Annotated in this window: 50 protein-coding genes and 5 pseudogenes (1 of these 55 running past the window's edge); 27 read left to right on the top strand and 28 right to left on the bottom strand. The window is 59.9% G+C overall.

Annotation, left to right across the window (positions count from 1 at the left end):
- The 5 genes from repA to FIU86_RS21570 all read left to right on the top strand — a co-directional run bounded on the left by repA (position 1) and on the right by FIU86_RS21570 (position 4,397).
- On the top strand, positions 1-1,212 hold the full coding sequence (gene repA / locus FIU86_RS21550) for a plasmid partitioning protein RepA (protein WP_152477435.1): 1,212 nt from the start codon (positions 1-3) through the stop codon (positions 1,210-1,212).
- Between the two features lie 103 nt (positions 1,213-1,315).
- Positions 1,316-2,308, top strand: coding sequence for a plasmid partitioning protein RepB (gene repB, locus FIU86_RS21555; protein WP_152477436.1), 993 nt, complete (start codon positions 1,316-1,318; stop codon positions 2,306-2,308).
- A gap of 163 nt (positions 2,309-2,471) precedes the next feature.
- On the top strand, positions 2,472-3,752 hold the full coding sequence (gene repC, locus FIU86_RS21560) for a plasmid replication protein RepC (RefSeq protein WP_152477437.1): 1,281 nt from the start codon (positions 2,472-2,474) through the stop codon (positions 3,750-3,752).
- 55 nt (positions 3,753-3,807) lie between these two features.
- On the top strand, positions 3,808-4,065 hold the full coding sequence (locus FIU86_RS21565; protein ID WP_152477438.1) for a type II toxin-antitoxin system ParD family antitoxin: 258 nt from the start codon (positions 3,808-3,810) through the stop codon (positions 4,063-4,065).
- On the top strand, positions 4,062-4,397 hold the full coding sequence (locus FIU86_RS21570; RefSeq protein WP_152477439.1) for a type II toxin-antitoxin system RelE/ParE family toxin: 336 nt from the start codon (positions 4,062-4,064) through the stop codon (positions 4,395-4,397). Before FIU86_RS21565 ends, FIU86_RS21570 begins: the two co-directional genes overlap by 4 nt.
- 6 nt (positions 4,398-4,403) lie before the next feature.
- Here the strand turns inward: FIU86_RS21570 and FIU86_RS21575 are convergent, their stop codons facing one another.
- Positions 4,404-5,519 (bottom strand): tyrosine-type recombinase/integrase, encoded by a 1,116-nt coding sequence (locus tag FIU86_RS21575; protein ID WP_152477440.1) that lies wholly within the window; start codon positions 5,517-5,519, stop codon positions 4,404-4,406.
- 156 nt (positions 5,520-5,675) lie between these two features.
- On the opposite strand from FIU86_RS21575, the gene FIU86_RS21580 reads away from it, so the two are divergent.
- From FIU86_RS21580 to FIU86_RS21595, 4 genes are all read left to right on the top strand, one after another.
- Positions 5,676-6,560 carry a DUF1403 family protein gene (locus FIU86_RS21580; protein WP_152477441.1) on the top strand — a complete coding sequence of 295 codons (885 nt, stop codon included), beginning with the start codon at positions 5,676-5,678 and terminating at the stop codon, positions 6,558-6,560.
- Positions 6,561-6,562: 2 nt separating this feature from the next.
- Entirely contained in the window at positions 6,563-7,177 is a 615-nt protein-coding gene (locus FIU86_RS21585) for an SMC-Scp complex subunit ScpB (protein ID WP_152477442.1), read from the top strand.
- Between the two features lie 359 nt (positions 7,178-7,536).
- A complete protein-coding gene (locus FIU86_RS21590; RefSeq protein ID WP_152477443.1) occupies positions 7,537-9,771 on the top strand; it encodes an ATP-dependent endonuclease in 2,235 nt (744 codons plus the stop codon).
- On the top strand, positions 9,768-11,729 hold the full coding sequence (locus FIU86_RS21595; RefSeq protein ID WP_152477444.1) for a UvrD-helicase domain-containing protein: 1,962 nt from the start codon (positions 9,768-9,770) through the stop codon (positions 11,727-11,729). Before FIU86_RS21590 ends, FIU86_RS21595 begins: the two co-directional genes overlap by 4 nt.
- A 13-nt stretch (positions 11,730-11,742) precedes the next feature.
- On the opposite strand, the gene FIU86_RS21600 is transcribed toward FIU86_RS21595, so the two are convergent.
- Positions 11,743-12,834 carry a beta family protein gene (locus tag FIU86_RS21600; RefSeq protein ID WP_152477445.1) on the bottom strand — a complete coding sequence of 364 codons (1,092 nt, stop codon included), beginning with the start codon at positions 12,832-12,834 and terminating at the stop codon, positions 11,743-11,745.
- The gene (locus tag FIU86_RS21605) at positions 12,803-14,125 is read right to left on the bottom strand and encodes an XRE family transcriptional regulator (protein ID WP_201039675.1); all 1,323 of its coding nucleotides are present in this window, start codon (positions 14,123-14,125) and stop codon (positions 12,803-12,805) included. Before FIU86_RS21605 ends, FIU86_RS21600 begins: the two co-directional genes overlap by 32 nt.
- Before the next feature lie 468 nt (positions 14,126-14,593).
- Between FIU86_RS21605 and FIU86_RS21610 the strand changes: the two genes are divergently transcribed.
- Positions 14,594-14,932, top strand: coding sequence for a helix-turn-helix domain-containing protein (locus FIU86_RS21610; protein WP_064225030.1), 339 nt, complete (start codon positions 14,594-14,596; stop codon positions 14,930-14,932).
- On the top strand, positions 14,925-16,226 hold the full coding sequence (locus FIU86_RS21615; RefSeq protein WP_152477446.1) for a type II toxin-antitoxin system HipA family toxin: 1,302 nt from the start codon (positions 14,925-14,927) through the stop codon (positions 16,224-16,226). Before FIU86_RS21610 ends, FIU86_RS21615 begins: the two co-directional genes overlap by 8 nt.
- A gap of 78 nt (positions 16,227-16,304) precedes the next feature.
- On the opposite strand, the pseudogene FIU86_RS21620 reads toward FIU86_RS21615, so the two are convergent.
- From FIU86_RS21620 to FIU86_RS21670, 12 genes and pseudogenes are all read right to left on the bottom strand, one after another.
- Positions 16,305-16,952 (bottom strand): annotated as a pseudogene (locus tag FIU86_RS21620) (integrase core domain-containing protein); the annotation flags it as partial.
- Positions 16,951-17,145, bottom strand: a pseudogene (locus tag FIU86_RS22950) (IS110 family transposase); the annotation flags it as partial. The pseudogenes FIU86_RS22950 and FIU86_RS21620, both read right to left, overlap by 2 nt.
- A gap of 144 nt (positions 17,146-17,289) precedes the next feature.
- Positions 17,290-18,681 (bottom strand): NAD-dependent succinate-semialdehyde dehydrogenase, encoded by a 1,392-nt coding sequence (locus tag FIU86_RS21625; RefSeq protein ID WP_152477447.1) that lies wholly within the window; start codon positions 18,679-18,681, stop codon positions 17,290-17,292.
- Between the two features lie 95 nt (positions 18,682-18,776).
- Positions 18,777-19,871, bottom strand: coding sequence for an alkene reductase (locus tag FIU86_RS21630; RefSeq protein WP_152477448.1), 1,095 nt, complete (start codon positions 19,869-19,871; stop codon positions 18,777-18,779).
- A 189-nt stretch (positions 19,872-20,060) separates the two neighbouring features.
- Positions 20,061-21,047, bottom strand: a complete 987-nt coding sequence (locus tag FIU86_RS21635; RefSeq protein WP_152477449.1) for an aldo/keto reductase — start codon at positions 21,045-21,047, stop codon at positions 20,061-20,063.
- Entirely contained in the window at positions 21,044-21,976 is a 933-nt protein-coding gene (locus FIU86_RS21640) for a glutathione S-transferase family protein (RefSeq protein ID WP_152477450.1), read from the bottom strand. The genes FIU86_RS21635 and FIU86_RS21640 overlap by 4 nt, the downstream gene beginning before the upstream one ends.
- A gap of 10 nt (positions 21,977-21,986) precedes the next feature.
- A complete protein-coding gene (locus FIU86_RS21645) occupies positions 21,987-22,664 on the bottom strand; it encodes a type 1 glutamine amidotransferase domain-containing protein (protein WP_152477451.1) in 678 nt (225 codons plus the stop codon).
- A 9-nt stretch (positions 22,665-22,673) separates the two neighbouring features.
- Entirely contained in the window at positions 22,674-23,711 is a 1,038-nt protein-coding gene (locus FIU86_RS21650) for an NADP-dependent oxidoreductase (RefSeq protein ID WP_152477452.1), read from the bottom strand.
- Between the two features lie 12 nt (positions 23,712-23,723).
- A complete protein-coding gene (locus FIU86_RS21655) occupies positions 23,724-24,881 on the bottom strand; it encodes an iron-containing alcohol dehydrogenase (protein WP_152477453.1) in 1,158 nt (385 codons plus the stop codon).
- 4 nt (positions 24,882-24,885) lie between these two features.
- Complete coding sequence (locus tag FIU86_RS21660; RefSeq protein WP_152477454.1) at positions 24,886-25,302, bottom strand: organic hydroperoxide resistance protein; 417 nt, start codon at positions 25,300-25,302, stop codon at positions 24,886-24,888.
- Between the two features lie 55 nt (positions 25,303-25,357).
- A complete protein-coding gene (locus tag FIU86_RS21665; protein ID WP_254704053.1) occupies positions 25,358-26,002 on the bottom strand; it encodes a TetR/AcrR family transcriptional regulator in 645 nt (214 codons plus the stop codon).
- A gap of 129 nt (positions 26,003-26,131) precedes the next feature.
- Positions 26,132-26,461, bottom strand: a complete 330-nt coding sequence (locus FIU86_RS21670; RefSeq protein WP_152477456.1) for a helix-turn-helix transcriptional regulator — start codon at positions 26,459-26,461, stop codon at positions 26,132-26,134.
- An 87-nt stretch (positions 26,462-26,548) separates the two neighbouring features.
- On the opposite strand from FIU86_RS21670, the gene FIU86_RS21675 reads away from it, so the two are divergent.
- Complete coding sequence (locus FIU86_RS21675) at positions 26,549-27,745, top strand: MFS transporter (RefSeq protein ID WP_152477457.1); 1,197 nt, start codon at positions 26,549-26,551, stop codon at positions 27,743-27,745.
- Between the two features lie 412 nt (positions 27,746-28,157).
- Here the strand turns inward: FIU86_RS21675 and FIU86_RS21680 are convergent, their stop codons facing one another.
- Positions 28,158-28,859 (bottom strand): IS6 family transposase, encoded by a 702-nt coding sequence (locus FIU86_RS21680; protein ID WP_152477458.1) that lies wholly within the window; start codon positions 28,857-28,859, stop codon positions 28,158-28,160.
- A gap of 135 nt (positions 28,860-28,994) precedes the next feature.
- On the opposite strand from FIU86_RS21680, the gene FIU86_RS21685 reads away from it, so the two are divergent.
- From FIU86_RS21685 to FIU86_RS21715, 8 genes and pseudogenes are all read left to right on the top strand, one after another.
- A complete protein-coding gene (locus FIU86_RS21685; RefSeq protein WP_172977609.1) occupies positions 28,995-29,318 on the top strand; it encodes a transposase in 324 nt (107 codons plus the stop codon).
- Positions 29,315-29,659: an IS66 family insertion sequence element accessory protein TnpB gene (gene tnpB, locus FIU86_RS21690; RefSeq protein ID WP_152477460.1), complete on the top strand. Its 345-nt coding sequence runs from the start codon at positions 29,315-29,317 to the stop codon at positions 29,657-29,659. Before FIU86_RS21685 ends, tnpB begins: the two co-directional genes overlap by 4 nt.
- A gap of 85 nt (positions 29,660-29,744) precedes the next feature.
- Positions 29,745-31,031 (top strand): annotated as a pseudogene (locus FIU86_RS21695) (IS66 family transposase); the annotation flags it as partial.
- Positions 31,032-31,458: 427 nt separating this feature from the next.
- A pseudogene (locus FIU86_RS21700) lies at positions 31,459-32,244 on the top strand (IS110 family transposase); the annotation flags it as partial.
- Between the two features lie 595 nt (positions 32,245-32,839).
- Positions 32,840-33,016: a hypothetical protein gene (locus tag FIU86_RS22665; RefSeq protein ID WP_254704054.1), complete on the top strand. Its 177-nt coding sequence runs from the start codon at positions 32,840-32,842 to the stop codon at positions 33,014-33,016.
- A gap of 413 nt (positions 33,017-33,429) precedes the next feature.
- A complete protein-coding gene (locus FIU86_RS21705; protein WP_152477461.1) occupies positions 33,430-34,050 on the top strand; it encodes a helix-turn-helix domain-containing protein in 621 nt (206 codons plus the stop codon).
- On the top strand, positions 34,043-35,971 hold the full coding sequence (locus tag FIU86_RS21710) for a relaxase/mobilization nuclease domain-containing protein (protein ID WP_152477462.1): 1,929 nt from the start codon (positions 34,043-34,045) through the stop codon (positions 35,969-35,971). The genes FIU86_RS21705 and FIU86_RS21710 overlap by 8 nt, the downstream gene beginning before the upstream one ends.
- Before the next feature lie 16 nt (positions 35,972-35,987).
- On the top strand, positions 35,988-37,901 hold the full coding sequence (locus FIU86_RS21715) for a type IV secretory system conjugative DNA transfer family protein (protein WP_152477463.1): 1,914 nt from the start codon (positions 35,988-35,990) through the stop codon (positions 37,899-37,901).
- A gap of 18 nt (positions 37,902-37,919) precedes the next feature.
- On the opposite strand, the gene FIU86_RS21720 is transcribed toward FIU86_RS21715, so the two are convergent.
- Positions 37,920-39,341, bottom strand: a complete 1,422-nt coding sequence (locus tag FIU86_RS21720) for a DUF2235 domain-containing protein (RefSeq protein WP_152477464.1) — start codon at positions 39,339-39,341, stop codon at positions 37,920-37,922.
- A 174-nt stretch (positions 39,342-39,515) separates the two neighbouring features.
- On the opposite strand from FIU86_RS21720, the pseudogene FIU86_RS21725 reads away from it, so the two are divergent.
- The 7 genes and pseudogenes from FIU86_RS21725 to FIU86_RS21755 form a co-directional block, all read left to right on the top strand.
- Positions 39,516-39,770 (top strand): annotated as a pseudogene (locus tag FIU86_RS21725) (WGR domain-containing protein); the annotation flags it as partial.
- A gap of 193 nt (positions 39,771-39,963) precedes the next feature.
- Positions 39,964-41,199 (top strand): nucleotidyltransferase, encoded by a 1,236-nt coding sequence (locus FIU86_RS21730; protein WP_152477466.1) that lies wholly within the window; start codon positions 39,964-39,966, stop codon positions 41,197-41,199.
- Complete coding sequence (locus FIU86_RS21735; RefSeq protein ID WP_152477467.1) at positions 41,199-42,917, top strand: ThiF family adenylyltransferase; 1,719 nt, start codon at positions 41,199-41,201, stop codon at positions 42,915-42,917. Before FIU86_RS21730 ends, FIU86_RS21735 begins: the two co-directional genes overlap by 1 nt.
- The gene (locus FIU86_RS21740; protein WP_152477468.1) at positions 42,907-43,419 is read left to right on the top strand and encodes a Mov34/MPN/PAD-1 family protein; all 513 of its coding nucleotides are present in this window, start codon (positions 42,907-42,909) and stop codon (positions 43,417-43,419) included. Before FIU86_RS21735 ends, FIU86_RS21740 begins: the two co-directional genes overlap by 11 nt.
- A gap of 91 nt (positions 43,420-43,510) precedes the next feature.
- A complete protein-coding gene (locus FIU86_RS21745) occupies positions 43,511-44,638 on the top strand; it encodes an SAVED domain-containing protein (RefSeq protein ID WP_152477469.1) in 1,128 nt (375 codons plus the stop codon).
- A gap of 127 nt (positions 44,639-44,765) precedes the next feature.
- Positions 44,766-46,307: a nucleotidyltransferase gene (locus FIU86_RS21750; RefSeq protein ID WP_152477470.1), complete on the top strand. Its 1,542-nt coding sequence runs from the start codon at positions 44,766-44,768 to the stop codon at positions 46,305-46,307.
- A gap of 16 nt (positions 46,308-46,323) precedes the next feature.
- A complete protein-coding gene (locus FIU86_RS21755) occupies positions 46,324-47,466 on the top strand; it encodes an SAVED domain-containing protein (RefSeq protein WP_152477471.1) in 1,143 nt (380 codons plus the stop codon).
- A gap of 189 nt (positions 47,467-47,655) precedes the next feature.
- On the opposite strand, the gene virB11 is transcribed toward FIU86_RS21755, so the two are convergent.
- The 11 genes in view from virB11 to FIU86_RS21810 are tightly spaced (at most 17 nt apart) and all read right to left on the bottom strand, a layout consistent with a single transcriptional unit that may run on beyond the window.
- The gene (gene virB11 / locus FIU86_RS21760) at positions 47,656-48,639 is read right to left on the bottom strand and encodes a P-type DNA transfer ATPase VirB11 (RefSeq protein WP_152477472.1); all 984 of its coding nucleotides are present in this window, start codon (positions 48,637-48,639) and stop codon (positions 47,656-47,658) included.
- Positions 48,636-50,060, bottom strand: a complete 1,425-nt coding sequence (locus tag FIU86_RS21765; protein WP_152477473.1) for a TrbI/VirB10 family protein — start codon at positions 50,058-50,060, stop codon at positions 48,636-48,638. Before FIU86_RS21765 ends, virB11 begins: the two co-directional genes overlap by 4 nt.
- Positions 50,061-50,062: 2 nt before the next feature.
- Positions 50,063-50,797 carry a TrbG/VirB9 family P-type conjugative transfer protein gene (locus FIU86_RS21770; RefSeq protein WP_152477474.1) on the bottom strand — a complete coding sequence of 245 codons (735 nt, stop codon included), beginning with the start codon at positions 50,795-50,797 and terminating at the stop codon, positions 50,063-50,065.
- A gap of 5 nt (positions 50,798-50,802) precedes the next feature.
- Entirely contained in the window at positions 50,803-51,483 is a 681-nt protein-coding gene (locus tag FIU86_RS21775; protein ID WP_152477475.1) for a virB8 family protein, read from the bottom strand.
- Between the two features lie 17 nt (positions 51,484-51,500).
- A complete protein-coding gene (locus FIU86_RS21780) occupies positions 51,501-52,514 on the bottom strand; it encodes a type IV secretion system protein (RefSeq protein WP_152477476.1) in 1,014 nt (337 codons plus the stop codon).
- Positions 52,515-52,955: a hypothetical protein gene (locus FIU86_RS21785; protein WP_254704052.1), complete on the bottom strand. Its 441-nt coding sequence runs from the start codon at positions 52,953-52,955 to the stop codon at positions 52,515-52,517.
- 8 nt (positions 52,956-52,963) lie between these two features.
- On the bottom strand, positions 52,964-53,731 hold the full coding sequence (locus FIU86_RS21790; protein WP_152477477.1) for a type IV secretion system protein: 768 nt from the start codon (positions 53,729-53,731) through the stop codon (positions 52,964-52,966).
- A complete protein-coding gene (locus tag FIU86_RS21795) occupies positions 53,728-54,840 on the bottom strand; it encodes a lytic transglycosylase domain-containing protein (RefSeq protein ID WP_152477478.1) in 1,113 nt (370 codons plus the stop codon). Before FIU86_RS21795 ends, FIU86_RS21790 begins: the two co-directional genes overlap by 4 nt.
- Positions 54,837-55,046, bottom strand: a complete 210-nt coding sequence (locus tag FIU86_RS21800; RefSeq protein WP_152477479.1) for a hypothetical protein — start codon at positions 55,044-55,046, stop codon at positions 54,837-54,839. The genes FIU86_RS21795 and FIU86_RS21800 overlap by 4 nt, the downstream gene beginning before the upstream one ends.
- On the bottom strand, positions 55,043-57,421 hold the full coding sequence (locus FIU86_RS21805) for a type IV secretion system protein B4 (protein WP_152477480.1): 2,379 nt from the start codon (positions 57,419-57,421) through the stop codon (positions 55,043-55,045). The genes FIU86_RS21800 and FIU86_RS21805 overlap by 4 nt, the downstream gene beginning before the upstream one ends.
- Positions 57,411-57,671: the 3' portion of a type IV secretion system protein VirB3 gene (locus FIU86_RS21810; protein ID WP_152477481.1), read on the bottom strand. Its footprint extends 18 nt past the window's final position; 261 of the gene's 279 nt are visible here — the last part of the coding sequence; the start codon falls outside the window, past its right edge; it ends in the stop codon at positions 57,411-57,413. The genes FIU86_RS21805 and FIU86_RS21810 overlap by 11 nt, the downstream gene beginning before the upstream one ends.

Below are 57,671 nucleotides of genomic sequence, written 5' to 3' on the forward strand. Positions count from 1 at the left end.
ATGCGAGAAAGGTCTTTTGAGGCTGATACGAAGGATCAACCCTTCGACGAGATCATTCTCCAGCAAGGAGAGCTAATCTCAGATCGTCTCAACATGTTGCGGCAAGAACAGTATCCTCCGGATGCTCAAAAAGGTCTACGTCAGTTTTCATTGGCGGAAGTCGCCTACTACCTTGGTGTAACGCAGTCGACAATCAAGAAGCTCCACCTAGAAGGTAAGGGGCCTGATCCCGAAACCTCGTCGTCGGGGAGGCGTAGTTATTCAGCTGAGCAAATGATCGAACTGCGGGCGTATTTGGACAAGCATGGTCGGCCTGGAAAGCGGCGGTATGTGCCCCATCGGCGTGAAGGTGAGGAATTGCACGTAGTTTCTGTCGTCAACTTCAAAGGCGGGTCCGGAAAGACGACTACTGCGGCTCATCTGGCTCAGCATTTGGCGCTGAAAGGGCATCGTGTACTGGCAATCGATCTTGACCCGCAGGCATCACTGACAGCTCTGCATGGTATTCAGCCGGAGCTCGATAATGTTCCATCGCTCTACGAGACGCTCCGCTACGATGATCAACGCAAGCCAATTACCGAAGTAATCCGACCAACGAATTTTCCTAACCTTGATATCGTGCCTGCAAGTTTGGAACTTCAAGAGTATGAGTACGATACCCCCGTTGCCTTGACGAGCAGCGAGCCCCACGAGGGGCGGCTTTTCTTCACTCGGATCTCTAAGGCGCTCGACGAAGTCGATGATCGCTATGATGTCGTCGTGATCGATTGCCCGCCGCAGCTAGGCTATCTCACGCTGACCGCACTGACAGCCTCGTCGTCAGTCATCGTCACCGTCCACCCACAGATGCTGGACGTTATGTCGATGAGTCAGTTTCTGCTCATGCTTGGCGGAATCATGAAGACAATACGAGACGCTGGCGCGAACATGCGACTTAAGTGGTTTCGCTATCTGGTTACCAGGTTTGAACCCACTGATGGCCCTCAAAAGCAGATGGTCGGGTTTCTGCAGGCGATGTTCCCGAACCAGATGCTTACCGCGCCTGTATTGAAATCCACGGCGATCTCCGACGCTGGGATTACTAAACAGACACTCTACGAGGTTGAGCGCTCCCAGTTTGTTCGTACAACTTATGACCGGGCAATCACTTCACTGAACGACGTAAACGATGAGGTTTCCGAGCTGATCCACAAAGCATGGGGGCGCGAATGACGACGTCTTTGACAGCCGTGCAGATTGATAGTTTTGACAGCCGTGCAGACAGCCATTTGTCCAGAGTGTTCACGGCTATGATCGCCCAGAAGGAGACAGTTTGATGGCTCGTAAAGACCTCCTGAAAAGTGTGATGGCCAGTTCTTCCGAGCAGCCAAAAGACTCTGGCCGATCAGGCTATGCGATGCGTGGCGCATCAAAGTCCATGAAGGTCTCGATTGACAATCTCGCCGAAAATTCGAAGCGCTTGCTCGAAGGGGAAACCATCGTCGAAATCGATCCCCAATTGATCGATGTGTCCTTCGTTTCGGATCGTCTCAGCGACGACGACGAGGCCTTCAACGAGCTGAAGGAGTCGATTGCAACTGGTCGCCAGGACACTCCAGTACTGCTTCGCCCGCACCCGGATCTGGACGGTCGCTATATGATCGTCTTCGGCCATCGGCGTGTGCGCGTGGCGTCAGCCCTTGGCCGGAAGGTTCGCGCTGTCGTCAAACCAATGGGCGATGTGGCCCACATTCTCGCCCAAGGGCAAGAGAACACGGCGCGCGCGGATCTCTCATTCATCGAGAAGGCGCTTTTCGCGAAAAGCCTACTTGATGTGGGGCAGGCGAAGGATGTGATCCAGTCGGCGCTGACCATTGATGGAACGCTGTTGTCGCGCATGTTGTCTGTCGCGCAGAACATCCCGAGGCATGTGATTGAGCGGATCGGTCCCGCCAAGCAGATTGGCCGTGACCGCTGGGAGGATTTCAAGAAACTGGCTTCGGAGCCTGCGAACCAAAAGGTCCTTGAAGGTGCCTTGGAATTCGAGGGGTTTCACGAGCTGGATAGCGATGCAAGGTTCGAGCTCCTGCACAGCAGACTGGCAGAGGCGGGCAGGACACCCAAGCGCAGAAAGACGCGCGTCGCACCCAAGAAGCGCACCTGGACCGCCGGCAAAGGCCGCATCAAAGGGGTCATCGGCCGGTCCGGAAGGGCATTCAGTATTTCGCTGACAGCACAAGATTCAACAGAGTTCGGAGACTTTCTCTCCGGTCGACTGGATCAGCTCTACAGCGAATTCCTCGCAACAAAAGAGGAGCAGTCGGAATAATGATCTAGGCAAAAGAAAAGCCCCCAAGCAGTGTGGCCTGAGAGCTAATCTGAAAAGTTTGGTCGCTTAGAAGATACCTCTCCCACGAATCACTGTCAACGATGAACGCTTTTGAGCGAACGGCTTTCTTTTGCCTCCACATAATCGGAGGTGAGATACAGGCATGAAACATACAGGTTGGCGCAAGCCGACACCGGGTCTTGGAGTTGCTGAGCAACTTGCCCAAGCCGGTGAACGGGTAGCAGTACCCAAAACACGGGCATTTGTCGCGCTCAAGCGCGTTGGTGCACATATCGGCCTGAAGGCTGGCGACATGATGCTCCTCGATACACTGGGGGCGTTTACCCAGGCCCAGGACTGGGAGGAGGGGCAGCGCCCGATCGTCTGGGCGTCGAACGCCTATCTGATGGAACAGACGGGCTTTTCGCTCTCCGCGCTCAAGCGCCATGCGCGGCGCCTCGCGGAGATCGGCGTGATCTCCTTCCAGGATAGCCCGAATGGCAAGCGGTGGGGCCGCAGGAACGCTGAGGGGCGTATCGTCGAGGCCTACGGCTTTGATCTGTCGCCGCTGTCGGCCCGCGTCGATGAGTTCGAGGGACTTCATGCCGAGTTGCAGGCCGAGCGCGAACTCTGCCAGCGCCTGAAGCGCCAGATCACGGTGGCACGCCGGATGATCCGCGCCCGGATTGAGGCGGCTGTCAGCAGTTCGCTGCGCGGGCCCTGGAGCCAATTCACTGGGCTCTTTGAGGAACTTCTGGACCGGCTTCCGCGTCGCCATGAAGCCTCTGAGCAGTTGGAACGGCTACTGTTGTGGTTCAAGGAGCTTCAGGAACGGGTCGAGGCGGCCTATCTCATGGCGACTGGTGCGACAAAACCTGTGGAAAACACCGATGGTAAAGACGCCGAAGTCGCGAAGAAGACTCAGGAAATGAACCCCAGGGAGGTCATTTCCGAACCTCATATACTAATTACAAATCAACTTAATCCTGTAATTAGTAATTCCTCTGAGAAAGAGGAAGCGGCGGGTGTGGTGCCCAATGCCCCACCCGAAGAGCGGGTTGACAGGGAGCTGGAAGACTGGGTTGCCGAGGTGAGCAAGAAACGGACGGCGCTCGACCTGCCGACTATCATGCAGGCCTGTCCTGAGTTCGCGTCTTGGGCGCGCAATATGGGTGGTTTCCTGAAGGATTGGGGCGATCTGCACCGGGTTGCCGGTCAACTCAGGCCGATGATCGGTATCTCTGAGCATGCCTGGAACGTGGCGCAGGATCGAATGGGCACCCAGGTGGCCACGGCCGCGTTTGCACTCGTCTTCGAGAAACACAGCGCGGGCGAGGTTGCCTCACCGGGCGGATATCTGCGGGGCATGGTCGAGAAAGCCGGGGCAGGGGAGCTGCATCTCGAGCGCAGCTTCTATGGTAGGCTCAGGGGGCAGGCGGCGTGACGTATTGATAAATAAGTGGCATTGGCATATATTGCCAATAAAGGAGACCTGACCCATGGTGACACGCAACGTTGTCCTGACCGAAACCCAAGACCATCTGGTTCAAGCGCTGGTGGCGTCCGGGCGCTACCAGAATGTGAGTGAAGCCATGCGCGCTGGCCTGAGGCTGCTCGAGCAGGAAGAGGCGCAGATCACGGGCATCCGCCAAGGGCTTCTTGAAGGTCTGGCGCAGGCCAATGCGGGTGATTTTGCGGAGGGCAGCGGCAAAGATGCGATCCGTCGGGCCTTTGCGACTGCGCGCGCGCGTTCATGAGCCGATCCTTCCGGCTGACCCGTCGTGCGGAAGCCAGCCTCACTGAAATCGCCAGATGGACAATCGAAACTTTCGGGCTGCGCCAAGCAGAGCTTTACGAGGCCGAATTGCTCAACCGCTGTGAAAGTATTCTGAATGGCCAAGCCCATAGTCGGAGTTGCGCAGTTCTCGTTGATGATGTCGAAGACCTGCGGTTCATAAGGGCAGGGGAGCATTTCCTGGTCTTTCTGGATCGATCGGACGAGGTCATCATCGTGGATATCCTCCATTCCCGCAGCGACCTCCCTCGCCATGTTGCCTCACTTTCGGCTTTGAAGTCCGAAGACTCCTGATCCACATCACAACCCGGCTGCCCTCGTCAGGTTCACGCGGAACCTGTCTCGGCGGCGCTGATAGCGGCGAGTCATCTCGGCCGAAGTGTGCCCCAACTGCTTCTGGACATAGCGCTCGTCGACTTCGGCGGAGCTGGCGAGACCGGCGCGCAAGCTGTGACCGGAGAACAGCGCCAGGCGGTCTTTCTCGGGCAGATCCGACCGGATGCCGGCGTCCAGGACCGTGCGCTTGATCAGGCGTGCGACATGCTTGTCGTTCAGCCGTGCCTCCAGTGCCTTCTTGCCATCGCGCGAGGTCCCGACAAAGACCGGACCGAAGTCGATCTTTGCGAAATGCAGCCATTGCTCGAGCGCATGGACTGGGCAGGTTTGATCCTTGGAGCCACGGCCAACCTCGACCTCGCGCCAGCCAGTCTTGGCATTCAGGGTGAGCAGGGCGCCCTTGTCGAAGATCTCGATCCAGCCGCCCGAGTCCGGCGTGTCGTCCTTGTGAACGTCGAGGCTGACGATTTCGGAGCGGCGCAGACCGCCCGCATAGCCGATCAGCAGGATCGCCCGGTCCCGCAGCCCGCGCAGGTCGAAGGGCAGGGCGGCAACCATCGCGAGGATGTCTTCGGCCAGGATCGCCGCCTTCTGCACTGGCGGGCGCGCGTGCTTGCGCTTGATCCCCGCCAGCACCGTCGTAATGTGGCGGTTCTTGCGATCGAGCGCAAAGCCCCGTTGCGCATAGTTCCACGCAAGGCCTGAGAGGCGGCGGTCGATGGTGCTGACTGATAGGGGTCGGGACGCCGACTGCGAAGGGGAGGGGCCTGACCCAGAGGCCAGATCCGCGAGGTAAAGCCCGATCATCTCGGGAGACGGCGGTAGAGGCTCGATGCCTTTCATCCGGCACCAGCGCGTGAAATGCGCCCAATCCTTCGCGTAGGCTGTCAACGTGTTGTCGGACGCTGCAGCGCGGGCATAGTCGCGGGCGGTGTCGACCAGGCGATCAAGGCTGCCGGACCCCGCGACATGGGAGGGCAGGGCGATCCCATCGCTTTTTTCTTGATTTCTCGCGTCGCCCTGAGCACTATGAATTGTATCAGAGTTTGATGAAGTTGGTTTTTCGTCCTCTGAGGCCATTTTCCAGTAAATCCAGCAATGAAATTGAACTGCTTCCCAGCATATATTTTAATGTCCGATAATGCAAACTTATTGGACATAAAGAGGGGCGACAAGTAGGGGCGGTTTATGTGCTATTTGCTGGTGGAAAGCGCCGCGACGATGTAGGATTCCGGCATGACATTTGCCCGGCCCGATCACATGAGCGACCTCGACACGATACCCCGAATGCCCACTTGGGTCATCTCCGGGCGTGTGGAAACCCTTGAAACTGTGGCCTTTCTGTCGGGCGCCGCGCTGAGCCATCTGCATGTAGTGCTGAGCCGCGAGGACGTTCCCCAAACCTTGTTGCGAGACAGGCTTGCGCTGCGCGCGGCCGAGGCTTGTATCGCGTTCTCTGGGCGCCCAGAGAGGGCAGGGGAGTTGCGCGACGCCGTACATCTTCTGCGCCCCGACGATCTGCCCGGCCCGGCGGGGGAAACCTACCTGGCCTGGCAGCGCGCTGTGGAAAAGCCGGTGTCGGTCAAGGCTCTGGGCCGAGCCCTGCCGAACGTTGAGCCGGGCCAGATTGCTACTTGGTTCGATACGGGGCAGGGCGGGCCGGTCGGCCGTGCCGCGATGGTGCTGGAGGCCGTGCTGCGCGAGGCGCCGCGTGCGGAAGTGCCTGCGCTGATCTTCGCGGACGCGGCCCTCGCCCAAACCTTCGGTTGGGATCATGTCGTGCCGCTGCTGGCCGCAGGCCTGAAACGCGCCGATTTGCGCAAACAGGGCGATGACCTTCGCCTTGCTTGTTATCGCGCTGTTGTCTCCTCGGTGGTCGAAGCAGTGCGCCTCGCGGCAGATCTCGCGCGCCGGGCGGCGCATCTGAAGGCAGTCGCACCCAAGCTGCGGGCCAAGGGGGCAGGAGAAGCGGTCGAGATGTTCCTGACCCGTGATGCGATGGCACCTTCGGCTTTGCCTCTGCCGGATCGCGCCGCGCGGCGGCTCTGCGACCGACTGGTCGACCTCGGTGCGGTGCGCGAGCTGACCGGGCGCGACACTTTCCGGCTCTACGGGGTGTAGCGATGGCGAAGGACAGATCTGAGCCGGAGCTTGATCGCGAGTTGTCCGACCTACCAGCCGATCTGCGCTGGCGGGAATGGATGCGCCGGATCGAGGCGGTGTTGTTTGCCTCGGCCTCGCCGGTCCCGCGCGAGGATCTAGCCCGGGTCGTGGGGCAGGGGGCCTCGGTCGATTTGCTGGTCGAGGACCTTGCCGCCGATCTGGAGGGGCGGGCCTTCGAGATCGCCCAGGTTGCCGGCGGCTGGATGTTCCGCACGCGTGCCACCTACGCCCCCGCGATCCGCGCGGCGGCAGATGTCGGGGATCAACTGCTGGACCTGAGTGAATTCGACGTCGCGGTCCTGGCGGCCATCGCCTATCACCAGCCGATCACGCGCGACGGGCTCAAGGATATCTTCGGCAAGGAGATTAGTCGCGATCTTATCGGGCGGCTGCATGCGCGCGACTTGATCGGGACCGGGCCACGATCGCCGCGCCGCGGTGCGCCCTATACCTTTGTGACAACCGAGCAGTTCCTGGTCGCTTTCGGCTTGGAGAGCCTTCGCGATCTTCCCGATCGGGAGCAGCTGGTGGATGCGGGTGTCGTGGGCGAAGCGCCACAAATCGATTGCGGGTAACGCGTTGCCGATCCTGAGAGTGAAGTCCGCCGTTGTGCTTATCGTTTCATTTGCGGTGCAACGATTCATCTGCGTGCCAAGAAAGTCACGCGATTACAAAGCAATAATCGTTTCACTTTTTCTGACCGAAGTCTCTTGCATTTATTGGCGGCAAGGCCTCCGGCGTTCCGCCTCACGGCCGATGAGGGGCCCAAAACCCAGCATGCGATTTCCACAGCATCTCCTGTGAATCTGCGAAGCGAATAGCCAGACAGTGAATACTGAGAGAACCCCGACGGTTGCGTACGGCTACACACCCGCAGGACGAGTATATATAGAGAAACTATCGCAGCACTCTCTGCGAGGGGGACACCAATACTATGAAGCTCACACGCATTGAAGTTTTCAATTTTCGCAAATTGCGGCGCGCCCGTTTGGATATGTCGGACAAGCAGACCCTGCTCGTCGGGGCCAACAACAGCGGCAAAACATCGGCCATGAAGGCGCTGCGCAAATTCCTTAAGGATCGCGGCGGTATCGACACGCGTGATGTGACAGCCTCAAACTGGGCCGCAATTGAACAGATCGCGGGAGCCTGGACACAGGAGGTCGAGGTGGATCTCAGCCCGCTCCTGGCCCAGCTTCCGTTCATTGACGTCTGGCTCCATGCTGACACGTCAGAGCTGCACCATGTCGCGCACCTGATCCCAACACTGACCTGGACTGGTGGCTTGCTGGGCGTGCGCCTACGCTTGGAGCCAAAGAAGGGGGCGGACATCAAGGCGCAGTACCTGGCCGCACGAGAGGCCGCTCAGACGCTGCAACCCGGCGGCGCAACGGCCAAAGGGTTCGCGCTTTGGCCACGTGACTTTCGAGAATTTCTAGACAAGCGCCTGAGGGACCTATTCGAGCTTAACGCCCATCTTCTGGATCCCATGAGCTTCACCACGACAGGGCCGGTTGAGCCGCATGCCCTGCCGGCCTTGTCGGAGGGGATCGGTTCGAACCCCTTTGCTGGACTCATCCACATTTGTGAGATCAACGCGCAACGCGGTTTCGCAGACGCAGGGGACAGTAATGGTGACGACGATGAACCGACGAACGCAACTAGCCGCAAGATTGCCAGCCAGATTCAGCCCTATTTCCGTAAACATATCGACCCCGAAAAGGACCCCACGCCGAACGACGTCAAAGCGCTCGAGGCAATCCATGATGCCGAAACCACCTTTAATGCCCGGCTCAAGGATGGTTTCGCTGATGCTATCAAGGAACTGGAAAGTCTCGGCTACCCCGGCGGGCTGAACAATCCGAAACTCTTCATAGCCACGCAGATCAAACCGGTTGACGGGCTCGATCACCCGGCTGCGGTGCAATACGATATCTCGGGCGACACTTCCGGGGTGAAGTTGCCTGAAAGCTACAATGGCCTCGGCTTCCAGAACCTGATCTCCATGGTGTTTCAGCTAATGCGTTTCCGGGATGACTGGATGCAAGTAGGTAAGTTCAAATCGCAGTTAGTGACCCCAGACGAAAAGGGTATCGAACCTCTGCAACTGGTGCTAATCGAGGAACCGGAGGCGCATCTGCATGTTCAGGTACAGCAGGTCTTTATGGCTAGGGCCCACAAGGTGCTGCGCAACCATAAAGATCTGGAGCAGGAGGGCTCGGCCTTTACCACTCAGCTGGTCGTGAGCACCCATTCGGGCCATATCGCACACGCCGCCGCGTTTGAGGAGTTGCGTTACTTCAAGCGCGAGCTGCCAAGTCATGGAGTTGTGCCCACGGCCAGTGTGGCGAATATGACTGGGCTCTTTGGTGCGGACAATGAAACCCATCGCTTCGTGACGCGCTATCTGCTGAGCACACATTTTGATCTATTCTTCGCCGACGCCATCATCGTGATCGAGGGTGCTGCGGAGCGGATTCTGCTGCCGCATCTGATCCAACATTACTACCCTGATTTGGCTGCAGCCTATCTATCCTTTTTAGAGTTGGGGGGCAGTCACGCGCATAGGCTGCGGCCTCTGATCGAGGCACTGGAGGTGCCGACGCTGATCATCACCGATCTCGACGCGGTGGCAGAGGTCGACAAAGGCGGGAAGGTCGTCAAAGAATCGGCCCAGCCTTGCTGCGGGGCTGCTCAAACCACAGCCAACCACGTGCTAAAGACCTGGCTCCCCAAGCTGGCAGAGATCGATGAGCTGTTAGGCTCTCCCCCCACGGCTCTGTGTCACACGGCCCCTGACCGCCCCATCGCCGTCAGCTATCAAATCCCGCAAAAAGTGACACTTGGCTCGGTGTCCACGAACGTCACGCCCAGCACCTTCGAGGATGCTCTGGTCCTGACCAACCCGAAAGCCGTGACGGACGCCGCAGGAACAGAGTTCTCCTGCCTCATGACCCGTGCCTTTGCCAAATCCATCGCTGAGGCTCAGGCCCCTGAAGACCTCGCAAAGGCGCTCTTTGAAAGGTTGGCAAAAAGACCGGAAAAGGCCGCCTTCGCACTGGACCTCCTATATATCGAGGACATCAAAGCGCTTCAGGCACCGCCATATATCGACAAAGGCCTGACGTGGCTCGCGGGCCAACTGAAGGGCGGAGTGAGAGCGACATGACGGATGTAACCGACGCTACCCGCGACGCTGGCGCTGACGCTACGATCCGCCAATGCCTGTCCCTCGATCAGCCGCGCAGCTTCTTTCTTTTTGCCGGGGCGGGATCAGGCAAGACGCGCTCACTCAAGGAGGCACTGGAGGGCTTGGACACAGCGACACTGATGACCTTACGAAAACACAGCCGCAAGATCGCAGTGATCACCTATACCAATGCCGCCGCAGATGAGATCACACGCCGCGTCAAGGCCGATCCGGTGTTTCAGGTACAGACCATCCACAGCTTCGCTTGGTCGCTCATTGAGGGGCGCACGGCGGATATTCGGGGCTGGCTAGAGAGCAACCTGCGGACAGAAATTGCCGAGATCCAGGCAGCCCATGCGAAGGGCCGTGCGGGCACCGACGCCCATGACAAACGCGAGAAGAAGATGGCCTCCAAGAAGAAGCGGCTGGAGCGCCTGGCTGAAATCCGCGCCTTCACCTATGCGCCCGAGGGGGACAATTTCGGCCGCGATGCGCTGCAACATACCGAAGTCATTGCGCTCGCCGCGCATTTCATGACTGAAAGTGAGACGTTTCAGAACATCGTTCTGGCGCGCTACCCGTTCATCCTGATCGACGAGAGCCAAGACACGATGAAACCGTTGATGGAGGCGCTTTTGACCTTCGAGGCACGCCATCGCGGCCGCATCGCCCTAGGGCTGCTTGGGGACACGATGCAGCGCATTTACACTGATGGTTTGCGCGATCTCGAGCAACGGGTGGGGGATTTCGCGCAACCGGCCAAACAGATGAACCACCGCAGCCGCGCGAGGATCGTGGAATTGGCGAATGCGATCCGTCGCGACGATGATGGCCGCCAGCAGCGTGCGCGCGAAGACAAACCGGGTGGCACCGTGCGGGTCTTTCTCGCGCCAAGCGAGGGCACGGATCGCCCGGCATTTGAAGCTTGGACCCGGGCGGAAATGGCACGCATCACCGAAGACCGCGCATGGCAGGATGCGGAGGCGATCAAGACCCTGACGATTGAGCGTCACATGGCTGCCGCGCGTCTCGGCTTCAGTGAGCTGTTTGAGCCCCTCAGCAAACCCGACAAGCTCAAGGACGGGTTTCGCGATGGTACCTTGCCCGCGATGCGGCTGTTTACCCATCGGGTCTTGCCTTTTGTTACGGCACAAAGGAACGGGGATGCTTTTGCCGCGATGGCAGTCCTGCGCGACGGCTCACCGCTGGTCGATAAGAGAGGTATCCGGGTTGGGCGCGCGGGTCAGGCCTCTGGCCTCGACGCGGCGCGGGCGGGTGTCGCGGAGCTGATGACACTATTTAAGGATGAACGGGATCCGAGTTGTGCCGAAGTGTTAGGGGTCGTGGCCGAGCACCGGCTGTTCCTGATCCCCGACCAGCTTCGGCCCTGTTTGCCTGACAACAGTCCCGTGGCCCAGGACATGGCCGACATTCTTGCCGAGCTTGGTCTCATTTTTGACGAACAGGGACTGACTACGCCCGAGGACGCACCACCCATAGAAACCACCATCACCGAGGCCTGGACGCAGGCGCTTGCGACCCCGTTTTCCCAAGTGGCGCGCTACCTCGCCTATGTCGAAGACCGCAGCCCCTATGGCACCCACCAAGGAGTCAAGGGGCTCGAGTTCCCCAGGGTCATGGTGATCGCCGACGACGCCCATACACGATTCAAAGGCCTTGCCTCGTATGAGACGCTGTTCGGGGTCAAGTCCCTTGGTCGAGACGCGCAGAAAAAGGCGGACAAGGGCGACGAAACTACGATCGAGCGCACACGCCGTTTGCTTTACGTTACCTGCACACGGGCCGAAGAGAGCCTCGCGCTTGTGCTCTATTCCGAGGCCCCCGACACAGTCCGCAGGTTTCTGATCTCCAACGGATGGATGGCCGAGGATGAGGTCGTGACGGCTGCGGCCGACGGGACCTATCAGGATGCTTAAGTGCAGCGCTGAGCTAGAAAAGGCTTTCCTGCTCCGAGTACTCAGAGACAGCATCTTCTTCGAACTCGATACCAGACATAGCACCCAAATCCCTGACGATCCTGACCAGATGGTGCGCGGTGTTCAGTTCCCGCCAGCCAGTCGCGTCGCCGCAGGTTTCTGTCAGCCCCTTTGCGTTTCGCCAGATACGGTCGTCTGCCGGGGAGAAGCCCCTGCCGCAGTATTCCTTGCTCTCGATGATCTGCTTGCAGACGTCGCGCATCGTCGGCGTAAAGGCTCCCGAATCGCTGCCCCTGACCACCAATGTGTGGGCCTTGCCGGTATAGCGGAGGTGCGGCCTCGGTCGTCCACCGCCCTTGCCCTTCGGGAACACCATCCGCCCGCAATCCGCGCCGAAGTCACCGTAGGCCAGCCGATCGGGTTGGACGCCGGTCTCTTTCAAGGCCGCCTGGAAGGTGGTCCACTCCGCCCTCGCGATCAGCGTGCGCTCGTTGGCTCCGACTGGCAGCTTGTCCGGGTACGCCGACGCTTGGTAGACGATCTTGCTCCACCGCGCCGCGGCGTCCAGTTGGTCAAAGATTTCGCCGATAGCAGGCGCGAAGTCGGCGCCGAGGGGAGCTCCAGTGAAATCTACGAAGAGGACGCAGTGTTCCGGCCGGAGGCCCGCCTTCTTCACCGCCTCGACCAGGGCAGCCGGATCAACCTCCTCGAAGTCCATGTAGATGCCCGTCCTGACGTCGCCGTTCCGAATGAGGGCCTGGCGGGCCGGGTTGGTCAGATCGGCGATCGTCAGGACTGGAAGCAGGCGGGCGTTTACCGCCGTGGCGATGCGGAAGAGCGTAGCCACCCCTTCGTCGCCGAGGGCCGCCGCCGCAAGTTGCGGGTCGAGGAACGCACGCCGGTGGGGCCAGCTCTTTCCGAGGCGCTCCCCCATTATGTGGGCGATTTCGTCCAGCGTGGGCACGCGCCCCTTTTCGGGGTCGGACTCAGTGGGAGGCGGCACCACGAAGCGCGGACAGACATACCCCTGATAACGGGGGGCCAGCCTGCCGCAGGCCGCGAACTCGCCGGGCTTAGCCCTTAGGGCCGGGTAGTATGGGAGCATCACTCTTTCCTTTCTGGGCTTCGCCCACAAACAGCTTCTTCACGGTGTTCCTCCCGATCTTATTTGTGAACAGGGACCACTCGCCCCGTTCCTTGCGTATCCGCCCGAACACAATCGCCGGATGGATACCTAGCTCGTTGGCGAAACGCTCGATGACCGCAGCCGACTTCGCAATTCGGGCGGTAGAGCGCCGCCAGCGTTCTTCCGGAATGAGCAAGTTGGAAGCGAAGCGGTTGGCTTCCTCCTCCTGTTCATCGACCGATGTCTCTTGGTCCGTCTGATCGTAGAAGCCTACGGCCAGCCCGGTGGAGAAGTGAAGAGTGACGTGGGCAAGTTCGTGCATCAGCGTGAACCAGAAGTTGTCCACCGTGTCGGTCCTGACGGTCATTCCGATGACCGGTCTCCCATCCACGATGAACGCTGCGCCGTCGATCTTGAGGCCGGGGATCTGTGGCTCCACAATCAATACGATCCCGCGGTGGGCGAGCACTTCCACCGCCCGGAGCGGCCCGCGGGGGTCATTGCTCAGACGGACCAGTTCGGGCATCCACTTGAGTTCAAGCGGCTCATGAACGTCCTCGACGCCCGCGAAAGCGTCACGAGCTCTCGCGGTGACCCTAGCGCGCCAGGCGTGGAGCAAGACGTCTTCGGCGTGATCCACAACGTTGAGGCCAGTTCGGAGAAGCCCTGGGCTTCCAAAATCGATCCGGTTCTCGGCGATGTAACGACGAAGCTCCGCCTCGGTGAAGTCTTCGGCGAACCAGCCGTTCTCGCGCCCATGTTTGAGGATTTTCTTGATCTCGGCCTTCGACACACCGTCGATGACCTTGTCCAGTCCGCGGAGCTCCGGTTGGTCAGGCATGTCAGCCCAAGGCCGGACTCCCAGCAGCGCCGCCACGCGATGATAGTTCTTGAGGCTGATCGGGGCATAACGCTCAGCCTCCCAACGCTGAACCTGTTGTTCCTTTACGCCGAGGCGCCATGCTAGGTCCTTCTGAGAGAAGCCGTTGGCGATCCGCGCTACTATGAGCATCAGGCCAAGGTCGCGGTTAACCAGTTCTTTTAGGGCGGTGGGTCGTTGGGTGTCCTTGGCCTCTTCGTATGCCTCGACCGCTTGGGTCAGGCGCGCGCGCTCGGCCTTCATCATGCGCGAGACTTGAGAAACCACCTCAGGCGGCAGGCCGGCCACAACCGGCTCCATCGCGCGCTCCGAGTGAAGAGCCTCAGAGAGACGAGAAATCCGGGCACGCGTTTCCCGCGCTTCTTTTTCGTTCAGGGTGATTCTGTTCATGGTCATGCCTCAATATACCCAACTTATTTGTTGTGGCAAAGTGCCCAACAGATAAGTTGGGTGCAATCGGATTCTGGATGGCCGCGAAACGCTGAGTGCGATCGATTTGGGCGTTACAGTATCGACCATCACACTTGTCATGGGCATATGGTGCTTTCCGTAGAGAATTGGCAGCACCCGACCGCAAGTTTGACGCGGGCCGTTGCTTCCGACGATGCCACGCTCCTCGCGGCCTATGCTGGCGGGTCCACGAGAATCTTAGAGTTCGCTCGGGTCCGTTTCCCCAATAACTCGCTGCAGTGATATCCCAACTTTTCATCGAAAGGCCATATGCGGCCCCGTAATGAAGGGTTGACGCTACAAGAGGCCACTTGAGGCCTATTGACAAGAATCACCATAAAAGGCCATATACGACCGACATTAGCAAATTATCTGGAGTAATCGGCATCTTGCGGCCTTTAAAGTAAAATGGCGACATCTCAACAAATCGAACAAGAAATCGGGCAACGTCTCGCGCGCTTGCGCCTCGCGCGCAACGTGACCCAAACTGACCTCGCCGAGAAGGCGGGCATCGGAGTACGCACCCTGCGCCGCCTTGAAGCGGGGGACCCTTCGACCCTGGACACCTTTCTTCGCGTCGCCACCGCGCTCGATCTGGAAGAGCCAATACTCTCTGCGTTACCAGAGGGAGACATCAGGCCAATTGAACGCGTCTCGCAGAAGGGGAAGGAGCGCAGGAGAGCGAGTCCTGTATCCGAACGCTCCAGAAAATCAACATGGACCTGGGGTGATGACGTAGATGACTGACGCGAGCATAGTATTGTGGGGTCGGCGCATTGGTGCTGTGAGTTGGGATGAGGCACGCGCACTCGGCATCTTTCAATACGATCCGGCCTTTGTGGGTGCGGGTATTGAGGTCGCGCCCCTGAAGATGCCAGTTCGGGAAGCACCCTACGAGTTTCCCGCCCTTCCGAAAGAAACGTTCAAAGGGTTGCCCGGCATGTTGGCCGACGCGTTGCCAGACAAGTTCGGCAACCGGCTGATCGATGCGTGGCTTGCGGAAACGGGGCGAAGCGCGGACCGGTTCAGCCCCGTGGATCGGCTTTGTTACATCGGTAACCGGGGGATCGGGGCACTGGAGTTCGAGCCGACGGTCCGCAAGGCGACCCGGTCAAAAAAACTCGAAGTGGCCCAGTTGGTGGATCTGGCAAACAGGGTACTAAGCGAGCGTGAGAACCTTGCAGGTAGGCTGGGGGGTGAAGACGACGCCGAGGCGCTGGAAGATATCTTGAGCGTCGGGACCTCGGCGGGTGGCGCGCGCGCCAAGGCTGTACTCGCCTGGAACCGAGACACCGGTGAGTTCAGGTCAGGGCAAGTCAAAGTCAACGAGGGGTACGAGCATTGGCTCTTGAAGTTCGACGGAGTGTCCAACAACCGCGACAAAGAGCTCGCCGACCCGCAAGGCTTTGGAAAGATCGAGTACGCATATTACCTGATGGCGACCGAAGCGGGCATCGACATGTCGGAATGCAGGCTTCACCACGAGGGCGGCCGAAGCCACTTCATGACACGTCGGTTCGACCGGGACGAACGGGGGCGAAAGCGCCACATGCAATCGCTAGGCGCGATGCAGCATTTCGATTTCAACGACCCGGCATCTTATTCCTACGAGCAGGCCGTCTTGACAATCAGGGATCTTGGGCTCGGGATGGACGTCGTAGAACAGCAGTACAAGCGTGCGGTCTTCAACGTTGTCGCCCGCAACCAGGATGACCACGTCAAGAATATTTCCTTCCTCATGGACCGGTCCGGAGCCTGGCGACTGTCTCCCGCCTATGACGTGGCCTATTCCTACAATCCTTCTGGCTCATGGACCCGCGATCACCAGATGAGCTTGGCGGGAAAGCGAAACGATTTTACCCATGGCGACCTCATGGTACTTGCTTCGAACGTGGGGCTGAAATCCAACAAGGCGAACCAGGCAATCGAGGAGATTGTGGACGCGGTCGCGAAGTGGCAAGAGTTCGCTGAGCAGGCGGGTGTCGAGTATTCTGATATGAGCCGCATCGAGAAAACCTTTCGCATGAATTTGCGTGGCTAGTGGCGCAAGGATGCCCGATACCGGTTGCCCTGGAATCCGTCGTGGATCATGTTTTCCATCGCGCGCAGTTGGTGCGCGTTAGGTGTTTAGTCCCGGCATCCGGTGGATCGGATTTAGGATGAATCTGTCTGGCTCGGATGTCCAGATCTTGCAGATGTATTCGTAGGGCGTGAGGCCACCGAGGGTCTTGAGCCTGCGCGCGAAGTTGTAGGCTGCCATGAAGTCTGCGAGATGCGCCTTCAATTGGTCATGGTTGTTGTAATGGAATCGCTTGACCGTCGCGTCCTTGATGGTGCGATTCATTCGCTCCACCTGACCGTTGGTCCACGGATGGTTTGGCTTGGTGAGGCGGTGCTCGATGCTGTTGGCTTCGCAGATCATGTCGAAGCGCATCGGCCTTGAATAGGCGGTGTTGCGATTGCGCGGTTGCTCTGCGAAATGAATGCCGTTGTCGGTGAGAATTGTGTGGACCTGATAGGGCACGGCCTCGAGCATTTGCTGTAGGAACTCCCAAGCGGTCTTGCGGTCTGCCTTCTCTACGAGTTGGGTGACTGCGAACTTACTGGTCCGGTCAATACCGACGAACAGGTAGAGCTTGCCTTCAGCAGTCTGAACCTCGGCGATGTCGATATGGAAGAAGCCGATGGGGTATCGTTTGAACTTCTGGCGCTTTGGCTTGTCGCCCTCGACATCAGGCAGCCGGGAAATGCCGTGTCGCTGCAGACAACTCCCGGCCCCAACCGTGCGCAGTCGCACATGCCTCCATGGCGATCATGCATGTAGGCTGCTGTGCCACGAACGCGAGAAATTGACCTCGTGAAACCTTCTTACGAAACGCGATGGATCCGTCATTGTATGCCCCGTGCAACTGGAAAACGCGCTTTGCTAAGTCGACACCGATAATTGTAACTTCGGACATGGATGCTCCTTCCTACTGTGATGGCTTCAACACTCACCACAATGGCACATTGCGATGCCGTCGGGAGGGGCATCCACGCCATCAACAGAGCCCTTTCAAGCAAATGCGCCAACCCAACCACAGGTCCGATTGGCGCATTTTTTCTTAGAACGGGGCGTCGATATCAACCACTGAGATCAGCTTGTGATTGATGAACTCCTTGATGCCGAGCCCGACCAGTTCGCGGCCGTAGCCCGAACGCCCGATGCCACCGAAAGGAAGATCCGCCTTCGCCATGGTCGGGTGATTGACAAAGACCATGCCCGTAGAAATCTGTTTCGCAATCTCCGCGCCATGCTTCGGATCGGCCGTGAACACCGACCCGCCCAACCCAAATGGTGAATCGTTGGCAATGCGTACGGCGTCCGCCTCGTCCTTTGCGCGAAAAAGCATCGAAACCGGACCGAAAAACTCCCAATACCGAGCGGGGTTGTCTTCTGAAATATCGGTCAGGATGGTCGGCTGAACGAAAGCACCCGAATTGGGAACGCGCGGCCCGACTTCGGTTGCTGTGGCTCCGTAGGATACCGCCTGACGTATTTTGTCTTTGATCTCTTCTGCGGCGGCTTCGGAAGACAGGGGGGCCAAGGTTGTGGTTGGGTCCAGCGGATCACCAGCTTTCAGCTTGGCGACACCCGCAGTGTAGCCTTCAAGAAACTGATCATAGACATCATCAACAATAATCATGCGCTTTGAAGACACACAGACCTGACCACCATTCCAGTGTCGGCCAAAGACCGCCCATCTGATGGTTTTCTCCATTTCCGCATCGGCCAACACCACAAAAGCATCTGCACCGCCAAGCTCAAGCGTCGATTTTTTCAAAGCCTTGCCAGCCTGCGAGGCGATGACCGAGCCGGCCCCTTCCGATCCGGTGAGCGCAACGCCATGAACGCGGGGATCGCCAATGATGGTTTCGATCTGAGACCGTGTTGCATAGAGGTTCTTGAACGCACCCTGAGGCAAACCAGCATCCAGCATCAGCTTTTCGAATGCGGCGGCGGCCTGCGGAACATTGGAGGCGTGTTTGAGCAACATGGTATTGCCTGCGGACAGCTGTGGTGCAGCGATACGGACCACCTGATAGAATGGGAAGTTCCAGGGCTCGATCGCGAGCAAAACCCCAAGCGGCTCCGCAGAAAGGACGGCGTCACCTTCATTGGGGTCGGCCACTGGCAGCTTTTCGGGAGCCAATAGCGCCTCGGCATTGTTTGCGTAATAGTCAAAGATGTCCGCTGACAGAGCAACTTCTGCTTTGGCTTCGGGCACAAGTTTGCCCATCTCAACAGTCAACAGATTGGCGAAAATATCGACATCACGCCGCAATATTTCAGCGGCATTGTGCATCACTCGCGCGCGTTCTTCAAAGCTGGTTTCCTTCCACGATAGAAATGCAGCATGAGCAGTTTCAATCGCTTGATGAACTTCCGCGTCGGTTGCATCTGGAAAGGTTTCCAGAAGAGTACCAGTGTATGGATTTCGTGTTTCATAGGCCATGGTAGAACCCTTTTTGTTAGATCTGCTCACGGAAGGCAGAGGTTTCAGGACCGGCCATTGTCCAGTCCTGGATTGGTAAGTGTACGTTCCTGCGATCACTCATGTGGGAGAACAGGGTAATCGATGTATCCCTCGGCCCCGCCGCCATATGCGGTCGCGCCGTCAAGTGCGTTGAGGGGTGCGTTCTGCTGTAGCCGGGCCACGAGGTCCGGGTTGGCAATATAGGGACGACCAAAGGCGACTAGATCGGCGGCGTCACTGCGGCGCGCCGCAATTGCAAGGTCTCTGTCATAGCCATTGTTGGCGATGTAGATCCCGTTGAAACGCTGCCGCAAGATATTCAGATCAAATCCACCCTCGACGGCTCGTGCTCCGCCCGTCACACCTTCCACAACGTGGAGATAAGCCAGATCAATATCATTCAACTGATCGACAAGTGCGGTGAACACGGGTTCAGGATTGCTGTCCGTAAGGCCATTGGCCGTGCTGATCGGAGATATCCGAATCCCTGTGCGGCCATCATCGCAGATGGCCGCGACAGCTTTCGTGACCTCAAGTGTCAGCCGAATGCGGTTCTCGACCGATCCGCCATAGGCATCAGTACGCTGGTTGGCCCCGTCACGCATGAACTGATCGAGTAAGTATCCGTTCGCGGCGTGAATCTCGACGCCATCAAACCCTGCGGCAAGAGCGTTGCGCGTCGCTTGCGCGTAATCTGCGACAATCCCCGGCAACTCCTCCAGAGCCAGCGCCCGCGGTGTGAGTGCTGGTTTCTTTCCATCCGGAGTGAACGCATCCACTTCAGGGCGAACAGCGGAGGGAGCGACAGGCAATATCCCACCGGCCTGCACATCCGGGTGGGACACCCTGCCGACATGCCACAGCTGAGCAAAGATGCGGCCACCCTTATCATGCACACCGGCCGTGACGGGGCGCCAGCTTTCGATTTGCTCGTCGGTCCAGATCCCGGGAGTAAAGGCGTACCCTGTGGCCTGCGGCGAAATGTTCACGCCTTCACTGATGATCAGGCCTGCCGATGCGCGTTGGGCGTAATATTCCTGCATCATTGGGGTGGCGATGTTTTCGGGGGACCGCGCGCGGGTTAGGGGGGCCATTACGATGCGGTTTGACAGCGTATAAGGTCCGACAACGACGGGGGAAAAGAGGTCGGTTTCAGGGATGGCTGACATAGTAACTCCTCGTCTCCTGACTGTCAGGAGAGTGCATTTAGGACAAAGGGGTGGGCCGGTTGCTTTGGGCGTGCCGGATGTGGCCAACGCCTGATCCGGTCGTTTTGGGGGCGAATTTGTGGCGGCGGCGCAGGGTTTAGGTTAAAGGCGCTGCGCCGCCGATCGAGCTTGCAATGCGGGGTTTCCGATCTACAGATCGGTCATCTGCATCCCTTGTTCCGTGTAACGGTCGCCAGCGGCAGCGCCGCGTGGGAACAAGGTATCGAGGCGGGTGAGAATGTTCTCGTTTAGTGTGACATCGGCGGCCCCAATATTGTCTTCAAGATAGGTGCGCCGTTTGGTGCCCGGGATCGGAATAATATGATCGCCTTGGGCCAAGACCCATGCGAGCGCCAGTTGCGCAGGCGAGCATCCGGCGCTGTCGGCGATGGCACGGTATTGCTCCAGCAAGTTCAGATTCTGATCCAGATTTCCATCGGCAAAGCGCGGCTGGGTGTGCCGGAAATCATCATCAGCCAGGTCGCTTAGTGTGGTGACCTTGCCGGTCAGAAAGCCGCGCCCAAGCGGGCTGTAGGGTACAAAAGCCGTGCCCAATTCGGCGCACGTGGCCAGCATCTCTGCCTCTGGGTCGCGCGACCACAGCGAATACTCTGTCTGAACCGCCGCAACCGGGTGCACCGCATTTGCCCGACGCAAAGTTTGTGCGGAGATTTCGCTTAACCCGATCCCCCTGATCTTACCTTCTTTGATAAGATCGGCCATCGCTCCGACCGTGTCCTCGATCGGGGTCACCCCATCAAGGCGATGCGCGTAATAGAGGTCGATCTGATCAATCCCCAGACGTTTCAGCGACGCCTCGACCGCCTGTTTCACATAGGCTGGGCTGGTGTCGATATGCCGTGCGGTCGGATCGTCGGAACGGATGATTGCGAACTTGGTCGCCAGCGTGAGGTTGTCCCGGTTTTGCCGAACGAAATCCGACAATAAGGTTTCATTCGCGCCGTTGCCATAGATATCGGCGGTGTCGTAGAACGTGACGCCCAATTCAAGCGCACGGTCCAGCGTTTCATAGGATTGATCGCGGTCGGTTGGGCCGTAGAATTCGGACATGCCCATGCAGCCAAGTCCAATGGCTGATGTCGCGCCAAGTCCGGCGCCCAGATTACGCGTTTTCATGTGTTTTCTCCTTGAATTGAGGTGGTACGAAGCGGATAGCCGTGACGCGGGAAATGCACGGCAACCGTTCCCACCTGTGGCGTGTCCCGATGCAGAATGATGCGGGTGTCGTCGATATGAGCCAGCGTACCGTCGATGACTTCCGTGCCAAATTCATCGACCAGAACCTGTACCGACGCGCCTATCGCGGGATGAGCAAGACCCGTTGCGGGAAGCGGGGCAGGGGTCGCCGAAACCGCGATCATGATCGCTTCAGCAGGCGCCAATTCGGTTCGTGTGCCGTGACCGAACTCCGCAATGCGCGCCATCCATGCCGACAATGCCGGGAACGGCGATAGACCGCTGCCGCTGGCGGTTGTGTCAGCTTTGGCAAAAAACCAAACCACATGATAGAGTGCCAGATCAGTCAGCGCGGGCGTGTCCCCGGCAAAGAAATCGGCACCGCCCAGCAGGTTCTCAAGCCAACCAAGCCCTGTTGTAATTTGGCCGCGATGATATCTAACATCCGCTTTCAGGCCGTCCAGATCAATCTTGTGATCCCAAAACGCCTCGCGGTCGTGGATCAGGGCTGGGGGAACGGCATCGGCCCGCAGGCCCATGCTGTAACGAACCACTTGCCAGAACAAAATGCGGTCCGCCCAATTGTCGAGCAGCGGGGTCGCTGTGCCCGCAGTGTTCGGGGCAAGGGCGCGCGCCGGAAACCGCTGGTCAAGCTCGGCGGCGATCAGGGCGGAATCACAGTAGATATCCGCCCCGATCTGAAGCACTGGGGCCCGCCTGTAGCCACCCGTCAGGGCCAGCAGATCAGCCTTTGGCGCAATAGGAGGCACGATGACCGATGACCATGACAGCCCCTTGAAGCCCATCAAAGTTCTGATTTTTTCGGAATAGGGAGAGGCTTCATAGTGGTGCAGGATCAGGTCGACCATCGTTTTTCTCCTATTTCAGAAGTGCTAGGATCTCTTGCGCGGCGGCGGTGGATGAGGCGGGGTTCTGGCCGGTGACCAGTTTTCCGTCACGCAGCACGAAACTGGCCCAATCCGCCCCTTTTTCATACTGGCCACCATTGGCCTTCAGCATGTCTTCCACCAAGAACGGCACAACATCGGTAAGGCCGACGGCCTCTTCTTCGGTGTTGGTAAAACCCGTCACCCGGCGGCCAGACACCAGCGGTTTGCCGTCCGCGCCTTGGGTGTGGCGGAACACGGCGGGGGCGTGGCAAACTGCGCCGACAGGCAAGTCGGCGGCGGCGAAGGCCTCGATCAGGCGTTTGCTGTCCGCATTTTCGGCCAGATCCCACAAGGGGCCGTGGCCGCCCGGATAGAAGATGGCGTCGAACCCGTCTTCGGTTACATCCGAAAGCTTCAGCGTCGTCGCAAGATGCTTTTGCGTCTCTGGATCGTCTTTGAACCGACGGGTGTCGTCGGTCTGTGCGTCAGCGTTGTCGCTGGACGGATCAATCGGCGGCTGTCCCCCTTTGGGCGAGGCCAGTGTAATGTCAGCTCCGGCGTCCTTGAAGACGTAATAGGGGGCCGCAAACTCCTCCAGCCAGAAGCCGGTTTTCTTGCCTGTGTCCCCGAGTGTGTCGTGGGATGTCAGTACCATCAGAATTTTCATGTTATTTTCCTATTTTTTCTCGCCGACGCGGATCACGCGCTTGCCAAAGTTTTCACCATTCAGCAGGCCAATGAAGGCTTCGAGCGCATTTTCCAAACCGTCGATGATTTCTTCGCGGTACTTGATTTGGCCGCTTTCGATCCACGCCCCCATGTCTTTGGCAAAATCCGGGTAGAGGTGGCCGAAGTCGTCAAAGATGATGAAGCCCTGCACCTTGATCTTCTTGCGCAGGATTTGACCCATAAGCCAATTCATCCGGTCCGGTCCTTCGGGCAAGTCAGTCGCATTATACTGAGAGATCAATCCGCAGACCGGCACCCGTGCGTTTGGATTCAACAGCGGGATGACCCCGTCGAGGACCTTGCCGCCGACATTTTCGAAATAGACATCAATGCCATCGGGACAGGCCTTGGCAAGCTGTTCGGCAAAGTCATCTGCCTTGTGATCAATACAGGCGTCAAAACCCAACTCATTGACCGCATAGGCGCATTTCTCTGGTCCGCCCGCGATGCCGACCACGCGGCAGCCAAGGATCTTGCCGATCTGGCCCACAGTGGCCCCGACAGGGCCGGTTGCGGCCGCCACGGCGATGGTCTCGCCAGGTTTTGGCGCGCCAATTTGTGTAAGGCCCGCCCAAGCGGTAAAGCCGGGCATACCCATGATACCAAGCGCCCAAGACGGATGCGCGGGTGATTTGCCAAGGTTTGTCAACCCCGCGCCATCCGACAGGGCATAATCCTGCCAGCCATTGAAGCTGAGCACCCAGTCGCCCGGCGCAAAGCCATCAACCTGTGAGGTGACGACCTGAGCCACTGTGCCGCCCTCCATCACGCCATCAATTTCCACCGGGGCGGCGTAAGACGGCGCATCACTCATGCGCCCCCGCATATAAGGGTCCAGCGACAGATATTCGGTGCGCAGAAGTATCTGGCCCACACCGGGGGAGGGGACGTCCCCCTCAACAAGGCGAAGCGTGTCCTTGGTCGGTTCGCCTTTGGGGCGTTCCGCCAGCACAAGCTGGCGGTTTACTGTTTCGGTCTGTGCCATGGTCATTATCTCCTACAGGGCTGCTTCAAGAATGCGGCGGGCATCCTCGGGGGTGATGGCCTTTTGTTCGCCAAGGGCGATCATACCGTGATCCTTCAAGGCGACGATGATGCGATCAATTTCAGGCGTGGCAACATCGTAATCGCCGAGTCGGGTTTTGATGCCCATCAGTTCAAAGAACCCGCGTGTCGCCTTGATCACGGCATCAATCCGTGCCTCATCGGATCCCTCGCGGATGTCCCAAACATTGGCAGCATATTGCAGCAGTTTCTCGCGTTTGGGGCCACGTTGGTCGTTCATCAGTGACGGCAACACGACAGCCAGTGTGCGGGCGTGGTCGGTGTCATTAAGCGCGGTAATCTCATGTCCGATCATATGGCTTGCCCAGTCCTGCGGTACACCTGCGCCGATCAGGCCATTCAGGGCCAGCGTTGCCGTCCACATCAGGTTGGCGCGAACGTCATAGTCCTCGGGCGTCTCAAGGGCTTTGGGCCCAAGCTCGATCAGGGTGCGGAGCAGGGTTTCGGCAAAACCGTCCTGAACGCGCGCGGCGGATGGATAGGTCAAATACTGTTCGATGATGTGAACAAAGGCGTCGGCCACGCCGTTCGCGATTTGACGGGGCGGCAGCGTGTAAGTGACCTCAGGGTCCAGCACCGAGAAGACCGGATAGCAATGCGGGCTGCTAAACGGAAGCTTTGCACCCTTTTCAGGGTTGGTGATCACAGCGCCAGAGTTCATCTCTGACCCGGTGGCGGGCAAGGTCAACACGGTGCCAAAGGGCAGCGCTTGCGTGATGACCGACCCGCGAGATGTCAGGATGTCCCAGGCGTCGCCATCATATTTGGCCGCCGCCGCGATAAATTTGGTGGCGTCAATAACGGAACCACCGCCGACAGCCAACAGGAAGGTGATCCCTTCTTGGCCAATCACCTCGACAGCTTCCAGCGCAGTGGCGTAGCGCGGATTGGGCTCAATGCCGCCAAATTCGACCAAGGTCCGGCCCGCAAGTGCCGCACGCACCTGACCAAGGACGCCTGTTTTCTCCGCGCTGCCTCCACCATAGAGGATCAGCACCTTTGCGTCAGCCGGAACCTGATCCTTTAGGTCCGCGATACGGCCCTTGCCAAACAGGATATGTGTCGGATTGCGAAAGTCAAAATTCTTCATGGGTTCAGTTTCCTTCAGTTTCAATGTGCAGGCGCACGTCAACGTTTCCGCGTGTGGCGTTGGAGTATGGGCAGACCTGGTGCGTCGCTTCGACAAGTCTTTCAGCATCCATGCGAGCCATGCCCGGCAGATGTGCGGTGATGTCGAGATCAAGTCCGTATCCGCCCTCGGCGCGTTGGCCGATGCCGACGTCGATCGTGGTTTTGGCTCCTGTGGCATCCAGTTTGAGTTGTTTTGCGGTCATTTCCATCGCGCTATCAAAACAGGCCGCATAGCCAAGCGCGAACAACTGCTCGGGGTTCACCCCCGCCTCGCCGCTGTCCGGGCGGACCATCTGGACTGAAAAGCTGCCGTCGTTGAGCGCGGCGGTGCCCGAGCGTCCTCCGGTTGCCGTTGCAGTGGTTTTGTAGAAGATTTTCATGAGCTTCCTTTCGCGAATAGACTGGTCGTCTATTGGCATGATAAAATTTTTAGGGTTATGGCCTCGGAACGAGCACCTTTGTTGCGCCCATTGCGGAATTGAGCGGGGCTTCACTATGCGAGAGGCTCGCGACGAGGCTGGCCCCAAGCCACATGTGATAGATCATTTCTGCCGTGGACCGGGCGTCTTCAAGCGCGGCGATCGTGCCATCGTCCGTTCCCTGTTCAAGGGTCTCCGTCAGGCGCGCGACGATTTCGGACACACTTTTCTGCAAGATATTGCTCATGTTCTCCGAGAGGTCGGCAACCTCTGCGGACAGTTTGACGACCAAGCACCGGTCTTCGAGGTTGGGGCTGATCTGTTTTTTCCGCCACTCTTCGAAATAGGTCAAGAATCGAGACCGTGCATCCATGTCCGGATGCGCAAGCGACGCGTTCAGGCGTGTGCTATAGTCCGTCATAAAATCGTTCAACAGCGCACAGCCATAAGCTTCCTTGGAGGCGAAATAGTGATAGAACGACCCTTTCGGAACACCGGCCTCTTTCAACAGCGCACTCAGACCGACACCTGTGTAGCCCTGCTTGGCTGTCAGGCGTCGTCCTGTGGTCAGTATCTGTGAGCGTGTGTCGTTTTTCTGTTCCATGACCCCCGATATAGCCTCATTAGACCGGTCGTCTAGGGGTGGTGTGGCTTTTTTCAATCACAGGACTGTGAGCGGCGCTGAGAAACGGAGCGGGAAAAGACACTGATCCGCATCTATACCAGTCAGCACCTTTGACATCATGCCCATATGAACAAGCAATGCATACGCCATCGGTGCGGCACGCCCTTAGTTTGCGTTCAGCACTGCTTCCAGCAAGCCAGGAAAGCGACGGTCAAGCGCATCTCTTCGCAGCGACAGCAGGCGACCTCGCCCCTTGGGGATGTTCTGAATCACACCAGCTTCGCGCAACACTTTGAACAGGTGCGACTTGGTGGATTTCGCCACTTCCGGGTCCATTAAATTGCAGTTTGCCATTTCGACCGGGCCGTCGCGGAGCTGACGCACGATGTCCAACCGGCCCAGATCGCTGAGTGCGAACAAGACCTGCGTCAGTTGCAGCTCCTGTTCCTGCGGGTGCGCAAGATCGGGGCTGGCAGTGTCGGGTAAGATACTCATGGTTCGAATATACTTGAACCTTCCGCAGAAAGAAACTAGAGAAAGGTTCGATAAACTTCGAACCCTTATGAAGGACTGCATTCCAAAATGACTACGATTGTGATGTCACCCAAGGCTAGAGAGCGCGCTGGTTTCGCAATCGTGCTTACCGGAAGCGCTCTGATGATGGCGAGCGCGAGCGCGCCGTCCCCTTTTTATCCGCTCTTGCAGCAGCAACTTGGTTTTTCGTCTTTGGTCGTGTCGGAGATCTTCGCAATCTACGCAATTGCCCTTCTTGCGACGCTGCTCGTGGCCGGATCAATTTCGGATCATGTCGGGCGACGCCCTGTACTGTCGATAGGGTTCGTGCTTCTCGCTGTTTCCGCTGCCGGATTCGAACTGTCAGGTTCTGTGCCTGCGTTGTTATTGGCTCGTGTAGTACAGGGCGTAGCATGCGGCCTTCTTTTGTCTACGCTGTCGGCGGCTATTACGGATCTTGAACCCCCTGAATTCAAGGGCATCGCGGCGATCTGTAATTCAGTCATCCCCCTCGTCGGGCTGGCCTTGGGGGCCTTGGTATCCGGCTTCGCAATGGAGCACCTTACCGAGCCAAAATTTGATATATTCACCGGGATTGCAGTGGCCAGCCTGGTGTTGGCGCTGGCCACATGGGGCTTGCCCGAAACATCGCCACGGCATGAAGGCTTGTTGCAGGCGCTGAAGCCTCGCGTTGGCCTCCCGATCGAAGTCAGGGGCACGTTCTGGCGTGGCGCTCCGGCGCTATTCGCGGGCTGGGCCACAGGGGGGCTGTATCTGTCGCTTGGCGCACTCATCATCTCACGTGTTTTTGGTATTCAAAATGTGATCGTCCAGGGCTTCGTGGTCGCACTGCTGGCTGGGGTTGGTGCGCTGGCTTGTTTCATTGCGCGCAACTACTCTGCGCGTGAGGTCATGTTGTTTGGCACCGCAGCGCTATCAATGGGAACCTTCGCCACTTTGTTTGGCATTCAATACGAAAATCTAGTGCTCTACCTTATTGCGCTCGCTATCGTTGGAGCGGGCTTCGGCACCTGCTTTTATGGTTTCATCCGCTCGATTATTCCGCTGGTGCCCGAGGATGTCAGAGGAGAAACTTTCGCCGCGCTATTCTGTATCAGCTACTTGGCATTCGGCTTGCCAGTCGTAATTGCCGGACTTTTGGTGCCGGTGTTCGGGATCAAAGTCGTTGTGATCTGTTATGGCAGCCTGATCGCCTCACTGGCCGCTCTCGCTGGACTGATGCGCAAATTCGGCCGAACCGACTAGCCGCGATGGGATTGCCAACTTGTTTGCGGTGCAATGCTTGGTTAGGCTCTGGACTTCGGTAACAAGGGCGTCCCAGTCAAGCAGTTTTCGCAAGACAATTGATCCGCCATAGCGGTTCCTCTGATATTCTTGGTGCCGGTCCTGGCTTCTGTCGCGGCTTTCGGCTGAGATCCTTGGGGTACATGCTTCGGTTCGTGGTCAGCACGGCTGCTGCCAACATGATGCTGGTTCGATGTAATTCCGATGTGTGTCAATCGGCATGCAATTCTGGCTCTGAATCAATTTCGGTGCAGCTTGGGGGTTCCTTTCTATCAGGACCCTGCAACGAGCCGGGCTCTGAGCAGGTCGATGTTCGCCCGGCCGGTTTTGTCAGGTTGTTGGTGCCAGGTCGAGTTTGCGGTGGAGCCCAAACTCAGACGGTCAACTCGGCTGCATAGCCGGCCCACAGCGTGAACGCATCGGACCTGGTATGGTGGTAGGATGTTGCGGACAGACGGTGACGTTTCGGGCGGAACAGACTGGCGGCCTGGTCATGCACTGACAGGAACTTCTGCGCCTGGCGCGGGGATTTGAACCGCCCCATGATTTTCTCGCGCCGCCTTGTGTGCCGGTGGGACGCCTCACTTCGGTTGTTCAACCCTTTGTGCTGGCGATGTTCGAGCCCCGGTGCGATCTCCGCCTTGGCCGCCCCGTAGGACCGCAGTTTATCCGTGACAAGGACCCGAGGCTGACCCCAGCGTTTCATGAGTTTGCGGAGGAAACGCAGCGCCGCAGCCTTGTTGCGGCGCGATTGGACGAGGATATCGAGCACATCTCCATTGGCGTCCACGGCCCGCCAAAGCCAGTGGCTCCGGCCTTTGATCCGGATCACGACTTCATCAAGATGCCACTTGTCGGCCGGTCGCGGGCGGTCACGCCGGATCTTGGCGGCGATTTGATGGCCAAACCGGTTCACCCAATCCCGGATCGTCTCGTACGAAACGCAGATGCCGCGTTCGGCCAGGAGGTCCTCGACGTCGCGCAGGCTCAGGGCAAACCGATGGTAGACCCATACGGCGTAGCCAATGACGCTTCGAGGAAATCGGAAGCCTTTGATCCGGGACAAATCTTCGATGTTCGTAAGCGGGAAGGAGACCCCGTGGGTTAATGGCCACGCTGGTCTGGGGTAAGCTTTTGGCGATGATCTGATCGCCGAGGTTCCATGTCTACGACTAGTTCTACGCCTATGCCTGCGACTGGTAGCTTACAGTTGATCGAGGCTGTGACGGAAAGGCTTGACGGTGCGCCGATCAGCGAGCGGCGCCGTTGGTCTGATGAGTTCAAAGAGAGGGCCGTCGCCGCGGCGCTGGAGCCGGACGTGAATGTTTCAGCGCTGGCCCGCCGTCTTGGGATTTCGCCAGCGCAGCTGTTTGGCTGGCGCAAGGCTTTCCTGAAGAAGCAGGTGCATGATGTTGCACCCGGCGCACCCGTGCCGATGGTGGAGATTGTGGTGGGCGGTGTCATCATCCGCGTCAGCCCTGACCTCGACGAGGCTGCGCTGCGCCGGATCCTACGCGCGGTGCGCGCAGCATGATCTCCTCCGGTGTGAAGGTCTTTCTGGCCAGCCATCCGGTAGACTTCCGTAAAGGTCCAGATAGCCTGCTGTCGTTGGTGCGCGATGCTGGCCAAGACCCGTTCAGCGGTGCGCTCTATGTGTTCCGTGCGAAACGCGCCGACCGGGTCAAAATCGTCTGGTGGGACGGCAGCGGTGTCTGCCTTTATGCGAAGCGCCTCGAGAAATTCGCGTTCTGCTGGCCGCGTATTGGGCATGTCCGGGTCCAGCTCAACCACGCCCAGCTTATGGCGCTTGTGGATGGTCTGGATTGGAAGCGGGTGCGTCCCATGGTGGTGAGAGCGCCTGTATTTGCTGGATAATCCGACTGCGGCAAAGTGAATCAACAGCCCCTTGAGCGCGGATACCCTGCGTAATGCCCAGCCAGAATGTGCTATCTTCGCCCCCATAAGCGCCGACGATCTTTCCCTTCCTGATGACATGGACCAGCTGAAGTCCATGGTCCGCGCCATGGCGGCGCAGGCGTCGCGCGCTGACGCATTGGAGCGTGAGATCAAGACGCTCAAGGCCCGCAATGCGGATGCCGACGAGCGGATCAAGCGGCTGATGCAGATCTTGAAGGCTTACGACCGGGCGCGGTTCGGACGACGCTCCGAGAAGCTTGGTTCTGCCGCCGCGGATGATGAGGGTGCGCAGCAGGCTTTCCTTTTTGAGGAGATCGAAACGGGTATCTCGGCGCTGCGGGCGCAGGTTGGCACAGGCCAGGCTTCACAGCAGAAGCGGGCGTCTCGGCCACGCAAAGGCTTTCCGCCGCATCTGGAGCGCGTTGAAGTGGTGATCGAGCCTGAGGATCTGCCGGAACATGCTGGCAAGCAGAAGGTGCTGATCGGCGAAGATACCTCCGAACGGCTGGATGTGATCCCGGCGAAGTTCCGGGTGATCGTCACGCGCCGCCCCAAATACGCGTTCAAAGGCTGGGACGGCGTCATTCAGGCTTTGGCCCCAGCGCATATCATCAAGAGTGGACTGCCGACGGAGGCGTTGCTGGCGCAGATCGCGGTCTCGAAATACGCCGACGGCCTGCCGCTCTATCGTCAGGAGGGGATCTATGCCCGTGATGGCGTGGAGCTAGACCGACGGCTGATGGCGCAGTGGATGGGCCGGACAGGCTTCGAACTGGATATGCTCGCGGACCATGTTCTGGGCGAGATCCTGAAAGGGGACAGGGTCTTCGCGGATGAGACCAGCCTGCCCACTCTCGCGCCCGGCACCGGCAGCACGAAGAAAGCCTGGCTCTGGGCTTATGCCCGTGATGACAGCACCTTCGGTGGAAGTGGTCCGCCCATGGTGGCCTATCGCTTTGAGGAAAGCCGGTCCGGTGACTGTGTGCGGCGGCATCTCGCAGGCTATCGCGGTATCCTGCAGGTGGACGGCTATGCCGCCTACAACAAGCTCGCGCGCAAGGGCGCAGGCAACGATGTTCCGCTGTTGGCTGGATGCTGGGCCCACAGCCGACGGCGGTTCTATGAACTTCATGCCGCCGGAGACAGCCGGGTCGCCACCACCACGGTCGAGCGCATGGCCGATCTCTGGAAGCTTGAGGCAGAAGTGCGAGGCCAAAGCCCTGAAGCCCGCGCTGTCGCACGGCAGGCTGTCTCGGCACCGATCGTCACGGAGCTGTTCACACTCTGGGAGCAGACCCTGCCGCGTATCTCGGGCAAGTCGAAGCTATCCCCCTGAAACTGGGGATCGTGAATCATGACACCAAGACAAGCTCAATCAGATAATGGGTCCTGACCCTTCTGTATTTTGCATCTGCTAAACTGATCCCATCACTGACCCTGGCCAGGGTCAGTGATGGGGTGGTGCGCGACGTCTGACCCTTGTGGCTTGACCACGTTATCTAGCGTGTCGGCACCGCCTCTCTTCATTGTCTCGAACAGTTGATTGCGGCCTTTCAAAGGACCGCGCACCAGAAGGAAGAGAGTATGGACAACCTAACACATGGCCGCATTATCGGCATAGATGTCAGCCGCGATTGGCTGGATCTTCATTGCCTACCCGATGATGTTCGATGCAGAACACCCAATGATCCGAAGGGCACGCAGCCGTCGCAGATCTTGCCCGCGACCGTGATGCCGTCGTCTGTTTCGAGTCGACCGGTGGCCACGAATGGCAGCTTTGGGCTGCGCTTGAGGCAGAGGACGTCATCGCCCGACAAGTGGCGCCCGCTCAAGTGAAGGCATTCGCACGAAGCCGTGGCACGCGCGCAAAGACCGACCGGATCGACGCGGAGCTTATTGCCCGCTTCTTTGCTTTTCGACCCGAAGCAGGTCGTCGCCTTCCAGCAGAAAAGTTTCGCGACCTGAGAGCTTTAACCTCAAAACGAACGCAGCTGGTCGAGATGCGCAAACGACTGCTCGCCCAGGTCAGGGCGCAGCAGAAACTGGGCACCGCCGCCCTGTTCGAAGACATCGACGCCGAACTGAAAGCTAGGTTAGACAGCCTGATAAAATGCCTCGAAGAGCGCATCGCGGTGACCATATCGGACAACAATGCTCTCGCAGAGACTGCCACAATCCTGCGCTCCATTCCGGGGATCGGTCCGGTGGCAAGCACAACGCTCATCGCGGAAATGCCTGAACTCGGTGCCATTACAGGCGAAGAGGCCGCAGCCCTCGTCGGGTTAGCCCCCGTGGCGCATGACAGCGGAACCCTTCGCGGCAAACGAGCTATTGCGGGTGGACGCCGTGCCCTGAGGCACGTGATGTTCCAGGCGGCCTTGGTGGCATCGCATCACAACCCGACCATGAAAGCTTTCGCAGACCGCCTGCGAAAAGCCGGAAAACCACACAAGGTCATCATAACCGCTGTCGCTCGGAAACTGGTCAATCTTGCTAACGCCTTATGCAAGAGTCGTCAGAAATGGGCTCCTTTGGCTCCCTAAGAGCTACAGTTGCTAGCCCTCGGCCAGCGAAATATCGGTGTCCGAAGGATGCCGCATATTTCGGACGCGGACGCCGAGGCGGATAGTCAGGCTGAATAGGTCGCTGACGCGGCTTCGATCCTTCTGTTCAGTGACAACGTGCATCGCGCGAACCCGAGTCGGAACCGAATGTCCGCAGGGAGAGCTGGCAGCCCGCTGAGCGAGGCCAGCGCACCCCTTCTCTCATTCGAGCAACCCGCGCTTGGGTCGTCTTGGCGAAGCTGCCAGGGCGCCGAATTCACCCTTTGCCGCGAGGGTGGAAGCCGCAGATGAACGACATGCGTCCGGGGGCAACGTCTCGCGTGTGGGTCATCGCCGCGCGCCTTTCCGTCGACCTGTTGGCCTTAGAGATCGCTAGCCCGGGGTCGAGCGGTCGGCAACGCCGGGGGCAGGTTTCTGGACGGCTGACGCCTTGAGCGCTGATGGGCATCGCTCACAACAAACCTGCCCCCGGCGTGCTCCATTTCATTCCGCCCCGTGCCGGGTGCAGCCCGCTCTCATGCCCCCGGTCTTTTCCACGATCCGTCCAACGACGATCAACGGAAAGGATCACACCATGACATTCGAACAAACCATCGACCTCGCCGAACTGCAAGCCGACATGGCCTTCGAGGCCTACCTCGCGGCCTTCGATGAAGACTCCCATCCCGAGACCCTCGACGGCCTCGAGACCGAGGCGCTGATCGCCCGCAGCCGCTACGACGATCTGCGCAATCAGGGACTGGGTCACTGACCCAGACACCCCTGCGGGTCTTCGGATCCGCAGGGGTCTGACGCCGTCTATCAAGAGCTTCGTGCCGCCCTCAGAGGGTATGACCCGCGTCATCCCGCGCGGGGCAGTTTTCGTGTTCGTCGCGCCCGATCCGTGACCGGTTCGGGCATTCAGTTTGCCTCTCGTCGCGTGCTGTTTGAGCGCAAATTTCGTTAGCTTTTTTGACCTGCTTGTCCTGCATCGATGAGGGCGGGACCCGTCCCATGTCGCGCCGCGACGCGGGGTCTTGACGGCGGCCAATGCCTGCAAAAATACACGACACGCAAAACGTAATATTGCGCAATGTGATGTATTGAAGTATAAGCGAAGGAGAGAAGGAAGACGTTGGCAGGATATGGCCAATGTTTGCACATTTTGTCCGAGGGGTCCCACCCGTGCCGAGACCAGCGAAAAACCTGAAGCTTGAAGAGCGCATCGAAGTCGCGCGGCGCTTTGCGGCTGGCGAGAGCGCGAAGGAGCTGGCGGCGGCGTTTGGCATCTCGCCGCGCCATGTGAACCGGCTCGCAAAAGAGGAGGCGGGCGAGGGGCTCGCGGTGCGCGATCCGAGCGAGACAGTGGCCTTCCGGGCCAGCCGATCCGAGCTAGACGCCTTCGATGCCGAGTGGCGCGAACGGGGTTTTGCCAACCGGTCCCAGGCGCTCAATGCGGTGCTGCGCGGACAATGCGGATTTCTCGATGTACCCCGTGATCTGGTCTCGGAATTCTGCGGCGCATGGCGTCAGGCGAAGGATGTGAGCGACGCTGGATTGGTGCTCGCCAAGGCGGTCCATCGCGGTCGACTGGAGGTCTCGGAGGCGGACCGCGCGGTACTGATCGAACTGCTCGATTTGGCGCAGTCCATGAGCCGTGAGATGGGCCGGATGAAAGATGCGGCGCAAGCGCTGCGTCATCAGGAGTGGCCGCAAAAGGAAGAAGGGCAGGGGGCGGATGACGCGGTTCTGGAGGATGGCCCGCGCACGATCGAGCGCGGATTGAGGCTCGTCAGGAATGGCTGATCCGCTCGCCCTCTATGCCTCGGTCATGGGCCGGCTCTGGGAGGATGAGCGCATCCGGGGCCAGGCCGCAGCGCGGATCGACGCCCGGCTGGCGGGCCGTCGGCAGGGGCGGAGTTTCGCGCGGGTGGGGTCGCTGTCGGCGCGAAACGCGCTGAAAGCGGCCTCGGGTCAGAGCCGGGCGGCGGTGTTCAAACGGATCCGGGCAGGAGGCTGCAAGACGCGTTCTTCGCTTGGGGCACAGATCTCTTACATCAACGACAAGGCGGTCTACACCTATTCGACGATGACCAACGCGCTGACCGATGCGGCGGTGCTCTCTGAGGATCAGAAAGAGGACATCATCGAGGACTGGGCCGGGACCTGGCGCGGCTCGACCAAGCTCGGGTTCACCTCACACATGCTGCTCTCGTTCCCGACCGACGTAACGGTCGATCAGGTGCGCGACATCGCGATGGACTGGACGGAGCATTTCTTCGAGAGCGGGGAATACGGCGACCAGTGGGACTATGTCCTCGCGGTCCATGACGACCGCGCGCACAAGCACGCGCACATCATCCTGAACAACCGCGGTGTCGAAAACGGCACCTGGTTCTCCTGCTGGGCCGAGGGCGTGATGTCGCCGCAGCTCATGCGGGAGAAGCAGGCCGAGATCGCGGAACGCTACGGCGTGATGCTCGACGCCACGACCCGGCTCGAGCGCGGTATCTTCGAGAAGCCCGCCGGGATCGAGGAGATCTACCGCGCCAAGGAAGAAGCCCGGCTGCCGCGCGAGATCGTCATGACAGCCCAGGAATCCGCCATCGCGCAGGCGCAGGTGGTGGGCTTCGCCAAGGACTACAAGAACCTCGCCGACCTGCTGGACCGGATGGACCGGCGCCACATGGCGCGCGCCGTGCGCGGCATGGCGGACGGTCTCGGCTCCGGTACGCCGTGGAACTTCACCGAAGGAGAGATAGACATGAAGGACATCAAGACCGTCGGTGATGCGATCGACTATTCCGAGCGCACCATTGAGGCGCTGCGACTCAAGGCCGAGGAGTTGGACCCGGCCGAGCGCGCCGCCTTCGAGGCCAAGGCCGCGCCGATTATCGCAGACCTCTCGCAGATGGTGCCGGACCCGGAACTGCGCGCGCGGTTTGGCAAGCAGCTTGAAGAGCCCTATCCGCCGGGGGCGGGCAGCGAGGTGCTGATCGCCGCACTTCGGTCCGGCAATGACGACGGGCTGCGTGACGTGCTCGAGCGCGCTGTCGGCGCGGGCATTGACAGCGAAGAACTGGTGGCACGCATCGCTGTGGGCGGTACGCGAAACTACGGTACGGCGCAGGACTGGGTCGAGCGGGACATGAACGCGGTGCTGTCGAGGGACGGTCTCAGCGTTGAGACCGCGACTGACGACCAGCTCGATGCGGCGCTCGAGAAGGTCGACGGCGTGATGGACGCGCTGATGGAGCGGGCGAAGGAGATGGGCGTCGAGATCGTCCGGACCCTTGCCGATGAGGAGGAGGCGACACTGCCCCTCATTGACGAGGATGACCGGACGCCCAATCCCTATCTGCAGGACCTCGCCGACATGTTGCGCGACGGCAAGCTCACCGAGGAACAGGAAGAGACCGTCGAGCGGACCCTGCAAGCTGAGCTCTTCAAGGAGTTGGGCGAAGAAGGCTTGGCCGAACTTCGCCGCGGCAACTACGAGGTGCTGGATGCGGCCCTGCCGAGCAAGCTTGATCAAATCACCGTCACGCAGGAGTTTCTCGAAATGACCTTCGAGGAGACCGGCGACCAGGTCTTCACCGATCGCGCCGCCGGGTTGCAGCAGGACAAGGCGACCGAAGTGGCGCGGCTGCGCGGCCAGCAAGAGTCGCAGGAGTTGGGCCGGGATCCTGGCCGTGACCGCGGACTCGACGACGAGATGGAATTCTAAAGGGGAGATGACCACCATGACCAAGACACTTCCCCTCTGGGCCGCGCTCCTCTTCGGTGTGATCTGCGGTGCCGTCATCGGCACCATCGTCGCTGCCTTCTACCTGACCCTGGCCCTGAAAACCGGGTTTCATAGTTTCGACATGTTGGCGCTCTGGAAGGCGAGCGCCAGCACCCGTGCGGCGCATCCCGAGGCCTTCAAGGTGGGGTTTGGCGCCGTTGGCTTCGGGGCGATTGGCCTCGGCACGCTGGCGCTCGCCTGGACCTGGAAGAAGGAGCGGGACGACTACGGCTCGGCTCATTGGCAGAGCAAGGCGGAGCTGAAGAAGAACGACATGCTGCAGGCCCCGGGCAAGGGTTTCGTCTGTGGCAAACTCGGCGCGCCGACCTCCAAGGCCGAGTTCATCTCCTCGACCACGATCCCGCATGTGATGATGGTGGCGCCGACCCGCGCGGGTAAGGGCGTGGGTTTCGTGATCCCGAACCTCCTGAGCTTCGCGGGCTCGGTCGTGGTGCTCGATGTAAAGGGCGAGAACTTCGAGAAGACCGCGCGGCTGCGGGCACTCAACGGCGACGAGGTCTATCGCTTCAGCCCCTTCGACTGGGCCAATGCCACGCATCGTTACAACCCGCTCTCCCGGATCGCCAAGGCCCCGAGCTTCGCGCAGCGTTTCACCGAGGTTTCGATCCTTGCCGACCTCTTCCTCGACAAGGACAACAAGACGCTCGACACCTTCTCCGAGGCTGGCAAGTCGATTTTCGTCGCCGCCTGTCTGTTGGCGATCCAGCGCGGCACGCCGAACCTTGGTGAGGTGAACAAGATCGTCGCCGGCGGCGAATACAAGAACGCCCAGTACAAGACCTACGCCGACGAGGCCGAGGAAGACATCCTGCGCGAGCTCTGGACCAACGCTGCCTCTGCTTCGTCGCGGCTGCTGACCTCGAACATCCAGGCGCTGATGACCGCCGGTCTCAAACAGTGGGACAACCCGGCGGTGCGCTCGGCCACCGAGGCGAGTGACTTCGATTTCTCGACCTTCCGAAAGACCCCGCAGTCTCTTTATATCGCGGTGTCCGAAGATCACATCGCGACGCTGGCGCCGCTCCTGCGCCTTATGTTCGCCGATCTCATCGCCTCGATCCGGCTCAACGAACCGGGCCCGGACGAGCCGTGGCCGGTCATGATGATGATCGACGAATTCCAGCAGATGGGGGCGATGCCATACCTCGAACGCGCCATCCATTCGCTGGCAAGCTATGGCGGCCGCGTGGCGATGATCGCACAGTCACTGGCTTCCCTCGACCGGATCTATGGGCCCGAGGGCCGCGAAAGTCTCGAGAACGGGGCGGGGCTGAAGCTTTACATTACGCCTCGCGACCAGCGCACCGTGAGGGAGGTCTCCGCAGCCGTCGGCAGTACCACCCGCGAGGCGGTCACCCGGATGTATGGCCGCAACAAGGGCTTCCTTGGCGCGACCTCGACTTCAGCGCGTCTGGAAGAGCGGCCGCTCTTGTCGGAGACAGAAGCGCGTCTGATGGACCCTGACGAGGTCATCATCCTCGCCTCGCCCCAGCACCCGATCAAGGCGAGCCGGATCAAGTATTACGACGATCCCTCCTTCAAGGATATGCTCGCCCGCCAGGAGGGCAAGCCATTCCCCTATCCGCCGAGCGTGCAGGGTGTGGGTCCTTGGGGCGGCGACGGTGGTGACGCGGTCGGCGCAGGCGAGCCTGTGAAAACAGCCGAACGCTCGCCTGTCCGGGATCGATCACAGCGGCGCGAAGCGCGCGCTATGAGCGTGATGGCGTTGGAGGCCGGGCGCGGTCGGCCTGAGCCGGAGACGCTCGAACGGGAAGCGGCTGTGCCGAAGGAATGGGAAGCGGCGCTCGATCGGCAGGAGGATTTTATCGAGGAGTTGTTGGGTGGGTGAGCGTGGTCGATTGGTCCCCTATTCGTCGTAGTAACATTTCAAATCGCGTCGCTCTTTCAACTGGGCAGGTCGGTAAGGCTTGACCTCGCCACACTGGGCGACGGCCTTGGCTCGCATGCGCTCTTCGACTGAAGGATGGAGTGGGAAGTCGTCGCCAACTGCGCGAATTCCCTTCTTCCAGCGGATGCGGAGGGGTCCAAAGGCTACCATCGCGTCTTCGCGGTGCTGCAGACCCAGAGGGTCAGGGGCGCGGTTCAAGACGTTCTCGTTGATCTGGATCGACGGAACGCAGTCTTTCAATTCGTCGACCATCCAATCGAGGGCGATGTCGCTCAGGCGGGACTCTGCCTCTGGATAGCTTCCGCCAATGTCGCTATGGCAGCCTGGGAACCAGACCTGCTTCAGCCACTTCGGCTCTCGATCTTTGGTCTCAATCGCGGCCGCCTTGGATGCCCATCCGACCCTTGGAAAGTCAGCACGGTCTTCGTCGATCGCCATGGCGTGACGGGCGTGTTGGACATCGGGATCCAACCACTTGTCGTAGTTGCGCTTGTTCCACGCCGCGAAGTGACCCGTTTTGAGGATCTGCGGCCAATCAGTTGGGCGCCAGAGCTTCAGTTTGCGGTCGGGATCGTCCGAGAAATACTTGAAGTTGTCGAGCAAAAGGGAACCAAGCTGCCAAAGAAGCGCAGCCAGTAGTAGGCCGAGTGGAACAACCAAAAGCCAAGGCCACCCGAATGCAACGCCTGCGGCAAAAGCCGCTCCGGCCCCGAACGTGACGCCCCAGACCAAGGTGCGGACAATTGCCGTTCGCAGTGATGCCACCGTGTCGAAGACCCCGATGAAGGTAGGCTGAACGTTGCCTTGGTTATCGTCACCTTCAATGGGAAAGCTCGAATACTTCTTGCGGAATCGTTTGCCGAGCTCTTCGCGGTTTACAAAGTATGGGTTCTGTGTCCGTGGTTTTCCTGCCCCGTGGTTATAGACGAACTTCACAGCGTCCTTGGCGATCTTGCGCAGGCCGGGCCCGTGACGCGGCACTGGAGAACCATCGGGCATCTGCGTCGGGACACCGCAAAGGTTCATGACATTGGCGAGTGCTCTGACTGTATAGGCTCCGCGAGAGAACCCAAACAGCAGCACGCGATCGCCGGGCTCGTAATGGGCGATGATCTGCTCGTAGCAATCGATGATGTTGTGGTCGATACCAGTTCCGACGGCGCTTTCCAGGATCGGCTTGATCCGACCGAAAAACCCACCACTTTCACCGGTTCCCAAGCCCGGGTCGTAAAAGGCTACCTGGTCCTTCGGGCTAATTGGTGAATCTGGACCCGGACGCATGGCGCGATACATCTTGTAAACATTCGACAGCCGTTGGTCCGGCCTGGCACCACCCATCTGGCCGGTTCCGTCCGAGAATATGCAGATGTTCTTTACCATTTGTCGCCCTATCGAAGAACACGAAGTACAGTCAAAGTCCCGAACCTGCAGCGGTTCTGCCAAGCTAGGGAGGAGTGCAGCGAAAAAGTTTCGCCCGAGTCGGGAAAAATTAGAACATAGTGGAAACGCATATGTCCACCTGATATTGTGGCACAGAAGAGGGGTATGCCCAATATGTTGGATACGATGCAACAAATGGAAGTGTTCCCGACGACGATCGATCTTAAGCGGATCGACCCGTCTCTCAACATGCGGCGCTTCTATCGGATGAGCATTCAGTTTGACCTGTTTGGCGGCGCTTGCCTCGTTCGGGAGTGGGGCCGTATCGGGTTTCGAGGGCAGATGATGATCGAACAGCATGATGACGAGGGCAAGGCTGTCACGGCGCTCGTGAAGCTTATGGCGACCAAGACGCGGCGAGGGTATCGAGCTGCTGTGGATCAACGTGAGCAGCTGGTCTCGGGTGTGCCGCCATTGCCGCTAAACAAGACGAACGTAAAATCAAGAACATACGGACTGAGGGGTTATAGGAAATCTGCAAATACGGTTCCGCAAAAAGGTTGAAAAGTCGCGCCCAAGCGAACATCTTTAAGTTGAAGTCATTTGAGTTAGGAATTTGATGATGAACACGAGTTCGAACATAGGTTTTGGCTATAACGTTGCGATTGAAAAACTTGCTGAAGAATTGGCAGTGCCACAAGATCGCATTGATCAAGCCGAAAGACGCTACAAGGACCTTGGCGAGTTTTTGCATCGCGATGAGTCCAAGGTTCGTGCTTATGATCCCGATGTCTATATCCAAGGCTCTTTCGCGCTCGGCACACCGATCAAGCCGACATCCAAGGACGAAGATTACGATCTCGACATCGTTGTCTCGTTCCGGTCGCTGACGAAAGCACAAATTTCCCAAGCAGATCTTCGCGCTCTTCTGCTGGCTGAGCTCCAGGCGTATCGCGATGCACGAGGGATCAAGAACGAGGTCGGTGAGTCTAGAAGGTGCTGTACCTTGATTTACGCCGATGGTGCGCAATTCCACATGGACGTATTGCCCGCAGTTCCAGACGAGGCAAAAATGCGTGCAGTCCTTTCTACCTACCTCGCGGATCAATCGCTCGCGGAAGGTGCGATCGCCATCACCGACAGCGACAAGGCTGAAACTTACCATGTCATCACGGATGAGTGGCGCACGAGCAATCCCAGAGGCTTTGCCGCATGGTTCAAGTCGAGGCAGATCGCACAACTGAATGAACGTCGCAGGGCATTCCTCGACGCCCAAGGCAAAGTGACAGCGAGTGTGGAAGACGTCCCGGTATTTCGGGTGCGAACGCCTCTCCAGTCATCCATCATGATCTTGAAGCGTCACAGGGATGAGTGGTTCGCGGAGCAGGATTCGGACCTGAAGGTTATTAGTGTGATCCTTACGACGCTCTCAACCCATGCTTATGCAGGCGAAGCAAGGGTATCGGATGCAATTGCCAAGATTCTGAGGGACATGCATCTCGCGATCGAAGAACGGAATGGGGTGTCATGGATCGCCAACCCGACTGACCCTTCAGAGAATTTTGCGGATAGGTGGGAAAAATTTCCCAAGCGCCGGGAATCATTCTTCAAGTGGCTGGAGGCTGCTCGAACGGATTTTGGTGCCGTTCAAAGGTTCAGCGACACAAATATTGTTCTAAACGAGCTCTCACGAAATCTTGGAAGCACCCTTGTTGAAGGTGCGCGCTCGAGGGTAGCGGCATCTGCGGGGTCACGTGCGGTATCCGTTGCTCCTGCCGCTGCAGCCGGGGCTTCTGCGCCCGGTCTCGTTTTTGGTGGTGAGGATCGGAGGCCGACGGAGCCAAAAGGTTTTGGTTGATGGACTTCACAGCCGGCGAAGCGCGGCTAATCCGTGAGTGTGAAGAGCTCGCTGACCTAGCAGCGGCATCAGATTGGCTGGAAGAACCCGAATTCGGCAAAAACGCAGATGGCCTGCTGACCTGGTCGTTTGTTCTGCTCGCCGGTGAGCGTCGCATTCCATTCCGGCTGGTTTTCCCAGCACTTTTTCCAGATCTGCCACCATTTGTATTTCCAGCCGATAGCTCGGTCCGGCTATCCCAGCACCAGTATGGCGAGGGTGGCGAACTATGCCTTCAGTATAGACCGGATAACTGGCATCCCGACTGCAAGAGTGTGGATGTAGTAAGGAGTGCCAAAGCACTTCTTGAGGCAACGACAAAGGACGATGCTTTCTCAGACGTGGAAAGTGCTCATCCAGCCGACTTACCTTCGCTGCTCTCGGGGTGCTCCCGGCGCTTCATGCTACCGCCTGACACCGCACGCCTTTTAAGGTTGCGCCTTGCCGGACACGCAACCGATATTCATATGACTTTGGAGCGCCGGGTTGGGGGGTCTGAAGTTCTTGTTGCTCGCATCGCGAGCATCGGGCTGGATTGTGGCTTACGGGTGCCGATTGATGGTGCGGGATTTGGGGGAAGGGTGGTCCCTGGGGTCCTATATCGATTGCCCGATATTCGACAAATTCCAGATCTGCATCCTGAAGAGCTCAAGGGGCTCTTGTACCAGTACCTGCCTTCATGGCTCCGTAAATGGGTAGAAGACGCCGGCGACATGTTGGTTGTCATGTCAAATGGCAGGCGAGAGGTATTGCTGCGCGTTCGGCACAACGGAGCGAAACGAAAGATTGACCTGTTTCATACCTTTGAACCGCCGAAGGCTAGAGAACGCCGACTCCACGGGAAGATGTTTCGAGAATCTAGCATCTGCATCATTGGCGCAGGTTCGCTGGGATCAAAAGTGGCCGCCAGTCTTGCGCGCGAAGGCGTCGGTCATTTCATGTTGCTGGATAATGATGTCCTTTGGTCCGACAACTTAGTTCGGAACGAACTCGATGAAATGGATGTGGGGCATCACAAGGCAGTTTCTCTAAGGCACAGATTGTTGCGAATAAATCCGGTAGTGAAAGTCGGTGCCTTGGGTATGAGTCTGACGTCTCAATCCGCTGTCCAGCATATTACTCAGTTGAGCGAGATCATCAGCACTTGTGATCTCGTCATAGATACGACGGCTGATAGCGGTGTGTTTCGAATGGCAGCAGCCATTTGCACGCAGAAGCGTAAACCTCTTGTTTGGGGACGAGTCTACGCGGGAGGGCTCGGAGGATTGATTGCACGAAGTATCCCGTCTGAAGATCCGCCACCACTGACCGCTGCAACTCAATTGCGGGCATGGTGCGACGAGAAAGGCATGGCACCGCCAGAGGGCCGCGAGCACAATTACGGGGTGCAAGGTGATGATGACGATGAGCCCCTTTTCGCTTCTGACGGCGATGTGGGTGTCATTGCCAACAGGCTGGTACGTCACTCCCTGGACGCCCTTGCAACTACAGAGATGAGAGTTCATCCGGAACCTGCCTATTTTATCGGCCTGCGCAAAGGTTGGATCTTTGATCATCCCTTCGACACCCATCCAGTCATTTTCGCTCCTCACGAAGGATGGGAAAAGGGCAGCAAAAGTTGTGCAGAAGAGGGCGTTGAGCGCGTCATGACTCACCTGGGAGTACAAGATGACGCTTAGCCTCACAGTCCCGCGCTCGCAGCTTGCGAAACTTCAGATCCACCTTAAGCAAGGCGGCAACCGCGAGATCGGCGGGTGGTTGGTTGCAGAACAGACAGCTCCGGGAAAATTTGAACTCGTCGGTTTGACCGTCGATCTTGAGGCGGGGACACGAGATCGTTTCGATAGTGTACCTGAGCCGCACTCACAACAGATGGATCGGATCTTGCTGGAGAATAGTGGTCGTACTGGACGGGTTGACTATCTTGGCGAGTGGCACTCGCACCCGACATTCCCACCAATACCTAGCGAGATCGACGTGGCGTCGATGACGGATATGGTCGAGAACAGCGGACCTTCGTTTGCGGCGTTGGTCATCGTCCGTCTAATGGCCAACGCCTCGATTCAGGCTACTATCACCACATTTCAACGCGGCCAATTGCCCGAGGCCGGCCAGTTGATAATTGCGGATGAAGTTTCGGCAGCTGGATTTGGCGAGGGTTGGCAATTGCCGGAACATTAGCATCATTCGATAGCCTGAAATCGGTCGGCTCCTCGTCTGACCATCCAATCGAAACTCGCTGTGGCGGCACTATTCAAAATGGAGCAGAAAATTGTCTAGTTCAAATATCCCAGCAAAGATACAGACCCAGTTATGGGCTTTGGCGGCGGGCCGATGTGAGTTTGCAGGATGCAACAAGCTCCTTGTCGGCGACCTGATCGCTGGCAAGGAAGACGGAAAGTTCGGTTTCATCGCGCATATTGTCGCAGATAGCGAGAATGGCCCGAGGGGTGATAAAGTCCGCTCGCCACTTCTCGCCCGTGATATCAGCAACCTGATGCTGATGTGTCCCATCCATCACAAGGAAATCGACGTAGATCACGTGGACGACTATCCGGAAGAAACGCTCGTGGCAATGAAGCGCGAGCACGAAGAGCGGATCGAGACTGTTACAGATATGGACGCTGACCGCGCAGCTCATGTGCTCCGTTTCGCGGCAACTATCGGCCAGATGGACTCGCTGGTTTCCACCAAAGCCATCTTTGCCGCCATGCCACCCGACAGACATCCGGCAGAGCGACGAACCATCGATATCGAGCTGAATTCCGAAATCAAGGATGATGAACCGGAGTTTTGGGGCATACAGAGCGCGCATCTGCATCGTCAGTTTCAACGCAAGGTGAAGGAGAGGATAGAGCAGAAGGAAATCCGTCAGCTGAGTGTGTTTGCGCTTGCTCCGCAGCCTCTTCTCATCGAGCTCGGTACATTGCTAGGTGACATTATGCCCGTATCTGTTCACCAAAAATATCGCGAGCCATCTACTTGGAAATGGCAACTCCATCAGCCGTCGATAAATTTCAAAATTGGCGAGTACTCTGGGCCAAAGGACGTACCAGTCGCCCTTAAGCTGGCGCTCAGCGCGACCGTTGATGATCAGAGAATTCGCTCGGTTCTGGGCGATAACGTGGCAATCTGGTCGATCACGGCAGATGATCCTCATAACGACATCATGCGAAGACAGGACGATCTTGCAATCTATAAGACTCACCTTCGCAGGCTCTTTGATCGGATCAAGGCCCACCACGGCGAGGATGCGACTATCAACGTATTTCCTGTTCTTCCGGCTTCCGCGGCTGTCGAAACGGGTCGCTCACGAATGCCCAAAGCCGATCTGCCTTTGGTGATCTACGATCAAAAACCGGGGAAAGGATTCGAGCCAACGATCAAGATTAGTGCTTAGGCCATTGTAAATCACCGAGCGCAAACTTGTCATACCTTCGCGGGATTGGCCGCCTCTCTTCTACCCAGCCCTACCTTCGCCAAATCAGTAGACGACGGGCACCAGCACCGTATGGAGGTTTCATATAATGGAATTCCCTTTGGCGAATGCCAGGCCTGTTGATCAATTATTGGAAGACCTAGTTGAGGAGCTTCAGGTCCCGCCCGGTCGGTATGAACAGGCTGAGCGCAGTTACAAGTCGCTCGGCGAGTGGTTGCACCGGCCGGACTCGACTGTTCGGGATGACAGTCCCGACGTGTATGTGCAGGGTTCATTTCGGTTGGGGACTGCAATACGGCCCGCGTCAGACGAAGAAGACTATGACATCGATATGGTCTGCCGCCTCGATTACGAGAAGTCGGCACTGACCCAGGCAGAGCTGAAACGTTGCATTGGCGTCGAAGTCAAAGCCTATGCCCGGCGTTATGGCATGAGCAAACCCGAAGACGGGCGCCGCTGCTGGACCCTAGTCTACGCTGACGGTGCACAGTTTCACATGGATATCCTGCCTGCGGTGCCCGATTTTGAGAAGCGGCGCTATCTGAGTGAAGCGGGCCCCGCGCTTGCCCGACTGGGGGCAACGGCGCTCGCGATCACAGACAAGGAACACGACGGCTTCCGGCAGGCTGGCGGCCGCTGGCCGCGCAGCAATCCCAAAGGCTATGCGCTCTGGTTTCGCGATCGGATGGGCCAGGCGTTCAGAAGTCGTGCTCTCAACGAGGCACGCAGGATGCAGGCCAGCGTTGAGGATGTTCCGGCATGGCGGGTGCGTACCCCTCTGCAGGGCGCTATCCAGATCCTAAAACGCCATCGCGATCTAATGTTCAGCGACCGGCCGGATGACAAGCCGATCTCTATCCTGATCACCACCCTTGCCGCACATGCCTATAACCAGGAAGAACGTCTCTCCGATGCGCTGTTCTCGATCCTTCACGGAATGGACCGGTATTTTACCCGTCGCAACGGCGTGGACTGGGTCGAAAACCCAGCCGACCCCGAAGAGAACTTTGCTGACAAGTGGGAAGAGCACTCTGAGCGCCGGGATGCATTCCATGAGTGGCTTCAGCAGGCCCGCAGCGATTTCGCATCGGCACATCAGGCGCTCACTGCAGACGGTGTCGGTGCGGTCCTCAGCGAACGCATGGGGCAGGGTCTGGTCGAACGCGCACTGGGGCGTCGCAATCCGGCCAAAAGGCCGGGTGTTGCCGGGCGCCTGGTCCGTGCGGTGAATCTCGTCCTTGCGCCAGCCTACATGCGAAAGCCGCGATGGCCGCAGGCTGCGGAAGGCCGCGTCAATATTCGTGCGGCGAGCTTTACGCAGCAGGGATTCAGGCCGCAGAACTTCGTGAGCAAAGGCGCGCCGCTTCCCAGAAATTGCAGTCTGCGTTTTGAGGCGGACACGACGGTGACCGGGCGTTTCAAGGTCTACTGGCAGGTCGTGAACACCGGGCGAGAAGCTGAGGATGCGGATTGCCTGCGTGGGGGCTTCAGCCCGGACGCGGCAGTCCGGGGTGGTCTGTCCCATTCCGAGAGCACCCTCTATCGGGGCCAGCACAGTATCGAGTGTTTCATTGTGAAGAATGGCAAACTGGCCGCGCGCAGCGGTCAGTTCATCGTGAATATTGGCTGATCCGGAGGCTGCATACATGTCTTTCTGGCGCAAACATGGTGACCGGTTTTTCGACGGATTGATAACCTATATCTTTCGGATCCCGTCCTGGCCTTCGAGGTTGTTGCGTGCCGGAGTCGCTTTGATCGTCGCTGGGTTGAGCGTCGGCGGGCTGGCCGGTGATCTGTCCTGGATCGATGCGGACCGGGTCCTGCGGCTGGCCGTGCAGGCGGATGGTGGCGGGTTATCGGTCTACTGGTCCCAGATTACCGTCTTCCTCGGCATTCTGCTCCTCGCTGCGGGGGGTATCCTTGGTGTGATCGATCACATCGCTGACCGACGGCAGCTCAGAAAGCAGAGCGTGGTTGTGCTGGAGCACCGCGGGTTGCACCAGACCGTTGATACCCCCCTTGCCCCTGCCGTGCCGAAACGCCTGAAAGGCCGTATCGATGTCCTTCCAATCGATCACCGGCAGTCTACCTCAACGAGTCAGATCATCAGTCCCGACGACGCACTCTCGCAGATTGCCGGGTTGCGGCAACAGCTCCGGCAGAAGCGCGACGCGGCGGGTCCCGGCAACGTCAGACTTGTCTACGGCGGTATGGCGCCTGTGCCGCTGACATTCCTGACCGGTATGATGGTTGGCAATGAAGCTGGTCTTACAGTGATGGACTGGGATCGTTTTGCAGAAAAATGGCGCGAACCTGACGGCGCAGATGACGGAGACCGGTTCGTCATTTCCGGGACCGACGGCCTGAAGAACAATATTCCGGAGGTAGCTTTGGCCGTCGCTGTTTCCTACCCTTCGGACGCAGACGGTATTAAGGCGACTCTCGGTGATATGCCTCTGATCCGTCTCGCTTTGCCAACCTTGAGCACGACGGCGCACTGGTCTGCCGGTAAGCAATCAGCCATGTCGGAAGACTTCACGGATCTTCTGGGTGATCTCATGGCAAAAGGGGTCAAACGCGTTCACCTGTTCATCGCAGCCCCCAACAGCGTTGTGTTCACACTGGGCCGGCACCTCGATGACAGGCTGCATCCTGAGGTGCTGGTCTACCAGTACGAGCGCTCTTCATCACCACCATTTCCGTGGGCGGTTAAGATGCCGACCCATGGTCAGAGTGCCGCGAAGATTGTCAGAGGCGACGCGATAGCAATTCCTTCCACAGCCAGCTGACGAATTACTGGTGACCTACGGCGAGCAAGGCGCATCATGTTTGATGAGCAAGCCGGCGCTGGCGAGGAACGCTAGGGACGAGAAACTCCTCTACTTAGCTCACCGTCCAAGAAGTCCGCTTCGGGTATTGCAAGGCAAGGCCAGCGTCGCGCTGTCGCAAACCGGCTCCGCGCCTCGGTGCTGGGGCTTTCAAGATCCCGGCAGATAGAACTCCGTGATCCCCCGCTTCCCCTCAGCCCGCCCGAGCTGGACGATTACATCGATGGATTTCCGGATGTATTCCCGAACCTCGGCGAAGGTCAGCGGTGTGCCAGCCTGCAGCACCATGATCGCCAGCCGGTCGATGGCGAGTTCCGCGGTTTCCGCGTGGATGGTCGAGACCGACCCGCCATGGCCGGTGTTGATGGCCTCGAGATAGGTCAACGCCTCGGCGCCACGCAACTCGCCGACGATGATCCGGTCGGGGCGCATGCGGAGGGAGGCTTGTAGGAGGGCGTTGGCGCTGCGTTGCGAGCCGGAACCGCGGTCGGCCAGGAGGGCGACGGTGTTCGGCTGGCCGGGGAAGAGTTCGAAGGCGTCCTCGATGGTGATCAGCCGTTCGTGTTCGCTGACATGGGTCAGAAGGTGGCGGGCGAAAGTAGTCTTGCCGGTCGAAGTGCCGCCGCTGATCAGGACGTTGAGTCGCGCCTCGACCAGGGTCTGCAACGCGGCCTCGAGGTTGTCTTCCGCGAGACTGGCGATGTTTTTCATCTTCTCGGCGCGGAGTGTATCGAGTGAGACGGCCTTGCCGAAGAGATAGGTCGGGGCATAGTCCCGGACGCTGCCCGAGGCGAAGAGGCGGATGGTGATCGAAGCCCCGCGATCGATGGCGGGCGGCACAGCGACCTGGACCCGAAGGGGGCGGCCCGCATATTCCACCTTACCCGAGACGAGGGGGTTCTTTTCAGAGACGCGGGCCTTGGCATCGCCGACGATAGTCTGGGCCATATTGAGGGCGGTAGTCCGGTCCACGGTCTGGCCTTCGTGGCGCATGGTGGCGTCGCCCGCGACCTCGAGCCAGACCTTGCCATCCGGGTTGATCGCGATCTCGACCACGTCGTCGCGCCGCAAGAGGTCGCGGAACGGGTCGAGATAACGCTCGAGGTATGAGGCTGGACTTTCTGTCCGGGTCAATAGATCACCACATCTCTGTCCACGAGCACGGTGACCGAGGCCCCCTGGTCCACATAGATCGTCGGCGCGATCGACACCTGATCGGCGATGACCGATCCAACCGCATCCTGAAGATCGCTGCCGACATCGCCCAGGACGATGCTGGTGGTCTCATTGTTGGCGCTCTCGGCCGCCACGGCCGGTGCAGCCCCGATCACGGAAATCAGCGCCGCCCCGCCGAAGCGCTCGGCGAACTTGGTGTCGACGAGGCCGGTGAGGCCCGAGCGGCCGATCTGGTCCCCACCCACAGCGGCGATATCCATCGAGGTGCCGTCCGGGGTCAACACGCGGGTCCATAGGATCAGGATGCGCTTCTGGTGCATGTCGATGCCGGATCGATATTGGCCAAAAAGGCGGGAGCCCCGGGGGATCAGGATCCGGTCCCCGGAAAACGCCGGAACCGGTTCGGAGACCACGGCAACCACTGACCCGGGCAGATCGCTGTTGATGGCGGTCTGGAGCGCCGCCTGGATGACGGACCCTTGGGTCAGCGTGCGCTCGGGATGGGTGAGACGAGCGGCCTCCTGCACCTCGAGCGGTCGCGCACTCTGCAGGAACTGCTCGTTGCCTGACAGGACCGGCCCTCCGGCGCCTGCGGCAGCAGGATCGGCCACCGCCGCGCCACTTTGGCCGCCACGCGGACCGTCGGCGTAGACCAGGGCCGGCGACTTGATCTGCGCGGTCAGAAGCTCCTCGGCGACCCGTTCGGCCTCGCGCTGACGCTGCTCTTCCTCCTGACGCCGGCGCTCTTCGAGAAGGCGCTGGTCTGCGATCAGCCCCTCGCGGTCGAGTTCGGCCTCGAGCCCCTCGCGCTGTGCGCGCTCGGCATCGAGCATGGCTTGCAGCCCTTCGATGCGGGTCTCGGTCTGGCGCTGCAGGTTAGCAAGCTCGGTTTCCTTTGCGGCCAATGTGGCTTCAAGCGCTGCCTTCTGTTCGTCGAAGGCTTCGCGGAGGTCAGAGACGGCGGACTGGATTTCCGAGTTGCGGGCAGCCTGACTGGCGGCTAGGGCCTCGCGCAGCTTGGCGATCTCGGCCAGCACCTCGGCGCTCGCCTCGGGGGCAGGGGCCGCGGGCACGTCGAGCGCTTCCTCGACGGCGATCAGCGCGTCATTGACCCGCTGCTCGGTCTCGTCGGGCGGAAACTCCAGCCGCCCGCCGGTGCCGGGGCGGCGGTCCTGGAAGGTCTCGACATCGGAGGTCTCGAGTGCGCTGTCACCTTCTTGCAAACCGGTCGCCAGGAAATATGCGACCCCGGCGCCGCCAAGGGCGAGGGCGGCAGCGAGGGCACCGACCCCGAGGCTGTTGCCCCGGCGTTTGGATTTGCCGCGCTGGCTGAACTGGTCGAGACGGTCCTGCAGGTCGGGAGGGGTTTGATCGGCCATGGTCAGTTGCTCACGTAGATCGCGCTCTCGTCGCGCCAGGCACAGATCGCCTCATCGCCGATACGCAGCGTCCAGTAGCTGTTCACCCCGAGCACCCGGACCGTGTTGCCTTGCTGGGTCCAGTTGACCGTGCGCTCACGGCCCTGGTCATCGGCCTTGAAGAGGGCAGGCTGGCGAGCACTTTCCGGGAAGACGAAATAGGTATAGCGCCCGTCGTCGTAGATATGGCTGGGGCGGAAATCGCCCTCGCCCGAAACACGGTAGTTGTAGTTTCGCGGCGCCTCATAGCCCTTGGGCTGGGTGGCACCCGCCGCGCGGCGTTCCTCGTCGGGGTAGCGGAAGCGGACCTCGAAGAACATGCCGGTGCGGTTCGGGATCGAGCCCTCGCGCAGGTGGAAGGAATAGGTGCGGCGATTGGTGATCACCGTCATGTTGGTCGAGGCGTTGGCCACATGCGGCTTGATCGTCAGCACGTTGCCAAGCTCGGGGATCGGATCGACCTGGAAACTCTCTGTATCGCCGACGATCACCGCCTCGAACCTCTCCCCCGCCCCGAAATGAAGCGTCGTCGAATGCTTCAGATCCGTCTCGATCCGGTAGACCTGGTTTTCGTTATAGACGGCGGTGCGGATGCGGATATCGAGCGGTCCGCCTTGCGGCGTGGCCTCGGCGAGGGCGGCAACAGGAAGGGCAAGCGCTAGGAGAAACGTGGTGAGGAGCGCGGGCAGGGATTTCATGAGGGTCAGTTCTCCAGGGTTTCGGCGTCGACGCGGTAGGAGGTCACCACGAAGCCTAAGGGGTTGGCCCAGACGTCCTGAAGGCGCTTGCGGGTTTCGGGTTGGAAGCCGTAGCCGACAGTGGCGACGTAAGACCGGGTGACGGTGCGGGTGTCGCGGGGGCGGCGCAGCGTGCGGGTGAAGCGGACCTGGGCCACGCCGCGCTCGATCTGGTTCACCGACTTGATCACCACCTCGATCTTGGCGTCGCGGCCATAGACGGTTATCGGGTAGTCTTCGTTGGTGGAGGACCAGAGATCGCGCAGCGTACGGGCGGCATCGCCGTCCGAGCGATCGAGCACGGAGTTGATGCGTTGCTCGCCGTCGGTCAGGTCATAGGTCTCGCGGTCATCGACATAGGCCACGAGACTGGCCTGGATGATGGCGTCACTTTCCGAAAGCGTCAGCGCCTGGACGGCGGCGACCCGGTCCATTTCACCAGTTTCCTTGTCCACCACGACCACGAAGGTCTCGGTCGATTTGAGGGGAAAAAGGCTCGCGCCCGCGACCATGCCCGCCACGCCGACCAGCACGCCTGCTGCCGCGACAAACCAGGCGAAGCGCTCGCGCCGCCTCGGCCCGTAGATGAAATCCACCTCAAAGGCGTCGCGGTCGCTTCTCGCGGAACTGGCTACGGTCTTCTTCAAGTCTTGAGTCTTTCAAATCAGGGTTTGCGGAAGGCCTTGGCGGCGGAGAGAAGCGCGCCGGGGCTCTGGCGGATCATCTCGCCGGTCTTCACCACGCCCGCATTGGCCATCTGGTTCAGTTCATGCGGGGATTTGCCGGTGACGAGTCGCGAAGCGGTCCCGGTGCCATACTGGCGCGTGTTCACGAAGCCCTGGCGCGCAAGGCCGGTAAGGCCCACGGCATTCGACGCAATTCCCACGACACCGGTGAGGTTGGAGGCGATGTAGGGCACCGAGGCCATGATCCCGGCGCTGAGGATAAGGATCACGAGGAAGGGCAGGATGAGGCTCACGGTCTCCACATCGCCCGGATCAGCCGAGGCGTCCCCGATGGCCTCGGCGATGGCGACGATGATGCCCGCGGCCCCGGCGGCGGCTACGGGCATGAGTGCATAGCCGATGGTGGCGCGGGTCCAGGCCTCGAAGAGCGACTGGGTCGGCTTGAAGAGCGAGGTCACGATCATGAAGGGGGCGATCACGATCATCAACGCGAAGACGATCCTGGCGAAGGCGATGATCCCGGCGGTGACGGCGGCGAAGATGGCGGAGAGGACAAAAAAGATCGCACCGAGAACAGCGCCGAAGACCCAGCCCGCCCGGTCGCCGATCGTGTCGCCATAGGCGGTGATGCGCGCGACCATGTTGTCGAGGCTTTCATAAACCCCGGCCTCGTCGCCCGAGCCGGTGAGGGCGAGGATCGAGGCGCCGACGGAGTCAGGTACTTGCGTGACGATGCCATAAATCACGCTGAAATTGTCCCAACTCTGGGCGAATATCCCCACGAGCACCACCTTCATCCCGAAGGCGAAGCCGGTGCCGAAGGGCAGGGGGCGGAGCTGCATCACGGCGTTGATGCCGAGGAGGACGACAAGGAGCGTCGCGCCCGCCGAAATGACATTACCGACCGAGGCTGCCGAGGAGACAAAGCCGTCCTGCGCCACGGTGTTCACCGCGGCGTCGACCTGGCCAAGGATGTCGCGGATGACCCCCATCTACCCACCATCCTGTATCGGTGGGCAAGCCTCCATGACCTGGGCTTCCAGCGCATCGGCCTTGGCGTAGAGGTCCAGCACCTTGAAGGGCAGGCGCGGGGTGTCTGAGGTTTGGAACCGGGGCAGGGCCCCCAGGGCCTGATCCCAGGTGAATGCATCCAGCAGACATGCGCAGTTCTCCGATGCGAGCATCTCTTCGGCGATCAGAATGCGCAGGATCGCGCGGTAGCCATTGCGTAAGTAAGCGGTCTCGGCCAGATCGGCGGGTGGTTTCGGGACACGGCAGGCGTCGCCCTCGTCCCGCGCGATGGCCATCGAACTGAAGGGCGTATTGCTGGACGGGTCCGTGGTCGAGGCTTGGGCCAGCGCGGCACAGGGCAGGGCACCGAGCACAAGCGCGGCGAAACCAAGGAACCGAATATCCGGGATAATGAGGCGCATCGACGTGCTCATGGATCCACCGCCATCGAGCGGAACTTGCGCTCATCCGCGAGGGTGGCGGCATCGACGACGCCAAGTTGTCCGGCGCTTACGCCCTGTGCAGCTTCCAGCCTCCAGATCTGGGTCAGGATGATGCCGAGCTCGGCGGTGACGCGGGTGTTGAGATCGACGGCGGCTTTCAGCCCGTCCTGATCGTCGATCAGCCCGACCATGGTCTCGAGCCGCCCGAGGCTTTGGCCGGCCTCCTCGTGGCTTTCCTGCGCGGCGACCGACAGCATGGCGCTGGCCCCGGCAGAGGTCGCGATGCGGTTGTCGGCGGGCTGATCCGAGCCCGAGAGCGTGGTCAACCGTTCCGAGGTGAAGCCACTGCCGGAGAGCACGCGCTCGACCGAGGCCGATAGCTCAGCGCCGGGATTGAAGCCGCTCAGGAAATCGCCGCTGGCAAGCGATTGCGCGGTGTTGAGGGGTGCGACCAGCTTACCGCGCAGCGCGCGAAACTCCTCGACCGTCGCGAAGAGCTCCCCCAGACCGCTGCCCTCGATCAGCGAAGTCAGTTGCGCTTCCAGGTTGGTGAGCTGCGACAGCTGGGTTTCGAGTTCCAACCGCATGGTGGCGAGTTGCTGCATCTGGACGTTTAGGTCTTCGGCCATGTGTTCGAGCTGCGCCACCAGCTGGCCAAGCTGTGAGCCATCAAAGGTCGGCACGCCTTGGGCCGAGGCGGGCAAGGGAAGCCCGAGTGCTGTGACCGCAGCCACGGTCAGGAGAAGTTGTCTCATTCGGGAACTCCCATCTGCATGAAGTCGCGCTCGGCCAGCCGGTCGGCGACGAGGTGCTGCGCGTGGGCCGCTTCGCGCTGCTGGTTGGCGGCCATCAGCCGGACGCGAAGGGTGAGGATGCGGCCGATCTCGGCCTTGGCGTAGGTGTTGAGCTCCCAGGCCGCCTTGACATTGGGCTGCGCGCCGATCTGCAGGATGATGGCGCGGAGGCGATTGATGACCTGTTCGGTCGTGGCCGAACTGTCGGCGGCATAATAGACGCCCGCCTCGGAGATGCTGGCATATTCGGCCAGCGCAAAGTCCGAGGGCGAGAGCGTGCCGAGCGCGTCGGCCCCGCCCACGACGGCGAGATACTCGTTGTAGAATTTCGAGATGTTGCGCACGTAGCCCTGCGTCTCGGCAAAGGGCGGCACGCCGCCGTATTCGATCACCCGGCCGGGGCCCGCGTTGTAGGCTGCCAGCGCATGGGGAATGTTGCCGAAGCGGTTGAGTTGCGTGGTGATATAGCGCGCGCCGCCGCGGAGATTGTCCTTCACATCATAGCGGTCAACGCCGAGATCGGAGGCGGTGCCGGGCATGAGCTGGGTCAGGCCATAGGCCCCGACCGGACTTTCGGCGGCGACGTTGAAGCGGCTTTCCTGCTTGATCAGGGCCTGAAAGAGGCAACGCCACTGGGTCGCTGAGAGACCGGCGCGGGCCACACCGGGGGTGCCTGCGAATTCGCCCGCAACCTCGACGATCATCATCTCGACCGTCTCGCGGCCCTCGCCGAAAAGGCGGCTGTTCATCGGGCTTGGATCGGTATTCGGGTAGACCGCTGCCACTCCGAAATCCGCATTGCCCTCAAGCGCACGGATGTCGAAGCCGGGGCCGGTGATGGCAACCGTCATCTCCTCGAGGACACGCAGCTGGTCGGCTTGGACATCGGCCAGCGTGGACTCGGTCCGATCCTTGTCCTGCTGGACGCCCAGATCCTCGGCGAGCGCCGCTACGCGCGCGATGGCACGTCCGATGGCGGAATTATCCTGTGTCGGCACGCCCTGGGCAAGCGCGGGCAAAGCGCCGAGGCCGAGGCAGAGCCCGGCGGATATGATCGTGGCGCGGCTCATTCCGGACGGGGCAGGGGTTCGAAGGTGCAGTCGGGCTTTGCAGCGTCCTGAACTGGTGCGCCCATGGTCGAGAAGGCGAGGGCGGACCGCGTCACCTGCGGCTCGCCATTGCGACCGAAGCAGGGCGAGGTTTTCTCGGTGTACTTTTCGCAAGCCGAGAGAAGGCCCGCAATGGCGCAAAGCGCCAAGAGGGGTTTCGAGCTCATATCACATGTCTCCAGAAATCGGGATTGGCGCGCCAATCGGCAGGCACGCGGGCCTCGCCGGTGGCGCCGCCACCAAGGATGGGGAGGAGGTCTCCGAGCGCGGAGAGGTCCGCATCAACGAAGACGCTGTCGCCCGCAGAGCGGACAAGCGCGATGCGCTGGCCGATGGTGGGCTGCACGAGGAGGGCAGCTTCCTTGGCGTTGACGCGCAGGAAGTCGTAATCCGAGATGGTGGCGCGGTCGTTCGGGAAAAGGATCTGGGTCGGCACCGTCTCGACGATGGTCTTGCCGACGCGGCTGCCGCGCAGCTGGCTCGGATATTGCGTCATCATGATCACGACGCAGTTCATCTTGCGGAGCGTCACCAGCCAGTTTTCCAGCCGTGCCCCGAAATACGGATCGTCCAGGAGCTTCCAGGCCTCGTCGAGCACGATGATGGTGGGGCGGCGGTCTTCGACCACGCGTTCGATCTGGCGGAAGATGTAGGAGAGCACCGCCATGCGCTCGGTCGTCATGTCGAGGATCTCGGTCATATCAAACCCGACGATGTCGCCCGTGAGCTTGAGGCCAGCGCCGCGCTCGGGCTCGTCGAAGACCCAGCCATAGCGGCCGCCGGGCGCCCATTCGGCGACGCGGCTTTGCAGCTCGCCATCGTCATCGAGCGACTGGAACAGGGTTTCGAAACTGGCGAAGCGCTGCAGGGCTGCGCCCGCATCGGCGTTCTGGCCGACGGCGCTTTGGATGTGCCGGGATTGCTCGCCGGTGAGGGCGCCACTCCGCGTGAGAAGTGTCGCAAGCCAGTCCGAGAGCCAGGCGCGGCCGCGTTCATCGGTCTCGGTCGCGAGTGGATTGAGGCCTGTGGGCACGCCCGCGCGGATTTCGTTGTAGCGGCCGCCAAGGGCGCGGACCGCCATTTCGAGCCCGCGGTCCTTGTCGAAGAAAAAAAGCCGCGCGCCGACCCGCTGTGCCTGCGCCGCGAGGAAGGCTGTGGTCAGCGTCTTGCCAGTACCGGTACGGCCCAACACGAGGGTATGGCCGACCGTGGGTTCCTTGCCGGGGCTGCCTGCTTCGTGGAAATTGAAGCGATAGCCCGACGTGCCGACCGTGGGCAGGACCGAGATGGTCTGGCCCCAAGGCGACTGGTCCGGCCCACGGCCGTCGACACTGCCATGCAGCGCGGCGAAATCGGCGAAGTTGACTGAGGAGATCGGCGTCTTGCGGGCGCGGTAGCCGAAATTGCCTGGGGATTGTGCAAAATACGTAGCTTTCAGCGCCATGTTCTCGCGTACTATGACCGACATGATCTCCTGGCCGACGCGTTTGATCTGGGCGGCTGCCCGTTCGAGCGTGTCGCGGTCCGGCCCATAGACCGCGATAGAAAGTTGATGGTCGCCAAAGGCAATGCGGCCTGCTTCCTGATCGTCTGCCGCCTGGCCGAGCTGTTCACGCAGGGAGACTGCGGCATCGTCGGAGGCATGCATCTGGCGGATGATCCGCTGTATCCGTTCGGCCATGATGTTGTTCGGGATCGGGCTGAAGGAGTTCGTCAGCACGATGTCGAGCGGCAGGTCGAGCGCATCGAGCAGCGTGACATCTGTCAGCGCCGGATAGGTCTTCATGGAGAAGAGCGCGCCGTATTTGACCTGACCGGTCACGGCGTCGGTCAGGGTGACGATGTCGCCGTCAAAGGTCGCGCGGCAATTGCTCAAAGTGTGCGAGAGGGGCAGGGCGCTCTGCCCGAAGGCGATGGGGGAGAAGCTGCCTGCGTTCAGCGTATTGAGATAGCCCAGCCATTCACCGCCCGACCTCGTGAGCCTCACGGGGTTGGCGGAAGCGAGCGCCACCTCGAAGAAGCCCATGACCTCGTTCAGTTCCTGCAGGCGTGTCGCGCGGTCCTTGACCCAGGCCTTGCGGGCCAGCGCGCGCAGGAGCGGAATGCGCGCGGAGATATCGGGGCGACGGATGACGCTGAGATAGAGTTGACGCTTGGCCGGGTGCAAGTCCTTCACATGGGCCTGCCAGCGGGCGTCGATCGCGGCGGCGAAGCTGTCCCCCTCGATTGCACGCATCCCGAGATCCTGCGGAACCGAGATGCGGTGGATGTAAAATCCGAAGGCGTTGCCTGTTTGGGCGACGATGGCCGCGACCGCGCGTTTGAGCGCATCGAGCCGGGCGTCTTCGCTGGTCATCGGGTTCAGACCATCAAGGCGCAGGGTCGCCATCAGATCGCCCTCGCGCAGTACCATGACATCATCGTCCGCGAGCGCGAAATACGGCAGTTGTTCGGCGAGATAGCTCTCCCGCGCGAAGTCACCTGCGCCGGCCTGAAGAAGCGCGGGCCCAAAAGTGGAAAGTGTGCCCGTATCAAGCGCCAAAGCTGTCGCCTCCGTGCAGGGTCCGGTTCTTCGTCGGGCGCACCGAGCCGTAGGAAACGCGCAGGACCTCGAAGAAATGCGGCTCGCGGTCCGCAACGAACCAGAGGATCGGATAGGCGACGAGACCAATCAGGAAGAAGACCATGGACTTCGTCCAGATGAACGGCAGAACGACCCCGGTCGCCAGCACCACAAGGTATCCGACAGGGAGACCCAGATACTTGGGCGGACGGGCGAGGCCCAGAAAGAG

It is taken from the genome of Roseovarius sp. THAF9, assembly GCF_009363715.1.
Classification (GTDB): Bacteria; Pseudomonadota; Alphaproteobacteria; order Rhodobacterales; family Rhodobacteraceae; genus Roseovarius.

Coding starts and splice junctions, on each gene's coding strand:
- FIU86_RS21585 (WP_152477442.1), top strand. CDS start 6,563: ATGGCGAAGGACAGATCTGAGCCGGAGCTTGATCGCGAGTTGTCCGAC.
- FIU86_RS21730 (WP_152477466.1), top strand. CDS start 39,964: ATGAACACGAGTTCGAACATAGGTTTTGGCTATAACGTTGCGATTGAA.
- FIU86_RS21600 (WP_152477445.1), bottom strand. CDS start 12,834: ATGCTCCCATACTACCCGGCCCTAAGGGCTAAGCCCGGCGAGTTCGCG.
- repA (WP_152477435.1), top strand. CDS start 1: ATGCGAGAAAGGTCTTTTGAGGCTGATACGAAGGATCAACCCTTCGAC.
- FIU86_RS21675 (WP_152477457.1), top strand. CDS start 26,549: ATGACTACGATTGTGATGTCACCCAAGGCTAGAGAGCGCGCTGGTTTC.
- repC (WP_152477437.1), top strand. CDS start 2,472: ATGAAACATACAGGTTGGCGCAAGCCGACACCGGGTCTTGGAGTTGCT.
- FIU86_RS21800 (WP_152477479.1), bottom strand. CDS start 55,046: ATGAGCTCGAAACCCCTCTTGGCGCTTTGCGCCATTGCGGGCCTTCTC.
- FIU86_RS21570 (WP_152477439.1), top strand. CDS start 4,062: ATGAGCCGATCCTTCCGGCTGACCCGTCGTGCGGAAGCCAGCCTCACT.
- FIU86_RS21740 (WP_152477468.1), top strand. CDS start 42,907: ATGACGCTTAGCCTCACAGTCCCGCGCTCGCAGCTTGCGAAACTTCAG.
- FIU86_RS21785 (WP_254704052.1), bottom strand. CDS start 52,955: ATGCGCCTCATTATCCCGGATATTCGGTTCCTTGGTTTCGCCGCGCTT.
- FIU86_RS21615 (WP_152477446.1), top strand. CDS start 14,925: ATGACTGACGCGAGCATAGTATTGTGGGGTCGGCGCATTGGTGCTGTG.
- FIU86_RS21605 (WP_201039675.1), bottom strand. CDS start 14,125: ATGAACAGAATCACCCTGAACGAAAAAGAAGCGCGGGAAACGCGTGCC.
- FIU86_RS22665 (WP_254704054.1), top strand. CDS start 32,840: ATGACATTCGAACAAACCATCGACCTCGCCGAACTGCAAGCCGACATG.
- FIU86_RS21660 (WP_152477454.1), bottom strand. CDS start 25,302: ATGAAAATCTTCTACAAAACCACTGCAACGGCAACCGGAGGACGCTCG.
- FIU86_RS21590 (WP_152477443.1), top strand. CDS start 7,537: ATGAAGCTCACACGCATTGAAGTTTTCAATTTTCGCAAATTGCGGCGC.
- FIU86_RS21735 (WP_152477467.1), top strand. CDS start 41,199: ATGGACTTCACAGCCGGCGAAGCGCGGCTAATCCGTGAGTGTGAAGAG.
- FIU86_RS21575 (WP_152477440.1), bottom strand. CDS start 5,519: ATGGCCTCAGAGGACGAAAAACCAACTTCATCAAACTCTGATACAATT.
- FIU86_RS21565 (WP_152477438.1), top strand. CDS start 3,808: ATGGTGACACGCAACGTTGTCCTGACCGAAACCCAAGACCATCTGGTT.
- FIU86_RS21755 (WP_152477471.1), top strand. CDS start 46,324: ATGTCTTTCTGGCGCAAACATGGTGACCGGTTTTTCGACGGATTGATA.
- FIU86_RS21580 (WP_152477441.1), top strand. CDS start 5,676: ATGACATTTGCCCGGCCCGATCACATGAGCGACCTCGACACGATACCC.
- FIU86_RS21765 (WP_152477473.1), bottom strand. CDS start 50,060: ATGGCCGATCAAACCCCTCCCGACCTGCAGGACCGTCTCGACCAGTTC.
- repB (WP_152477436.1), top strand. CDS start 1,316: ATGGCTCGTAAAGACCTCCTGAAAAGTGTGATGGCCAGTTCTTCCGAG.
- FIU86_RS21670 (WP_152477456.1), bottom strand. CDS start 26,461: ATGAGTATCTTACCCGACACTGCCAGCCCCGATCTTGCGCACCCGCAG.
- FIU86_RS21640 (WP_152477450.1), bottom strand. CDS start 21,976: ATGGTCGACCTGATCCTGCACCACTATGAAGCCTCTCCCTATTCCGAA.
- FIU86_RS21790 (WP_152477477.1), bottom strand. CDS start 53,731: ATGAGACAACTTCTCCTGACCGTGGCTGCGGTCACAGCACTCGGGCTT.
- FIU86_RS21630 (WP_152477448.1), bottom strand. CDS start 19,871: ATGTCAGCCATCCCTGAAACCGACCTCTTTTCCCCCGTCGTTGTCGGA.
- tnpB (WP_152477460.1), top strand. CDS start 29,315: ATGATCTCCTCCGGTGTGAAGGTCTTTCTGGCCAGCCATCCGGTAGAC.
- FIU86_RS21625 (WP_152477447.1), bottom strand. CDS start 18,681: ATGGCCTATGAAACACGAAATCCATACACTGGTACTCTTCTGGAAACC.
- FIU86_RS21780 (WP_152477476.1), bottom strand. CDS start 52,514: ATGGGGGTCATCCGCGACATCCTTGGCCAGGTCGACGCCGCGGTGAAC.
- FIU86_RS21715 (WP_152477463.1), top strand. CDS start 35,988: ATGACCAAGACACTTCCCCTCTGGGCCGCGCTCCTCTTCGGTGTGATC.
- FIU86_RS21595 (WP_152477444.1), top strand. CDS start 9,768: ATGACGGATGTAACCGACGCTACCCGCGACGCTGGCGCTGACGCTACG.
- FIU86_RS21610 (WP_064225030.1), top strand. CDS start 14,594: ATGGCGACATCTCAACAAATCGAACAAGAAATCGGGCAACGTCTCGCG.
- FIU86_RS21645 (WP_152477451.1), bottom strand. CDS start 22,664: ATGAAAATTCTGATGGTACTGACATCCCACGACACACTCGGGGACACA.
- FIU86_RS21650 (WP_152477452.1), bottom strand. CDS start 23,711: ATGGCACAGACCGAAACAGTAAACCGCCAGCTTGTGCTGGCGGAACGC.
- FIU86_RS21770 (WP_152477474.1), bottom strand. CDS start 50,797: ATGAAATCCCTGCCCGCGCTCCTCACCACGTTTCTCCTAGCGCTTGCC.
- FIU86_RS21635 (WP_152477449.1), bottom strand. CDS start 21,047: ATGAAAACGCGTAATCTGGGCGCCGGACTTGGCGCGACATCAGCCATT.
- FIU86_RS21720 (WP_152477464.1), bottom strand. CDS start 39,341: ATGGTAAAGAACATCTGCATATTCTCGGACGGAACCGGCCAGATGGGT.
- FIU86_RS21795 (WP_152477478.1), bottom strand. CDS start 54,840: ATGAGCCGCGCCACGATCATATCCGCCGGGCTCTGCCTCGGCCTCGGC.
- FIU86_RS21655 (WP_152477453.1), bottom strand. CDS start 24,881: ATGAAGAATTTTGACTTTCGCAATCCGACACATATCCTGTTTGGCAAG.
- FIU86_RS21710 (WP_152477462.1), top strand. CDS start 34,043: ATGGCTGATCCGCTCGCCCTCTATGCCTCGGTCATGGGCCGGCTCTGG.
- FIU86_RS21750 (WP_152477470.1), top strand. CDS start 44,766: ATGGAATTCCCTTTGGCGAATGCCAGGCCTGTTGATCAATTATTGGAA.